Source organism: Gottfriedia acidiceleris (genome assembly GCF_050457485.1).
In the GTDB taxonomy this organism is placed as follows: Bacteria; Bacillota; Bacilli; order Bacillales; family Bacillaceae_G; genus Gottfriedia; species Gottfriedia acidiceleris_D.
In genome coordinates, this window is sequence record NZ_JBCMJM010000001.1 from 288,358 (window position 1) to 346,028 (window position 57,671).

Genomic DNA, 57,671 nt, shown 5'->3' on the forward strand with positions numbered 1-57,671 from the left:
AAACGATGGAATTTGCTGAACGTCTTGCGAAATCCCCAAAAATCGCTCTTCGCATGATTAAACGTGCTGCTTACCAGTCTACCAATATCGATTTGCGAACATCGCTCGACTTGATCTCATCACACTTTTCAATAGTGAGAGATTCTGAAGACCATAAAGAGGCTGTGGCAGCAATGTTTGAAAAGAGACCAGCTCGTTTTATCGGTAGGTGATTCATGGTAATACAATAAGCATATTGGTAATCAATCTATTGAAATTAATTTTTCGTGAACTATAAAAGAGTAGGTGGGTTGGTATCTTATGGGATACCGACTTTTTTACTTTCTTAAACTTTTAAACTGGTATTTAAATAAAATGAATCGATGAATAGTGTATGGGCCAATTACACTGCTAGGTAGTCATCGTGTCTCTGTCTTAATTTACTATAAATACTTTGTGAAATTATACTTGTTTCAGATATTCGTTTTGATTTTATTGAGACGGAATATATTTTACTTTGTGCCCCTTCTATATTAAATCTTTATTAAAAAGAACATCCATTACATTTTTTAACATCAATTAAAAAGAAGTCATTTAATTCAAAAAAACGAATTAAATGCTTTTTTTTGAATGAACTCAAAAAATGAGTTTAATGAACTTAACAAAATAGTAGGTTATTAAAAGATTGTGCTAAGTCAAAAATCCTAGAGGATTAAGTCTATTAAATTTTTATGTATCGAAACACTGTGCAAATAAAGTATCTAAAATTGTACACCTGTGCTGAAAACGAGACATTATTAGATGGACCAATAGAAAGAATATTCTGATTCATCCTTCATCATCCACTTGGCATAATACTTGCATTAATAAAAAGTGAATGGAATTCATCCAATCACTATGAGGAATAAATTTTAAAGAAATGGAGGTAGTATTTGTGAATGAGAAAGAAAAAATCTTGGTGTATAAGACTACTAAGATTTTAGAGAAAGATACGAGCAGGATGAAATTGAACGACATAATTGAAGAACTTATACAGGTTATTGAAACGAATACAATGGATTTAAGGTTGGCTTTTAAAAGTACTTTAGTGGAGGAGATATGATGATCATAACTAAAGGATTAATGTATACCGCAAAAATTAGACCATCTCAAATTGCAATTCTAGAAGATGGTCACCGTTATACTTATAGCCAGTTGGCCGAGCGTACAGCAAAGTTGAAAAATGCATTAAAAGAGTTGGGTGTTCAAAAAGGGGATCGAGTAGGACTTTTAATGTTTAATAATTTCCGTTACATTGAAATTTTTTTTGCATGTACTGCTATTGGAGCTATATATGTACCGCTTAACTACCGTCTTTCTAGAGGGGAACTCAAGTATGTGATAAATGATGCTGAAATAAAAGTATTGTTTTTACATAAAGAATTTATAGACATGGTTCCGTTTATGCGAGAGAAAACGCCTTCAGTTGAAAAATATATATTGGCAGAGGATCGAGAGATTGAGTCAGAGTTGGTCTCCTATGAAAATATTATTGCTGATAAAAAAGTAACTTCATCAGTACTTGATTATGAAGACGTTACAGAAGAAGACTTGGCAGCTATTTTCTATACAGGAGGGACGACGGGCCGTTCTAAGGGTGTCGTGTTTACTCACAGGAATATTTTTAGTAATTACTTTCAAACCATACAACATGTTGGATTTAACCACAAGACAAACTTCTTGCACAGCGCTCCAATGTTTCACTTGGCGACAGGTGCCTCAGCTATCAATCTAGTAATGGTTGGAGGAACGCAAACCATTATTAGAAGTTTTACTTCCGAATTATTTTTTGAAACAGTAGAAAAGTATAAGGTCACAATGGCAATGCTTGTTCCTACAATGCTCAATATGCTTTTGAACGATCATGGATTTCACCAGCATAACCTCAGTTCATTAAATCGAATTGGATATGGTGCATCTCCAATGTCGCTTACATTATTACAAAAGGCTATGAGGATGTTGCCTGAGGTTCAATTTGGACAAGGATTTGGAATGACAGAAGCAATTGGAGTAGCGTATTTAAGTTATGAAGATCATGATTTGTTCGCAAAAGACGGGAACGAAAGCAAATTAAGATCTTGTGGTAGGGGCATCTTAGGCGTCGAATTAAAAGTAGTGGACGAAAACGCTAAACCTGTGATGCCTGGTCAAATAGGTGAAATTATCATAAGGGGTAAAAATATTATGAAAGGCTACTGGAACTTACCGGAGGAGACCGCGAAAGTTTTAAAAAACGGTTGGTATCATACAGGAGATATGGCAACAGTGGATGATGATCATTACCTTTATATTGTTGACAGAAAGAAAGACATGATTATAACCGGTGGTGAGAATGTCTATTCACGAGAAGTAGAAGAAGTCGTATACAAACATCCGGATGTTTTAGAGGTAGCCATTATAGGTATACCTGATGAAAAGTGGGGAGAAGCAGTCACGGCAATCGTTGTCAAAAAAGCAAACAGCACACTTATGGAACAAGACATCATTGAGTTCATACGGCCTAGATTGGCAAATTACAAAGTTCCAAAATTTGTTAAGTTCATAGATGAACTTCCGAAAACCGCTTCAGGAAAGATTTTAAAACGTAACTTGCGTGAACAATATTGGCAAGATAGTTCTCGAATGGTGAATTAAGAAAAAAAAATACGTATCAAAAGTATTTTAGAAGTCTTCGATTCAGGTAGTGTGGATTGTGTTTTGTATTGTATCCAGTAGACTACAATTTCTCATTGGTAAAACATACAAATAATTAACATGTGTACATATTGATACACATTTCAACTAATATTTCTGAAAAACAGCCAATTTTGTGAGATTTATTTTTGGCATAGTTCTTGCGTAATAAATTAGCGTAATATCTTTCATTTGATTTGAACATCTATAGAGCAGATTTTGGTTAATGGAGGTGAAATGATTTCATAGAGTAAAAAAACTTGATGCTTTGAATCAATAAAGAGATAGTCTTCTCTACGCTTAATTGACAGAATCTTGAGAAATGTAAGAACCGAAGCTTAATAATTTTTGTAAGCGTTTGGATGTTTGATCATGAAATATGAGAGGTAAGTTGGGAAAAATAATCTGTTTACTTCTGGAAACCACATCCTGACTCAAACAACTATCAACAGAATTAGACATTTGGATATAGTGAATGTGAACTCTAAACATAATTTAACTTACTGGAAATGGATGGATAAAGAATGATCGTAACAAAGTTATTAATTCGTAATATTAAAATAAGTCCAACCCAATCGGCCATACTAGAAGATGAAAATAAATTAACGTTTCTTGAGTTCGGCGAACGGGTAGTGAAATTAAAGAATGCCTTATTAGAGATGGGTGTCAAAAAAGGAGATCGTATCGGGCTTTTAATGTTAAACGATTTCCGGGTAATGGAAATCTTCTACGCGTGTACGGCTATAGGCGCTATACATGTTCCGCTTAATTACCGTTATTCTAATGAGGAACTTGAATTTACAATAAATGACAGTGGCATTAAAGTATTATTTTTACATAACGAGTACAGTAACCTTGTGCCGTTTCTGCGCGAGCGAACTCCTACCGTTCAACAATTTATATTAGCAGAAAACCATTTAATCGATTCAGAACTTAGAAACTATGAAGTGATCATTAAAAATCAGAATGCTACGGCATATGAACTAACTTATGATGATGTTAAGGAAGATGACATGTGCGCGTTATTCTATACAGCCGGCACAACTGGACAAGCTAAAGGAGTCATCTATACTCATCGAAATCTAATGAGTTTCTTTTATCATACTAACTCGATTCAACATATAACCAAAGAAACGAGAGTTTTGCATACGGCACCTATGTTTCATCTAGCAGGTTTTGGCCCGGCATTTAATACTATTGCAGCGGGTGGGATAAACACTACCTTGAGACATTTCTCTCTAAATTCATTAGTAGAGTCTATTAAAAAATTTAAGTTGACAACCGTATTGATGGTTCCCACCATGATCAATATGATTATAAATGATCCTAATTTAAATATAGATGATTTAAGCTCACTAAGAAAAATACAATATGGCGGTTCCCCGATGCCACTTGATTTATTAAACAAAACGATGGAATTGCTCCCAAATGTAGAGTTTCAACAAGGGTACGGAATGACGGAAGGTACACCGCTGACAGCACTAAACCATGAACATCATATTGTAGATGGAACCGAAAAAAGCATAAGAAGATTGAAATCTGCAGGCCAAGTTGTTTTCGGAGTAGAACTACGGATCGTAGACGAAAATGGGAATGATTTAGGACCAGAACAGGTTGGAGAAGTGATTTTTCGAGGTCCTAATATGACAAAAGGATATTGGAACTTATCTGAAGAAACAGCTGCAGCTATTAAAAATGGCTGGTTTCACACAGGTGATATGGCCTTAATGGATGAAGATCATTTTATTTACATTATTGATCGAAAAAAAGACATGATTATCACTGGTGGAGAAAATGTGTATTCTGTTGAAGTGGAAAATATACTCTATAAACATCCAGATGTTTTAGAAGCTGCTGTAATTGGTGTACCGGATGATAAGTGGGGAGAAGCGGTTAAGGCCATTATCGTCAGAAAACCTGGTAGTACATTAAATGATCGTGAAATTATCCAATTTGCAAGGGCTTGTTTAGCAGGATATAAATTACCTAAATCGGTTGAATTTAGAGAAGAACTTCCAAAAACTTCTGCTGGAAAAATAATGAAACGTAAATTGAAGGAACCATTTTGGAATAGTAGGTCAGGAATAAGTTATCCAGTCCAATGAAAATGGAAATATTATTTGAAGTTTACGAGATATGTAAAAACGAAGCTTAGCTTCAATTTAATAGAAAAATGGAGGAAATTAAAAGTGGCAAAAATAGCAAATAAAAAATTAAATGATGAAAATGTTTCAATCGTAACAAAAGAAAATAGTTCAAGTGAATATAAAGCAGAAAATGTTTCAAGTGATGAATTATTATGGAACAAGGCTTTTCAACAACTAGATACTTGGGTTGAATTTGAAAATAAACGTGAGGAAATTCTTCTTCAATCGGCAAAACAGTTAGTAGAAAGTGTGAAACAAAATCAAAACAATTTAATAGAAATTACAAAACAATTTTCTCAAGATTTATATGATTTAGAAAAATCCTCAAGAGTACAGTTGTTATCTGCAACAAAGAGTTTACAAACATTATTTCCATTTAAATCCTTTGAAGAAATTAATAATAGATTGAATGATCTAAGAGATAAAACTACAGAATTCATAAGTAATCCATTGGAGAAATTAATGAATGTTAGTAGTCCAGATTATATGATTACCGAGTTAGAAAACTTTATTGTATTCAAACGAAATAATAGAAATCTACTTGTAAAAAATATAAAAGGTACAGCAACTATTCTTCAATCTCATCAATCAGTACTTTTAAACACAGTGAGGAATCAAGTAAAAAATGTGATCTTTCCATTTCATAAATATTTAGAACGATCAACTAAATTCTTTGGTTAAAATTTATTAGATAATTGGAGGTACTAAAATGCCAAGTGAGAAAGTAATTGAAGAAAACGTTTCAAGTGAAGAATTATTGTGGAACAAAGCGCTTCAACAAATTGATAATTGGGTTGAAAGTGAACATAAGCATGAGGAAATGCTTCTTCAACTAGTAGATCAATTGGGAGAGCGTGTGAAACAAAACCAAAGTACATTAACAGAAATTACACAACAATTTTCTAAAGAACTACTTGATTGGGAAAAAAAATCAAGAGTAGAGTTGTTAACAGCAACAACAAGCTTACAATCCTTGTTTCCATTTAAATCCTATGATGAAATTAATAATAGGTTTGATGATTTTTGGAAAAAAGCATCTGAATTCATAAACACTCCTATGGAAAATTTAATGAATGCTAGTAACCCAGATCATTTTTTGAACCTTTTAGAAAAATTTATTGAAGGCGAACGAAATAATAGAAATCTTTTTATAAAAACCCTTAAAGAGACGACAACTAATATCCAGTCTAAGCAATTATTACTCTTAAATTTAATAAGAAACCAAATTGAAAACATGGTCTTTCCAATTCAAAAATATTTATAAGAATCAAGCAAACTATTAAAATCGTAAACAAAAAAGAGCTTTCGGTACAGGAGATTGGAATCTTGGGGAGATAGTGAAACATAGAAAAATAAAAAAGAACTGAATAACTATTACTTATTCAACAAAGTATGGGGAGAAATATATGCTATCGAATATCTTAAGCAATAATAGATTAGCAACTGATGAACTTGACAAAGAAAAACAGCGTTTGCATGGATTTTTAAATATTGTAAACCGACCTAAGCCAACATATAATCATACTCCAAAGCAAGCAGTATGGAAAAAAAATAAAGCGACATTATGGTATTATCCAGCAGCTGAAAAGAAATACAATATACCGATATTTTTTATTACGACGCTTATCGGAAAGCCATATATTTTTGATATGGCACCAGGATCGAGTGTATTTGAAAATTTCGTGAATTCAGGATACGATGTGTATTTTTTAGACTTCGGTGTTCCTGGGTATGAAGATAAAGATATAAATATTGAAGATTATATTGAAGATTATATTAAAAAAGCGATTCAACGTACATTACGACATTCAGGTGCAGACGGAATTTCGTTAGCTGGATATTGTTTAGGAGGGATTTTAGCCTCTATCTATACTGCCATATCCGATGAACCAATAAAAAATTTGATTCTCATAACTGCTCCAATTGATTTTGGAGTAAATCGACTTCCTGACACTTGGTTTAAGGCGATTAAAAATGATGAATTAAATTTGGATCGTATGATAGATGTATATGGATTAATTCCTGCAGATTATCTTGATAAGATGTTTAAATCCTGCATGGGTCAGTTCGTAATAATAAGTCCATATGCAACGCTGTTAAATCGCGCATATGATAAACGTTTTGTAGAAAAATGGCACCGAATAAATTATTGGACAAATGACCAGATTCCAATGACTGGTGGAGCTTTACGTCAAATTAAAAATGATCTAATAAAAGAAAATAAGGTTGTTAGAAACGAGTTTTCTGTTCATGGAAAAAAAGCCAATCTAAAAAACATTAAGGCAAACTTATTAGTAATTGCTGCGAAAAATGATACGGTCGTCCTTGAAGAACAAAGCCGATCAATAATGGAGCTTGTTTCAAGCGAAGATAAAACATTTGAACTAGTTGAGGGTGGCCATTCTAATTTACTGATATCTGGTAAATTAGCTCATAGCATTACCCCTTGGTTGAGTGAACGTTCAAAATAATCGTGTAAAAAAAGAACAATGAAATTGACACAGTGCATTTAAACCTGTCAAATGTATACTGAAAAAAAGAGAACATTATGCTTGGCCTTTTCCCGATATTTTGTTGGGGGAAGGCCATTCAATTTTTCTGGTTAGTCCCAATGATTTACTTCTGCGTGCTTTTATAGCCACTCGTAAAAGCCGGTTCTAGAAACCTCCCCAATATTTAGCAACGACGCTAATGGATGGTTGACTCATAGTATATCAAGGATGAGAAACCTTCTTTCCGCGTAGATGTGGATTCCGCTTTTGGTAGTCCAACTGCACCTTCAAATAATTGCTTTCCCGTTCCAAGCTTAAAAAATGCCTAAGGTTCCATTTATAGGTGCTAATCCTCAAACGATTCCTTATTCTGCACTTTCCTAACTCACTCGACAAGTTTGGGTCATTATTAGTGAATCACTTACGTACTGTCGTTACGACCAGCCCTCCAAATTTTAAGCAAACTACTTCACGATTCGATTCATCTGTATAAGTAGTAAATGTATGTCCTTATTTCAATAAATAAATCCCATACCAAATAAGACATTTTCGAACGTCATATAAAATATTCTTTTTTTGTTTAATGTGTCTGCAAATGAAGACAAAATATCACATTGTTCACATTTGTCTTCCATTGGATACAACTAAAAACCAAGTTAATATATATACTATTCATAAAATTCAATATTTTATGTATTGGCATAGAAATTGCTAGATAAATAGGTATCGAATAAACAATCTTAAAAACCGTATTAATAATTAATTGCTACCTTTAAGGGGGTGATTAAAAAACAATTGAAAATGTGGAAAAATTTACGTTTCCACAAATCAAGTGGTAGCTATTGGTTTTTAAGTTTCTTAGATTTTTAGGGAGGTAATATATCATGTCTACAACAGCAGCGTCTAATAAACCATCTTTTGATTTATTTAAGAAAAAGAATAAATTTTACAACGAAGAGCATGAAATGTTTCGTACTTCTCTTCAAAAGTTTCTTGCGAAAGAGGCAGTACCATTTTTTGACCAGTGGGAAGAGGAAGGTATTATCCCACGAGAATTTTATAACAAATTAGGGAGTCAGGGATTTCTTTGCCCGCAAGTTGATACTAAGTATGGCGGATTAGGACTTGATTTTGCCTTTAATTTTGTTTTGATGGAAGAACTGCTTCGAGTTGGAGGAGGTCTTGGCGGAGCCGCATTACATAACGGTATTGTTGTGCCATATTTGGAACATTTTGGATCAGAAGAATTAAAACAGAAGTATTTACCAAAATGTGTTTCTGGTGAAATTATTACAGCAGTGGCCATGACAGAACCAGGGTCAGGATCGGATTTGGCTAGTATGAGTACTCGAGCTGTAAAAGATGGAGATCACTATGTTATTAACGGAGCCAAAACTTTTATTACCAATGGTTTTAACGCTGATCTAATTTTCCTTGCTGTTAAAACGAATCCAGCTGCAGTACCAGCTCATAAAGGGGTTAGTATTATTTTAATTGATACGACTACACCTGGTTTTTCTCGTGGACGTAAGTTGAAAAAAATGGGCAGACATAGCCAGGATACGGCTGAATTGACTTTTGAAGATGTACGTGTACCTGTTACAAATTTACTTGGCGAAGAAGGAAAAGGCTTTTACTATTTGATGAATAAACTACGACAAGAACGATTAATGGTTGCAGCTTCAGCTATAGTCGTAGCGGAAGAGATGTTAAAACAGACCATTGATTATGTGAAAGAAAGAAAGGCATTTGGCAAACCAATTAGTTCGTTTCAAAATACTCAGTTTGAAATTGCCGAAATGGCTACAGAAATTTCATTCGCTCGTACATTTGTAGAGGACCTTTCTATCCGCCATTTTAATGATGAATCTGTAGATACTGAAGTTGCGATGGCTAAATGGTGGATTACAGAAATGACAAGACGAATGTCAGCGCGTTGCTTACAACTCCATGGAGGGTATGGGTATATGGAGGAATATGACATTGCTCGACGTTATCGTGATGCAGCAGTAATGCCAATTGTGGCAGGTTCGAATGAAATTATGAAAAATATTATTGCAAAAAATATGGGAATTCTATGAAGATATATATTTATAAAATTCTTAATATTTAAAATACGAAGAGGTGATACGAATGACTTCAACAAGTGTGAAAGATTTAATTGGGGTTGAATTTAAACCATATAGTTTTGTAGTAGAAAGAGGTAAAATCTTAGAATTAGTTAATGCAATAGGTGATCCAAATCCTATTTACCGTAGTCTTGAAGCAGCAATGGAAGCTGGGTATGAAGGGATTCCATTACCACTTACAGGGTTGCAGCCCATCGATAATTTTGGTGGATATGGCTTCGCGGAAAAAAAGGAAGTATTAAAGGGAATAAATCCTACAAGAATCCTACATGGAGAGCAGGAGTATGAGTTCTTGGGTGAAATCTATGCTGGGGATACGCTTACCGTTACTAGTAAATTAGTAGACGTTGTCGTAAAGACGGGGGGCAGTGGAGGTATGGATCTTATTACTTTTGAAAATCAATATACCAATCAATTTGGTAGATTAGTTGCCTTTGCTAGAAACACTTTAATACACCGCCATTAAAATTACGGGATTGAAAGGAGAGTTACCATGTTTTATGAGGATTTACAAGAAGGAACTGTTTTTCCAACTATTAACAAAGAAGCGATTACACGTGTACAGCTGGTAAAATATGCCGGGGCTTCTGGAGATTTTAATCCGCTTCATACGGTGGAAGAGGTTGCAAAACAAGCAGGTACAGGAATTATTGCCCATGGGATGTTAATTATGGGGATGGCTTCACAAGGAGTCACGACTTGGATTCCGAGAAAATTTGTCAATAAAATTTCAGTTCGTTTCCAAAAGATGACTCTTCCGGGTGAGGAAATTCAAATTACTGGGAAAATCCTTGAGAAAAAAGAAGGGAATAGAGTAGTAGGAGAAGTGATTGCACAAAATCCTTCAGGTGAAGTAAAGGTTGCAGGTATGTTCGAAGCGATTATCCCTTCTAAAGAAGAATAGGCAATGTATAAGTGTACACAGAGCTAAGATAGCCCTTGAAATCATAAATTATTGGAGGAATATAAGATGAATAGCTTACAAAACAAAGTAGCCATCGTAACAGGAGCAGGTCGCGGAATCGGTCGCTCAATTGCCCTTACACTAGCAAAAGAAGGAGCAAAAGTAGTTGTCAATGACTTAGGTTCCGAGCCGGATGGTTCTGGTAGTGATGTAGCCGTTGCAGATTTAGTAGTTAAAGAGATTCAAGAGCTCGGTGGGGAAGCCGTAGCTAGTCATGATTCCATTACGGAATTTGCAAATGGTGAAAAAATCGTTAACACAGCGATTGAAAACTTTGGGAGATTGGATATCGTTGTAAATAATGCAGGAATTTTGAGAGACCGAATGATCTTTAAGATGACAGAAGAAGAATGGGATGCGGTTATTGCCGTTCACTTAAAAGGCTCGTTTAATATTACGAGAGCAGCGGTACCTTTTTTTAAAGAGCAAAAAAGTGGAAAATTCATTAACTTTGTTTCTACAGCAGGATTGATTGGAAATCTTGGACAAGCCAATTACTCAGCGGCAAAATTAGGAATTTTAGGACTTACAAAATCAACAGCAATGGATATGGCACGCTATAATGTAACCGCTAACGCGATTGCACCATGGGCTTGGAGCAGGTTAATCGGAACTGTTCCAACTGAGAATGAAGTACAAAGAAAAGCAGTTGAAAGATTGAAAAAGATGTCTCCTGAATACATTGCTACACTAGTAGCCTATTTGGCATCTGATGACGCATCTGATGTAACAAATCAGATTTTTGGTGTAAGAGGGAAAGAAATTATCCTTTTCTCACAACCGCGTCCAGTCCGTACCGCATACAATCCAGAAGGTTGGACTGTTGAGGGCCTAGCTACTTTAAAGCAATCATTTAAAGCGAACTTTACTCCACTTGAAGCTAGTCCTCAAGTGTTCCCATATGAGCCGTTAGTTTAAGTATAGTTTAAAAACGAAGAATTATCTCGAATCTAGTTACATTAAGTTTCATTAGCATCGTGAAGGGGGAATCTCCCTTTACGATGTTATAAAGGTTTATGAATAAGGGAGGCGATGGTATGAAAGGTATCATTTCATATGGAGCATATATACCATATAACCGATTACAACGACAAAAAATTAAAGAGTTTTTTGAATCCTCTGCTTCTGGTGGAGAACGCGCAGTAGCAGGCTTCGATGAGGATAGTGTATCAATGGGAGTGGAAGCTGCATTAGATTGTTTATCTGAATTAAAAGAGAAGTCCATTCAATCGTTATATTTTGCTACGACAAGTGCACCATACAAGGAAAAGTCATCTTTACCTACAATTTCTAGAGCTCTTCAATTAAAAAGCGGCTTGCGTGGATTAGAATCTGCTCATTCTTTAAATGGTGGGTCTTCGTCTATTCTGTCTGCTCATGAACATGAGGAAACACTAGTCATCGCTTCCGATATTCGCATTGGGGGACCAAGCGGTCAGAACGAACAATTTTTTGGAGATGGTGCGGCAGCATTTTTGATCGGTAATGGTGAACAAGTCATAGCTGAAATTATCGGAGGAGCAAGTTATCAGGAGGAAGTGATATCTGAGTGGCGCTCTCAAAGTGATCCTTTTACACAAAACTGGGAAGAGCGTTTTGGACTAACCATTTTCATGAATCATGTATGGAAAGCGTTAACTAATTTTACTGAAATCCATGATATTTCTCCTCATTCCATTTCAAAAGCGGTTATTTCAGGACCTGGGAAAAAGGCTAATCTTCAATTGGCTAATAAATTAGGGCTTAAGAAAGAACAGATTCAAGATCCACTGTATGATCAGGTTGGTGCAGCCGGCTGTGCACATGCACCAATGATGCTGGTGTCGGCTCTTGAAGAGGCGAAACCAAAGGATCGAATTCTAGTAATTGATTTTGCAGAAGGAGTAAATATCATTCTTTTTGAAGTAACTGAAGCCATTACCAAATTACCAAAACGTAAAGGTATTAGCGGATACCTAGACATCAAAAATAATGACCTTTCCTACAGTCGCTACTTGAAGTGGAGGGGAATGCTGGGGGTCGAGCCGCCACGCAGGCCAGCTACTTCACGTCCTTCTGCTCCTGCCATGTTTAGGAATTATGAGCAAAATCTTAGTTTAATTGGTTCTAAATGTTTAAAGTGCGGTACCCCGCAATTTCCTAAGCAGCGTGTCTGTGCAGAATGCCAAGCATTGGATCAGACTGAACCATATTCATTTATGGATAAACAAGCTGCGATTGTCACATATGCGGTTGATTACCTTGCTGCAACACCAGCTCCGCCAGTGATGATGACTGTGATTGATTTTGAAGAGGGCGGTCGAATCTTTAGCGAACTAACAGATTGTGATCCAAAGGAGATTGAGATCGGAATGGGAGTAGAAATGACATTCCGTCGTTTATATCAAGCCGGCGGGATCCACAATTACTTCTGGAAAGCACGACTGAAGCGTTAAGGAGGAGAAGAACATGAGTGGAATAAGAGATAAAGTTGCTGTAATTGGAATGGGCTGTACAAGGTTTGCAGAGCATTGGGATAAAAGTGTTGACGATCTATTGGTCGAAGCTGCATATGAAGCGTTTGAAGACGCAGGAATTGAACCATCAGATATCCAAGCCGCATGGTTTGGAACAAAGGGCTCAGTTGATTCCGGAACTGCATTGTCAGCAGCTTTAAAAACACAATTCATTCCCATAACACGAGTGGAGAACAAATGTGCGACGGGATCAGAAGCGTTTCGTAATGCTTGTTATGCGGTAGCTTCTGGTGCGTATGATATTGTGTTAGCCATTGGTGTGGAGAAACTGAAGGATAGCGGATATAGCGGACTTGTTGGCGGTACATTTAGTACTGACGGGACAGAACCGCTTTTAACAGCACCATCTGCATTCTCGTTGCTTGCTCCAGCCTATTTTAATAAATATGGAGTTGATCCAAAACAGGGGAAAGAAGTACTAAGTCGAATTGCTTGGAAAAACCATCAAAACGGTGCACTGAACCCTAAAGCACAATATCAAAAGGAAGTTTCGATGGAAACCATTATGCAGTCTCCAATCATTGCTTCCCCACTTGGTATTATGGACTGTTCTGGTGTATCAGACGGAGCGGCTGCAGCAATCATTGTAAGGACAGAGGATGCTCATAAATATCGAAAAGACCCAATGTATGTAAAGGCACTTTCAATTGTCGCAGGGCCAAATGATGGTGGATTGAAACAAGGATTTGACTTTACTCAAATAAATGAAAATATAATGGCCGCAGAAGCTGCTTATAAAGAAGCGGGAATTAAAAATCCTCGCAAAGAAATTGACATGGCGGAGGTTCACGATTGCTTCACTCCTACAGAATTGGTTATTTATGAAGATCTAGGCTTTAGTGAACGCGGACAAGGATGGAAGGACGTGTTGAATGGCGACTTCGATCTTCGTGGAAGACTGCCGGTAAATCCAGATGGAGGACTGAAGTCATTTGGCCACCCAATTGGAGCAAGCGGTTTACGGATGCTCTATGAAATGTATCTCCAATTCCAAGGAAGAGCAGGAGAACGTCAATTGGACAACCCGAAAATAGGGCTGACCCATAACTTAGGTGGACTCCCTTGGCATTGTTTGGCATTTATAGCAATTGTCGGAAAAGAGTTATCATAAATGTTAAATTTGCTAGTATTTCTAATCAGGAATTGATTTGGTCTTGCATTTACAAATTCTGTTTTTATAAAAAAAGGAGGGGAAACTTTGACATTATTAAAGGGTTTAAAAATTTTGGATTTTTCTGCATTGCTCCCGGGACCATTTGCAACGATGATGATGGCTGATCTTGGGGCAGAAGTTTTGCGAGTGGAACCCCCGTCGCGACGTAATCAAGTTAAACGCAATGCAATCGCGTCATTGCGACCTGATTATCTTAATCGTTCAAAGAAGGCACTTGCCTTAGATTTGAAAAAACCAGAATCTGTAGAAGTCGTAAAAGAATTAGTAAAAGAATATGACATCGTCTTTGAACAGTTTCGTCCCGGAGTGATGGATCGGCTGGGAGTTGGTTATGAAGCCTTAAAAGAAGTAAATCCAAAAGTTATTTATTGTTCACTTACTGGATTTGGCCAAACCGGTCCTTACCGTAATCGCCCAGGGCATGATAATAACTACTTATCTATCGCCGGTCTTGCTAGTTATTCAGGTCGAAAAAGTGTAGGACCAACTCTTTCGGGAACCCAAATTGCTGATCTTGCAGGAGGCTCTTTACATAGTATTATTGGTCTGTTGTCTGCAGTCATCTATCGGGATCGAACCGGGAAAGGACAATGGCTTGACATTAGCATGACGGATTGCACTTTTGCTTTAAATGCATATTCAGCCCCAGGTTATTTGGCAGGGGGAGTGAACCCTGAATTAGAAGAAACATTATTGAACGGGGGGTTATTCTACGACTACTATGAAACGAAAGATGGACGTTATTTCTCAGTAGGCAGTGCTGAACCTGAATTTCGAAAGCTCCTGTGCGAGGCAATTGGAAGAGGAGATTTGTTCGATCTCAGCCTAAGTTTGTTTCAAGATGAAATACGTACCTTTAAGAAAATTGTCAAAGAGGCCTTTCTTACAAAGACATTTTCCGAATGGAAGGAAATATTTGAAGGTATAGAAGCATGTGTAGAACCGGTTCTTTCACTGGCAGAAGCATGTGAACATCCTCAACTTGTTGAGCGCAAAATGGTGGTAGAGGTTCCCAAACTTGATGGAGGTTATCAAAAGCAGATTGCCTGCCCGATTAAGTCGAACGAATTTACGCCTGAGTATAAACACGTCGGATTGGAACTTGGAAAAAACACAGAGGAAATCATGCAGAGTCTTGATTTACCTGCCGAAGTACTGAATTCAAATAAAGATTAGAGTTTTTATTGAAAAGGCTGTATGGTGCATTTTTTATCTTGGAGTACATAGCTTCCTCGTGCACATAGATAAACAACCGAGATAAATCTCCAATCGATATTTCAAGGAAATTATTTTTTTGAAATAATTTTTGTGCTTTAAATTATCGTAATATCATTATTTTAGTGAAGGAGTTTTCAATATGCGTTGGTTTACTCTTATCTTACTTTTCTTTGCAGCTCTTATCAGCCATGCAGATGTTCAGGTAATCGGGTTTGCTGCAGAACCTCTTATGAAAGAGTTTGGCTTAAACAGTTCTCAATGGGGAATAGTTGGAAGCAGTTTTTTCATTGTCTTCATCTTCACAAGTTTTATTGGAGCAACATGGTCGGATCGTTTAGGAGCAAAGAAAATGATTTTCATTGTTCTAGCAGGAGTTTCGCTTTTACAGCTTGGCTCATTTGCCATTATAAGTTTTTCGATGCTTATCCTTTACAGAGTACTGTTAGGAGCTATCGAGGGACCATTTAGTCCTTCATCAATGAGCTACATTTCTAAAATCTTTCCTGCGGAGTTAAGAGGGATAGCAATATCCGTTTTCTTTGCTGGAGCGGCAATTGGAGGAATTATCTCCGCTCCCATTCTTGTTAGTTTGATAGAGAGAGCTGGTTGGCAATGGACGCTCGTTTTACTGGGACTTGCTAGTTTGGTAGTACTTATTGGCTGGGCATTTGTTGATCGATCTAAATCCAAGCATAATGTTGAAGTAGTTTCAGCCAAAAAATTAAAATGGGCTGATATTGCTCCTGTTCTTCGTAATCCAGCTTGCTTTTTAACTCTTGCCTTATCTTCAGCTACCTATTGGCTTGTCATATGGCTAGCAATATGGGCACCAGTTTATTTAACAAAGGTTATGAAATTACAGCCGATGAAGATGGCTTATGCCCTTGCAGGTACAGGTATCGCAGCTTTAGTTATATTATTTTTAATTTCAACTATATCTGATCGTATTTTCAAAAAAAACCAGAGTTATAGAAAGTCGCGCGTTTTAGTCGCAGGAATAAGCACCATTATCGGAGGGCTTTCTTTTGCACTTATTCCATTTTTAGGAAATTCAATCGTAATGGTCTTTGTAGCTTTATGTGTGGCAAAAGGTACCTCTTATTTGAATATCTCAATAGGTGTTCAAGTTATGATTAAATTGATGCCAGAAAGAGCTGGTTTGATGGCCGGGATCTATTCTTTAGGTAATAATATTACACAATTAGTTGCCCCGGTTATTATAGGTATCCTTGTACAAGCCGGTGGGAAAAATTTAATGCTAGGATTCAATTATTCCATATACCTTATAGGTGGATTGTTCCTGTTAACCTCTATTCTCTTTTTAATATTTGTTAAACCTGACAAAGTAGTTGAAACGACTGTTCCTGAAACTTTGACTTCGTAAAAAATCAAGTATACGCTTATATAAAATAAACCATACAAAAAAGCCAAGCAATCTAATTAAAAAAATTGCTTGGCTTTTTTAATATAAATCAAAGAGTTTATTTCTACATTTAAAGGTACGCTTAAACAGGGAGTACGTCACATATTTAATATTTTCATTTTTTTATAGAATTGAGAACGGCTGATCCCTAACAATTTTGCAGCAGCAGTACGATTTCCGTTTGCCATTAGTAAGGCAGATTCAATTGCCTCTCTTTCTGCGTCACTTACTTTTTTCTTAAAAGAAGAATTTTGTCCATTTTCTTGATTTGCAAAGATATCACTAGCACCTGAGAGCACTTTAGTTGTTATGGTCACTCGTCCCGTATTTTTAGTTTTTATATAATCAGGAAGATGCTCTGATTCTAACAATGTCCCATTCATACAATTCATCGCACGTTCAATCACGTTTTCTAATTCCCGAACATTTCCTGGCCATTGGTGTTCCATAAGCAAGGAAAGAGCATTTCGACTAAATGTTATTTGTTCTATCCCCATCATATGGCTAAACTTTTTTGATATTGTTTGTGCTATAAGAGGTATATCTTCGGATCGGTCTCTTAAAGCAGGAATTTGAAGGGGAATGACATTTAGACGATAAAATAGGTCTTCACGAAACTCTCCGGAAGCAACCATTTGTTCCAGGTTTTTGTTTGTTGCGGCGATAATACGTACGTTTACACGAATCGTCTGATTTCCACCTACTCGCTCAAATTCGCGCTCTTGCAATACTCGGAGTAGTTTAACCTGCATTGACAAAGGCATGTCGCCTATTTCATCAAGGAATATTGTACCGTTGTTTGCCTCTTCAAATTTACCTTTTTTTCCGCCTCTTTTTGCGCCAGTAAATGCACCCTCAGCATAACCAAAAAATTCTGATTCCCATAGCTCAAACGGAACCGCTGCACAATTAATCTTTACAAATTTTCCGTGTCGTCGTGAAGCATTGTGAATGCCACGGGCAAAGAGCTCCTTACCTGTCCCACTTTCTCCTAATAATAGAATATTAGAAAAGCCCGGAGCTGCTTGACGTGCCATGGTTTTGAGCTGTGTCATTCCGTAATTATTTGATAGAATATCGTCAAGATCAAACTCTAATCCTCCTAATATAGAAAGTTCTGCACGATAATAGGATACTTCTTTTTCTAAATTATCCAATCGATTGATAACGGTTTTCCATTTGTTCAAATTTCGATACATTATATGAGCAACGGCCCCGATAATTTGATTTCCTCGACGAAGTTGACCTCTTTCAATCAGACAATGATGTTTTCCTAGCATAACAGCTTCGATACTTTTAGTTGGAATCCCTTCAGCTAACATTTCCTCTAATCGCAGCTCAGGAAAAGAATGATGGACAGGTTGTCCTATTAATCGATCTTTTGGTAATCTAACAAATTCGCAAGCGGCCTGATTTATCATACGGATTTGTCCTGTTACATCAATCCATACATACCCATCAGAATTAGTATCAATAACAGAATGTAGAGCTTGTTGTAATTGATGGGTTAATTCAAGTTCCGAAGCAATTGTCTCGTAATCTTTAATATCCTGTAATAAGATAAGTCCTCTCCATGAGTAGTGGTCCTCAGATAGAAAATTACAATTGATAAGAAATTTTTTATCTCCTAAAGTCACATGGCGAAGAAGTGGTTCCTCTGTTTGAACATCTATAGAAGAAATAAGGTCTTGTAATTCAGGGAACAGATCGGACAAAGATAGCCCCATGCATAACTTAAGAGAACTGCCGCACATGGATTCTGCTGCTGGATTCATTAAAACAATCTTACCTTTTTCATCTATGGCTATAGCACCAATATGCATATGATTGATCGAATTTAAAGAGGTTACAACTGAGTTATACTTTAAAAGAGTCATACGGTTTATTTCTGCCTGGCCAAAAATACCTGAAACATGGTTGTCACGTGTAACAACAATAGCATGAGCGGTTTGATGCCTCATAAAAAAATCACTAACTTCTACTAATTGGTTATCCTCTTTTAATGTAAAAACCTCGCGAATGATATGCTCCTCAATATATGTGTCTAAAGAAAAGTCATTTAATAATGCACGGTAAAGGGAGGATTTACTAAATGCCCCAAGAAGCTTGTTGTTGGCGTCAACAACTGGAAGTAGACCAATTTTATGAGATTGAAAAATTTGTACTGCCTCACGTAATGTGCTATTTAATGAAAGCGTTTTTATTTCTCGGTTCATTACTTCTCTTATCAACATATCCTTGACTCCTTGTCTTAATTCTTTATATTGTCCTCGAAATGAGACATTTATTTTTTAAAAAAATAAAAATTAATTGAATTGTATTAAAAATGAAACAATTTTAATTACATAATATCATAAAGTCTTGATTTTAGGATACATAAAAAAATTTATTAGATTATCACATTAGAAAAGTTATGGTCTATTTTTAGTTTGATCTAGCAGTTCGAAGAATGAACAAACTTGATTAGTTTACAATATGAGAAAACACTATCTTCTTTAACGGACAATTTGTCCGCAAATTGAGACAATAAATGATTTGATGATTTTTTTAAAAGAGTTGAAAGAGTACTATTTTTCAATTTTACTAGGAATATTTATTTAGTGATTATTATGGCACAGTTATTGCTTGTCTAATGTAAGTAAGGCATGGCGAGAATTGTTCGGCAATGAATCAGATGGGCGAACTAGTTGGGACTTTATATATAGAAGAAAGTGCTGATAAATTCTAGTCTTTAATACTCTCATAATACTGAACTTTACAACTTAGTGAGTGCACAATAATTCTTAAACCATTGTTAATACGGGAGGAATTGCACATGAAAGGGAAATTAGTTTGGATGACGGAACCTTTGAAATTTGAAATGAGAGAATATGATCTACCGGAAAACATTGAGCCTGATGCTGTACTAATCGAAGTTCTCCAGACCAATGTTTGTGGTTCCGATTTGCATATTGCAAAAGGGAATCTCCCTAATTTAAGTTGCGGAGGAATAGGACATGAAGTGGTCGGACGTATCGTCAAATTAGGAGAAAGAAGAACAACTGACAATGCCGGTCAACCCGTAAAAGTAGGAGACCGTGTAGTACCGACCTACCTCGTATCATGTAATAAATGTAGTTATTGCCTTCGCGGACTTTATTCTAGCTGTATTCATTCAAGTAAGTATATTGGGAAACAAAATAATGCCCCGCATTTTCATGGCGCAACATATGCTACCCATTACTACATTCATCATGATCAGTACTTTTACAAAGTTCCGGATGGGATAACGAATCAAGAAGCTTCCAGTACCAACTGTGCACTGACACAAGTATATTCCGCCATTGATAAAGCAAATGTAAAGCCAGGAGACTCCATTGTTATTCAAGGTGCTGGAGGACTAGGCATCAATGCGTGCGCTGTTGCTAAGGAGAGAGGAGCGAAAGTCATTATTATTGATACGGTTGACTCTCGTTTGGAAATGGCTAAGAAGTTTGGAGCAGATCACATTATTAATATGAAAGGATTGGATCTCCGAGAGCTTATAATACGTGTGCGTGAACTTACAGATGGAATGGGTGCCGATTTCGGAATGGAAGTGGCTGGTGTACCATCTGCATTTACTCAAGGGCCCTATTTGCTTCGTATGGGTGGTAAATATATTGTTATGGGAAATATTTCGGTAGGACAAAAAGCAGAGGTTGATCCGTCAATTTTGATTCTTAAAGGAATTAAGATTCTCCCCTTCGCAGGATATGAACCAATGTATCTCTACAATGCCTTAAAATTTTTAGAAAGAAATGTAAAAAAGTATCCGTTTGCAGAACTAACTGATGCAACTTTTTCACTAGAAGAAGTAGCCACTGCCATAGATAAATCATTAAAAAGAGAAGTGACAAGAGCGACAATTGTAGTGAATCAATAAGAAAGGGGGTGAAGAGAGATGGCAATAAAAGTTCCCATAAAAAAGAAGTACGGTCATTTTATAGGTGGAGAATGGAAGGAACCGGTAAAAAAGCAATATTTTGATGAGTATAATCCTTCATCAGGTGCAAAGATTGCATCCTTTGCTCGTGGAGATCAGGAAGATATAAATCTAGCCGTTCGAAGTGCTGAGGAAGGCTTTAAAGTATGGTATGCATTAGATCCTTATGTTCGTGGTCAAATCATGATGAAGGTGGCTAAATTGTTACGAAAACATAAGGTGGACTTTATTTATTTTGAAACATTGGATGTCGGGAAGCCACTCTATCTTGCCGAACTTGAACTTGAAATGTGTGCTCGTGCATTTGAGTACGCTGCAGGAGCGGCAGATAAAATTTTTGGAGAAGTAATCCCAAGCTCTAATAAACAACTGAGTTATACAGTACGAGAACCATATGGGGTAACAGCTCATATTACACCTTGGAATTCACCTTTAATAGTTGCAACGAGAGGTTGTGCATCTGCCTTGGCTGCTGGTAATTCTGTTGTGATCAAGGTCGCTGAAAACACTTCACTATCTACATTAGAATTTGCCCAACTTTGTGTAGAAGCTGGAGTTCCTTCTGGTGTAGTAAATGTCGTTACCGGATACGGTAATGAGGCTGGAGCTGCCTTAGTTAATCATCCCAAAGTAAGGAAGATTAGTTTTACGGGATCAGTTGAAACGGGGACAACTATTATGAAGGCTGCTGCTGAAAGAATTGTACCTGTAACTTTGGAATTGGGAGGGAAATCTCCAAATATTATTTTTGAAGACGCTGATTTACGTTCAGCAGCAGCCAGTGCAATCCAAGCATTCGTGGTGAATGCAGGTCAGGTATGTGCAGCAGGTACAAGGTTATTAGTTCAACAATCCATTGTAGATACATTTACAGAAAAATTGACGGAAGGCTTGAAACAAGTAACGATCGGTGATGGTTTTGATAATTCAATAATGGGCCCAATTGTATCAGAAAAACAATTAAATCGTATTGAACATTATGTGAAGGTAGGTCAAGAAGAAGGAGCCGAATTGGTTTGCGGCGGTAACAGATTGACAAGTGGGAATCTTAAAAATGGTTTTTTTATCGAGCCAACGGTTTTTAAGAATGTAACCAACAGCATGACGATTGCACAAGAAGAGATCTTTGGACCCGTATTATCAATCATCTCATTTGATACAGAAGAAGAAGCGATACAACTTGCAAATGATACCGAATATGGCTTAGCAGCAGCAGTATGGACAAGCGATATTAAACGTGCACATCGAGTGGTAAAGAAAATTCAGGCTGGACAAATATACATTAATGATTACCTGCCTAGTGGTGCTGAAGGGCGTCCTTTTGGAGGATATAAGAAGAGTGGCATCGGCAGGGAAGGCGGAATGGATGGGATTTATGCTTTTACACAAACCAAAACAGTAACCATAAAATGCTAGTTACGCAAAAAAGGTCTCATAAAATTGAAATATAAAAATGAAGTAAGGTAAAAATAGCAACCGTAAAGAATTAGATCAAACTAATAAATCAAACATCAGGGAGAATAACTATGTCAGAACAAAGAACATTTAATCCATTCGATTTTTTCACTAAATTAACTGCTGAAACGGAAAAACAACTAAATGAACTAATTGGTTTAAGGACAAATAATCGTGAATTCATGCAATTCTCTAACACCATTTCAGATTCGAGCGCTTTGTTTCAGGAGAAGTTTAAAAAATCTAAAGAGGCTATAGAAACGCATCTAAATTTGCCTTCTAAAAATGATCTAGTCAATATTACGAAATTGTCGATTCAAACCGAAGAAAAACTTGATGCATTAGAAGAACAAATTTGGGAGTTGAATAAATTAGTTAATTCCAATAACAAAGAAATCGAAGGAATTGTTGAAGTGTCTAACGATATTATTAAACTATCAAAGCACCTAAAAACTGAAATTTCAAAATCAAAATCAGAATTCTTAGAAATAAACAAGTTACGCTTAGAAATACAAGAAATGAAAAAAGAGTTAGCAGGCATAAGTAGTTTAAAAGCAGAGATTTCAAGTCTTTTTGATATGATGTTACAAAATGTTAATAAGCCAGCTGTACACGAAGGTGAACTAGTATTGACAAAAGGATAAATGACATAGAAAACCATTAGTTCCTACAATTTTAAAATAAAAAGAAGAAAGGAAAATCTAACGGGTTCTCTTTTTGGAGGGAAAGTAAGTTTTAATTGCTGAAATCGCACAGTTTTAGCAATACAATTAACACAGTAAATAACAGAAAAAAAGCATTGAGATGTCTCAATGCTTTTTTATATTAGGTCAAAATCGGCTCCTTCTGGATACAAAGCGATATATTCTTCTTCTTCAGGGTTTAAATAAGCTATTTTTACTCCTTCAAGTAGGTTGATATTCTTAAGTTCTTCTATGATTGTTTGCTTTGCCTTCTCAACATCTACAACAAAGTTGACAATATTAGCTGTACCACTACCTATATCCCCACCATCGCAAGAACCGTTGCCTGTCCAACCTAAGCATTCATTCATTAAATCCTCAACGTGATGTCGCTTTTCAAGAGTTGCTTCAATCTGGTCTTCTTCATACCTGTATTGAACAACAAGCTCGAATAGTTCATCTTCATCTAGATAATCGTAGCCCTCATTAGCTTTTTCTTCTGATAATTCATCCATCAATTTTTCTGCCTTTTGAAATAGTGATAATTTTTTTTCCTCAGTCTCACCAGTATCTCCAACAGTACCGTAATGAATTATTAGCGTTTTACCGTCTTGCCAAACTTCCCAATACAAAAACTCATTATCAACCTGTTTAATCATCTTAATCAAGACCAACACCACCCATTATATTATCTTAGATAGATTATATCATTTATTTTAAAAACCTAGTCTGCAATCAAAGGCTATTACTCTTTTAAATAAATCGCATTTATTTTAACATTCATATTCACTATAAAAATCGCACATTTATCAGTATAGACAATAGTTATTGTCCATTGTTTTTTCAGATGCTAATTTTCTGCTATTTCTTATCAAACTTCAACAAAAAACCTCATTTTAACAATAAAAAAGACAGACCAATAATTTGCTAATTGGTCTGTCTTTTAGCTATTTATTTTCTAGTTTTCTCTCCCAAAGGAGAACCCGTTAAGGAAAATCCCTTTCTTCTTTTTATTTTACTTGCTTGGTAATAACGCCTGCTCATTTATAAAGTGGTGTATTGTTTGATTGAATCTTTCTGACTCCTCAATTTTTGCCCCATGACCTGATTTAGACAAAATACATAATTTGGCATTTGGAATCTTTTTGTACATCTGAATCGATATCCAAACTGGTAGCAATGTATCATATTGGCCACCAATAATGAGTGTTGGGACCTTTATGTTTGGTAATAATGAGCGGTTATCTATATCTAGTATGGTATCTTCTACTTTCTTGATTGCGTCCTTATTTGGTTTAAAGCATTTATCGAAAGCAATAAAATTCTCAACATTCCAGGAATAAAAACATTTTTTTGCAGCAATAACTTTTTTCTGATCAGGAGAAAGTATGAATGATTCAAGTTTGCGTACCTCTTTTACTAGTTTTCCTAAATGCTTAGGTGAATAAAAAAATGTACACGCTAAAATTAATGATTTACACTTCTCAGGAGCTTGATGGTAAATTTCTTGAGCAACAGCACCACCCATTGAATAACCACAAATGTTTGCGTTTTCGATATTGAGTTCATCAAGTAATAAAATAATGTCATTTGCAAAATTTTTCATTGAAATACCATCAAGTGTAAAATTATTTCCATGGCCTCTCAAATCGGGAATAATTAGATCATACTGCGAGGCTAATTCAAATTGTTTATACCATCCTTCTTTCCATTCAGAAAAACCGTGAATAAGAACTAATGGTTCCCCACTTCCCATTCGCAAATACGGCATCGAAATTTTACTCATTATTTTTTCTTCCAAACTCAAAACCTCCTATTATTAAATTGAGAAATTGTCACTGACTGATCTATGGTGGCTTTTAGTAAGCGAGAAAAAGTGTATTTACAAAGTCTCTGGCTTGTAGGAACTCTTGTACAACTTTAAGTAATAATGCAAAACAAAAGAGTATCCAGTTTACCCTCCTCCCTTAAAATTGGGAACAATAATATTTATGCAAAAAGCATACCAAATCAAAAAAAATGTGAATATTTTAAAGGATATTTAATATTGTGTGTAAAAACAGGAATTCGTTTGTCACATATGATTGTTTAATTATTTACGTTAATGACAAGTTGTTTAAACGATTAAGCAACTTTTTTGTATTTTTGAATGGAATTAGTGTCTCGAAAAATCTACACTGTATCGGTTTCAAGACAATATTTAACGTGTTTCCATCAAAATAAACTGATTCAATGCTCTTTTTTAACTTGGCATAAAACTTGCTTAATATTATTCGAAAGGAGTTAATAACATCCAAGCACTGTTCACTTCATAAAAATGTAAAAGGAATTATATGAATCTTGTTAATTACTTCAAACAAATAGAAGAAAATCTGAATGAAGAAATAAAATGTTTTTTCAATTGTCATCAAAACATTTTAATAGTAGAAGAGTATTTCGGGATCCATCTAAAGAGAGTCCGAAATCAAAGAATACTTGTGGAGTATTGGTTGAATTCCAAGGGATATGTGAATAAAGAAGAGCTTTCCAAAATAGCGATGACGATTATTTCTATTGAAGAGAAGGTAGATGCTTTAGATGACTTAGTTTTCAACATCACAAAAAACTGGAGCTCAAATAAGCAATCACTTAAATCTGTGAATGAGATTCTTAATGAGATAAAAAGTTTAATTGAAGAAGAATACACAGAAGAAAATCAATTAAAAGCAGGAGTTAATAAAAACAATTGATAAAAGACACCTAGGGGGACTATTAATGTCAGAGCACCAGACAGTTGATCCATATGAAATACTCAATAAATTAACTTCTGAATCGGAAAAACAATTGAATGAACTTTTTCGTTCATTTACTAATAATTGTGATTTCTTTCAAGATACAAACACTACCTCAGATTCGACCACTTTGTTTCATGAGAGGAATAAAAAATACCAACAGATGTTTGAAACACAACTTAATTTACCATCTAAAATAGATTTGAATAATATTGCTAAATTATCCATTCGAACTTCAGAAAAAGTGGATTTTTTAGAGGAAGAAATTTGGAAATTAAAAGAATTGGTTAATTCCTCTAATAAGGAAATCGAAGGAGTGTTAGAAGTATCCCGTAATATTATTGAACTGACAAAAAAGATAAAAACGGATTTTTTTAATACAAAAGTGGTAAAAGCAGAAATAAACGATCTTCGTTCTGAGTTTCAAGAAATAAAAAAAGAATTAGCTGATTTCAAGTTAATAAAAGAAGAGATTTCAAATCTTTTAGGGTCAATGCATCTTCCAAACTATTAGCATTACTTAAAACTGTAGCGGGTAAACTGGAAGGTAAAGATCACACCTGGAGTGACAAAGTTATGGAAAGTAAATGGAGAATTTTTCACAACGCAAATGCATGGAATATCTATAGCTAATCTATTAGAAATGATGTCTATTTCATCGGGTAATTCAATTGTTTTAGGCTATTGATAGGAATAAATAAAATAAATTGAAAATTAAGAATTGTTATAAAATTAATCTGCTAAGTTGCCTATTATTTGCCTTCAGGTGTTCTCTTTCTAGAGGTCTTCTGCCTAACTAAGCAGGAGTCTCACACCTTTGTTCCAATCAATGTAGTTTCAAAATCCAGAATGACCGTTAACCCAATTAAAAGGAGTGAAAAGAAGTTTATGACTTTGTTAAATGAATTAAAGATTTTGGATTTTTCTACTTTGCTTCCTGGTCCATATGCAACGATGATGTTAGCAGATCTTGGTGCCGAAGTTTTACGTGTTGAATCACCTACAAGGCCCGATATGCTCAGAGAGATGTATCCACGTGATGGAAAAGATTCTGTAAATCATGGTTATATTAATCGCTCAAAAAAGTCTATTACCTTAGATTTAAAAATTGAAGATTCAATTGAAATCGTGAAAGAATTAATTTCTGAATACGACATTTTAATAGAACAATTTCGTCCAGGTGTAATGGAGCGGTTGGGATTAGGTTATGAAGCCTTAAAGGAAGTAAACCCAAGATTAATTTACTGTTCGATAACTGGTTATGGACAAACCGGACCGTATCGTCAGCGCCCGGGACATGATAATAATTATTTGTCTATTTCGGGTGTAGCAAGTTATTCAGGACGTAAAAAAGGTGGACCTGCACCCTCGGGAATTCAAATAGCCGATTTAGCTGGTGGCTCTTTACATGGAGTTATTGGTATTTTGTCTGCTGTGATCTATCGAGATCGGACTGGTGAAGGTCAATCCATTGATATTAGTATGACTGATTGTAGTTTTGCCCTAAATGCAACTTCTGCAGCAGGATACTTGATGGGAGAAATAACACCTGAGCTTGAGGGAACTATGTTTAATGGTGGTACCTTCTATGATTATTATGAAACAAAAGATGGTCGCTATTTTTCCGTAGGAAGTTTAGAGCCACAATTCCGTAAGTTACTATGTGAGGGTATTGGCCGTGAAGACTTGATTCAACTTAGCTTTAGTGAAGTGCAAGATGATATTCATACTTTTAAGAATGAAGTAAAGAACGCATTTCGTTCTAAAACATTTGCGGAGTGGCAAAAGGTCTTTGGTGAACTCGAAGCTTGTGTAGAACCAGTTCATACGTTTGCCGAGTCATGTAAGCATCCACAAATTGTAAACCGTGGAATGATCGTAAAAGTTCCAAAGCAAAATGGTGGCTATCAAAAACAAGTTGCCTGCCCGATTAAGACATCCGTCTTTAAACCTGAGTATAAACATTCCGGAGTGGAGCTGGGTGTGCATAACAAAGAAACCGTAATACCTTCTGAATAACTTCAATTATAAAATCATCATAGAATATTCTTCGTAGATAGCGTAACGCTTACTTATGTCCCATAACGAAAAGAAAGGCAGTTAGTAAAATTATAGTAGGAGGAATGGATTATGAATAATAGGGTTAAGGTTATTGGAGTCGATATGGTTAAGTTTACAAAACCTGGAACACAGGAACCGTATGAACTAATGGCTTCTAAAGCGATCCTAGGCGCAATTAAAGATGCAGGAATTGATTACAAAGAAATTAAACAGGCATATGCAAGTTATGTTTATGGGGATAGTACTTCAGGACAAGCTGCCCTTTATAGGGTAGGCATGACAGGGATTCCAGTGATCAATGTAAATAATAACTGTTCTTCTGGATCGACTGCTTTATTTTTAGCTCGTCAAGCAGTGCAATCTGGAGTGGTAGACTGTGCACTTGCTTTTGGCTTTGAAGAAATGAAGCCAGGTGCATTAGCAAATGTATGGGTAGACAGAACGAATCCATTACAGACATTTTTGGATCGATTAGATGCATTAGACTCTAATGGATCTTCCGACACTGGTCCCACGCGCATCTTTGGTGCAGCAGGCAGTGCATATGTAAAAAAATACGGCGCAAACCCAGACATCTTTGCTAAGGTAGCAGTTAAAACACGCGCCCACGCAGCTCACAACCCTTATGCTATTTTTACTAAACCACTGACAATAGAAGAAGTATTAAACGCTCCAGTTATCTATCCGCCACATATGACTAGATTTATGGCATGTCCTCCTTCATGCGGAGCGGCTGCAGCTATTGTTTGCAGTGAAGAATTTGCACGAAAACATGGACTTCAAGATGCCGTAGAAATTGTATCTCAGGCAATGGCTACTGATACGAATGATTCCTATTTAGACGAGATTCATATTGTTGGAAAGGATATGACTAGAAGAGCTTCAAAAGAAGTTTATGAAAAAGCAGGCATTGGACCAGAAGATGTGGATGTTATTGAACTACATGACTGTTTTACACAGAATGAGGTCATTACCTATGAAGGTTTGGGTTTATGTGGAGAAGGTGAAGCAGAAATCTTCATTAATAATGGTGACAATACATATGGCGGCAAATTTGTCATTAACCCATCTGGGGGGCTAATGTCAAAAGGCCATCCTCTTGGTGCGACTGGTTTGGCGCAATGTACAGAATTGGTTTGGCAATTACGCGGACAAGCTGGTAAACGACAAGTCGAGAATGCGAGAGTTGCTCTTCAGCATAACCTTGGTCTTGGGGGTGCAGTAGTAGTTACAATGTACAAGAAATATTAGTCCGATCATAAACGAAATGTATAAGGAGCAAAATTATGGCAACAAAATATATTCAGAGTGAACATAAAATTTTTAGAGATTCTGTTCGGAAATTCTTAGCAAGTGAAGCAGTTCCTTATTATGAGCAATGGGAACGAGACGGAATTATTCCCCGTGAATTTTGGCTGAAGGTTGGAAATCAGGGCTTTTTGTGCCCAAATGTCGATGAGAAGTATGGTGGTTTTAACGCAGACTTTGTGTATTCGGTTATTTTTAATGAAGAAATAGAACGTGTGGGTACTAGTTTAATAGGAATTGGATTACATAATGATATCGTAGTACCATACATCGTTGAGTATGGTTCTGAGGAGCAAAAGCAGCGTTGGTTGCCAGGCTGCGTGAGCGGTGAAAAGGTAGCGGCTATTGCCATGACGGAAACAGGGGCTGGATCGGATCTTGCGAATATAAAAACGACGGCAAAGAGAGAGGGAGATTACTATATTCTAAATGGAGAAAAAACATTTATCACAAATGGAATCCATGCAGATGTAATTGTAGTGGCCTGTAAAACAGACCCAAATGCCGTTCCTGGTTATAAAGGGATCAGCTTGATTGTGGTTGAACGAGATACACCTGGTTTTTCAAGAGGAAAAAAATTAAATAAAGTTGGCTTGCGCAGTCAAGACACTGCTGAATTGATTTTTCAGGATGCACGTGTTCCAGTTGGTAATCTTTTAGGGGAAGAGGGTAAAGGATTCTACTATATGATGAATAAGCTTCAGCAGGAGAGGCTGATTATTGGAATTACAGCTCAAGTTAGCGCTGAAGAAATGCTTCAAATGACAATTGATTATGTAAAAAATCGAAAGGCTTTTGGTAAGTCAATTAGCCAATTCCAAAATACTCAATATAAACTGGCGGAAATAGCAACTGAAATTGCCTTGGGGCGTAATTTTATAGACGATCTCATCATCAAGCATATGAACGGAGAAGATGTTGTTACGCAAGTATCAATGGCGAAATGGTGGATTACCGATATGGCCAAAAGAACAGCAGGGGAATGTATGCAACTCCATGGCGGCTATGGTTATATGGAGGAATATCCGATTGCCCGAAGATACCGGGACATTCCGGTTTCAGCTATTTATGCTGGAACAAATGAAATCATGAAGAGCATCATTGCAAAAAATCTTTTCAGCCATTAATTAAGGCTTGTCCAAGATCTACTCTAAAACAATAAGCAACAGGAGAAATAAACTGACTGTTGCTTTTCTAATTTCAAAAAAAAGTACTCATGAGTTTAAGACAGACTAAATCCTATCCAAATTTAAGGATAAATAACGATTATGTTATTGTTTTAAAAAACTGAATATTCAAAATAATTATTTTTTTATGAAACGCAGCTATTGAATGAATAAGTAGAGGTGTGAAATATGGTAAAAATGCTTGAATTAAGAGAAATGGTGAGGTTAGTAGATCAATCGTCTCTTGAAAAACTAGAAGTAAAGAATAGAAGTTTAAGAATTTTCATCAAAAAGGGTGAAGTAATCCAAATTAATCCTGTTGGCGAGCCGTCCATTCAATTGATGAATGTGGTAGAAAAGCAAGGCTCAGATAATTCCGATGAATTCGAATCTGAACTAGAAGCGTCAATAAAACCCCATGTGATCCATTCTATAAATGTTGGAATATTTCAATCGATAGTAAAACTTGGAGACAAGGTTGAAATCGGTTCACTAATTGGTTATTGCACGGTAAAAGCACTGAATTTAAAGTTTGATATTAAATCAGACCAGCATGGTGCTATTTCTGAAGTTTTAGAGGAAGAGGGACAACTCATCGATTATGGGCAACCTCTTTATAAAATATCCGTTGGAAAGGAGATTCTACATGTTTAAAAAGGTTCTTATTGCTAATCGAGGTGAAATAGCAGTACGTGTTATTAGGGCGTGTAAAGATATGGGGATAACAACAGTTGCCATCTTTTCTGAAGCTGACCGTGAGGCACTTCATGTTAAATTGGCGGACGAAGCATATTGTATAGGACCCACTTCATCTACAGAAAGTTATTTGAATATTACAAACGTCATCAGCATTGCTTTATTAACGAATGCGGATGCCATCCATCCTGGTTATGGTTTTTTAGCTGAAAATGCGAATTTTGCTGAAGTCTGTTCGGATTGTAATATTGCGTTTATTGGCCCTGAAGGGGAAGCAATTAGAAAGATGGGCGATAAAGCGGTAGCAAGAGATACGATGAAGAACGTAGGCGTGCCGATCGTTCCTGGGACAGATGGTTTAATTGAAAATCTTGAAGAAGCTGTTGTTATAGCAAATGAAATAGGTTTCCCAGTGATTGTGAAAGCAACAGCCGGTGGTGGCGGAAAAGGAATGAGGGTAGCAGAAGATGAAGAAGATTTACGAAAAGCGATCCGTCAAGCACAGAAAGAAGCTGAAATAGCATTTGGAAATGCTGGCATCTATCTAGAGAAATTTGTTGAGGAACCCCGACATATTGAAATTCAAATCATTGGAGATCGGTTTGGCAACATCGTTTATTTAGGAGAACGAGACTGTTCCATCCAACGCAGGCATCAAAAACTGGTTGAAGAGGCACCTTCACCAGCCCTTGAACAGAATTTACGTGACCAGATGGGTTCGGCAGCAGTAGCAGCTGCAAATGCAGTGAATTACCATGGAGCGGGTACAGTCGAGTTCCTCTTAGATAAAAACGGAAATTTTTATTTTATGGAAATGAATACCCGTATTCAAGTAGAACATCCAGTTACTGAAATGATTACTGGTATTGATTTAATCAAGGAACAAATTTTAGTAGCAGCGGGATATCCACTGTCTTTCAAGCAAAGTGATATAAAGATAAACGGTTGGGCGATCGAATGTCGAATCAACGCCGAGAACCCGGCAAAAAATTTTATGCCCTCTCCAGGGAAGATTGAAATGTATTTGCCTCCAGGTGGGTATGGTATCAGGGTTGATAGTTCCATCTATCCGGGGTGTGAGATTTCCCCTTTTTATGATTCAATGGCAGCAAAAGTTATTGTTTGGGGTAAAAATCGTGAAGAAGCAATTCATCGCATGAAAAGGGCACTTGATGAATTTGTTATTATTGGCATCAAAACTACAATTCCGTTTCATCGAAAATTACTTGAAAATGAATCCTTTGTAAAGGGACAGTTTAATACAAAATTTCTTGAAACGAATCCATTGCAGTTAGGGATCTAGTTCTTCAAGTTAGCAATTATTCAGGAGGGAAAAAAATGTTTAAAATTCATGAAATAAGAGAAATGATTAAACTAATTGATGGATCGAACGTAGCGTGCTTAGAAATAGAAGAGGGAGATTCTAAAATATCCATTCAGAGGAATTTATCGATAAATCCATCCAATTTAATAGAAAATAACTCTATTAAACTAGCTATTCCTACTGTTACAGAGAATCCAGCAGTTAGAACAGAAACTCTGGAGAACACTCAAGTTTCTAATCAAGTGGATACAAGAAAAGAACGTTCTAATCCGGTAAATAACGCACCAAATTATGAGGGAGATGAAAACATATTAAAGATTGTTTCCCCAATGGTAGGTACTTTTTACAAGGCACCGGCAGTAGACGCCAACCCATTTGTACAAATCGGGGATCAAGTTAAAAAATCAACTGTTGTTTGTATCCTTGAAGCTATGAAATTATTTAATGAAATTGAAGCGGAAATAGACGGAGAAATCGTTAAAGTATTAATTGAAAATGGCCAACTTGTTGAATACGGCCAACCTCTTTTTTTAGTAAAACAGAATTCTTAACAAAGTGTATAAGGTCAGGAATTAAAAAGGAAAAGGAGTGACTTATATATATGACAAAACAAGTTGGAAATCCAGAACAAAGTGTGACTGAAAATACTTTGTTTCACGAGTTTCCGATACCGACATTTCAGCAGTGGCGGGAAGTTGCAGAAAAGTCTTTAAAAGGGGCGACAATCGAAGAAAAGTTATTTACATGCACATATGAAGGGATTTCTCTTAAGCCAATGTATAGGAAAGAGGATATCGAAAACTATGTGCATTTATCTTCCATGCCAGGCGATTTTCCTTATGTAAGAGGGACAAATGAAGGTGGTTATCGTGAAGGTACTTGGGATGTTTGTCAGGAAATTATTTTTTCAACGCCTGAAGAATTTAATGAAGCGGCTAGAAATGATTTGAAAAAAGGGCAAACGATGTTACATATTGCCTTAGACGAAACGAGATGGCTTGAACCTGGTATTAATGAGAAGAAATTAAATGACAAGATTGGCGTTTCCATCTCTACTTTACAAGACTTTCAAACAGCATTCCAAGATATAAATTTAGAAGAGATACCGATTTATATCGAAGCTGGTAAGAATGGTTTCCCTATATTCGCAACATTTATGGCTTTTTTACAAAAACAAAATCAAAATCCCAAAAAACTTAGAGGCTGTATCGGATTGGATCCTTTAGGCCAGCTTATTCAACGAGGGACTCTGTCCTATTCGATCAATCAAGCATTCGAAATGATGGCTAATATAACTGATTGGTCTAAAGAACATGCACCACTCGTTCAAACAATTGTTGTTGGGGCTCATTCCTATCATGAAGCTGGTGGAAATGCAGTTCAAGAATTAGCTTTTGCAATCGCAACAGGCTTAGAGTATCTTCGCAAAGTGCAAAGTCAACACATTACGATTGACGATGTTGCACAGCGAATGCGTTTTTCATTTTCCATCGGTTCAAATTTATTTATGGAAATTGCAAAATTTCGGGCAGCCCGTATGTTATGGGCACGTATTGTAAAAGAGTTAGGCGGTAATGAAACTTCTCAAAAGATGTCAATACATGCAAGTACTTCTTCATGGACAAAAACAATACATGATCCTTATGTAAATATTCTAAGAGGAACGATGGAAGCTTTTGGAGGAATTATCGGTGGGGTTAATAGCCTCTGTGTATCACCTTTTGATGAGGCTATTCGTCCGGCTAATGAATTTTCTCGTCGTATAGCACGAAATACTCAATTGATATTGGAAAAAGAAGCAAACTTGGGGAAAATAGAGGATCCTGCAGGGGGCTCTTGGTACATTGAATCGTTAACTATTTCTCTAGCTGAAAGAGCTTGGGAGCTTTTTCAAAGAGTAGAAGCGTTTGGGGGAATGTATAGCGCTATTCAAGCAGGCTTTCCGCAAGAAACAGTTGCCAGAACTGCTGAAGAAAAAAAAGAAAATATTAAACGTCGGAAAGATAAGTTTGTAGGATCCAATATCTTTCCGAACTTGAACGAGAACGTTATCAATACAGAAGTATCGAATGTACAAAAAGAACAACAAAGTAATACGGCTACAGTTAAAAAATCTAAATATTCTGATGTAAAACAAAATTTAGCCTACGATTCTGTTATCAAAAAAGAATTACAAGATTTTATATCAAATAATTCAATCGAAAATGCAATAAGAGCAGCTTATTCAGGAGCATCCATTGAAGATTTAGTTGATGCAATAAAATACCCAGTTTCAATTACACCTTCTGTTCGTACACTTCGCATTCACCGTGGAGCCGAACCTTTTGAGGAGCTTCGCATGCATTCTGAAGCATACAAACATAGAACTGGTGGGCTTCCAAAGGTGTTAGTAGTTAATATTGGATCAGTTTCTGACTATAAAGCACGTAATGCTTTCATAACCGATTTTTTTGAAGTTGGGGGATTTAAAGTTATCCAACATGATGGGTCACATTCGATAACAGAGGCAGTTCAGACTTCTCAAGCAAGCATTATCGTCATTTGTTCAAGTGACAATAAATATCCAGAGTTGGTTCGATCTTTAGTGAGCATTATTAAGGGTTACAAAGCGGAAACATCTGTATTACTGGCTGGGAATCCTTCAAGATTGGACAAGTCCTTGTACATGCAAGCAGGCGTAGATGATTTTATCCATACAGAAGTAAACAATTATGAAAAGTTGCTTGAATTTCAAATTAAGGGAGGAATAAGAGATTGTACAAAATAACTGATTTTACGAAAATGCCTTTTAGAGATGCTTTTGATAAATCTATTCCTCCCAAACTGAAAGAGTTTAATAGCCAGTGGAATACGTTAGAGAACACTAAAGTGAAACCGCTTTACACTTTAGACGACATGAATGATTTGGAACATCTGGAATTTGTTTCCGGGATTGCTCCATTTTTAAGAGGACCTTATCCCGCAATGTATGTGAACCAGCCTTGGACCATTCGCCAATATGCTGGATTTTCTACCGCAGAGGAAAGTAATGCTTTCTACCGCAGGAATTTAGCTGCCGGACAAAAGGGCTTATCGATTGCCTTTGACTTGGCGACTCATCGTGGCTATGATTCAGATCATCCACGGGTTGAAGGTGATGTTGGAAAAGCCGGTGTAGCGATTGATTCGATATTGGATATGAAAATTTTATTTGATGGAATTCCGTTGGATAAAATGTCGGTTTCCATGACGATGAATGGTGCCGTCCTTCCGATTTTAGCTTTTTATATCGTGGCTGCAGAAGAACAGGGTGTTGACCGGTCACAGCTAACAGGGACCATTCAGAACGATATTTTAAAAGAATATATGGTCCGTAATACTTATATTTATCCACCAGAAGCATCAATGCGAATTATTGCAGACATCTTTTCCTACACCTCTAAGAATATGCCGAAATTTAACAGCATTAGTATATCTGGTTACCATATGCAAGAAGCTGGAGCGACTGCGGATATCGAATTAGGGTATACCTTGGCAAATGGATTGGAATATGTTCGAACAGGTTTAAAAGCCGGAATTGATATTGATTCCTTTGCACCTAGGTTATCGTTTTTTTGGGCAATTGGAATGAATTATTTTATGGAAGTTGCTAAAATGCGGGCGGCACGTCTATTGTGGGCTAAATTGATCAAAAAGTTTGAGCCAAAGAATGAAAAATCTATGGCCCTCCGAACTCACTCTCAGACCTCAGGCTGGAGCCTTACGGAGCAAGACCCGTTTAATAATGTGACACGAACCTGTATTGAAGCAATGGCTGCTACGTTAGGCCATACTCAATCGCTTCATACGAATGCTTTGGATGAAGCGATTGCTTTACCAACAGATTTTTCAGCAAGGATTGCTCGTAATACGCAGCTTTATCTACAAGAAGAAACCGGAATATGCAATGTTGTTGATCCTTGGGGTGGGTCCTATTATGTAGAATCATTAACACATGAATTATCACACAAAGCCTGGAAACATATTGAAGAGGTTGAGGCGCATGGGGGAATGGTAAAAGCAATCGAAACTGGTTTACCAAAAATGCGGATTGAAGAGGCAGCTGCTCGTCGCCAAGCCCATATTGATTCAGGGAAAGAATCTATTATTGGTGTAAATAAATACCGTTTAGAGAAAGAAGAGCCAATCGATGTACTTGAAGTCGATAATACTGCTGTTCGAGAAGTGCAAATAAAGCGACTTCAAGATTTACGTGCGAAACGGGATGAAGTGAAGGTGCAAGAAGCACTTCGCGCGATTACGCACTCAGCAGAAACAGGAGAAGGTAATTTGTTAGCCCTAGCTATCGAAGCAGCTAGAGCGAGAGCAAGCCTTGGGGAGATTTCAGATGCATATGAAAAAGTTGTTGGTCGTCATAAAGCAGTGACTCGCTCGATCATTGGAGTATATAGCTCTGAATATGGAGAAGAAAATGAAATGGAAGTCGTAAGAAAACAAGCTGATGACTTTGAAGCTCGGGAAGGTCGCCGACCACGAATTATGGTTGCCAAGTTGGGGCAAGATGGCCATGACCGTGGTGCGAAGGTGATTGCCACAGCTTTTGCTGATTTAGGGTTTGATGTGGACATCGGTCCTCTTTTCCAAACACCAGAAGAAACGGCACTTCAGGCTGTAGAAAATGATGTTCACGTTATAGGGATGAGTTCTTTAGCAGGGGGCCATCGGACACTTCTACCTAAACTAATGGCTGAATTGAAAAAATTAGGCAGGGAAGACATCATCGTTGTAGCTGGAGGTGTTATTCCTGCTCAAGATTACAATTTTTTAAAAGAAAATGGTGCTGCTGCAATCTTTGGACCAGGGACAGTTATACCAGTATCTGCACAAAAAGTATTGGAAGAAATTATTCGCCGTTTGGAGGATACAGAATAAATGAAACACAAATCTTACGACGAAGAAATCTTTCAAGGAATGTTAAGCATGGTCCATGAACAATTGAAATTCGGTTTTTATATTAATTCAGAAGTTCTACTAATAATTATGACTCTAGTATTAGAGCAATCAATAGAAAAGCGTTAATTAATAGTTTCAAAAGTAGTTAAATTTTTTCAGTAAATCTAGAAAGTAATAGGGGAGGGATTAGCATTTTGAGTAGACCAATCAAACGGATTGAGCATATAGGAATTGCGGTTAATGATTTAGATTCATCTATTTCATTTTATAGAGATATTTTAGGTTTAAAACTCATAGGAATCGAAACTGTAGAGAGTGAACAAGTTCGCGTAGCGTTTATTGAGATCGGTGAAACGAAAATAGAACTCTTGGAAGCCTCGAGTTCTGAGAGTTCTATTGCTCGATTTATAGAGAAAAAAGGAGAGGGCATTCACCATATTGCCTTTCAAACTGAAAATTCACAACAACATTTGGATTTACTAAAAAAACAAGGTATTAAGCTAATAAATGAGACACCAAAAGAAGGGGCCCACGGCAATCTAATTGCTTTTTTACATCCTAAGTCAACTAATAATGTGTTAATGGAATTATGCCAGCCAGCTTCTGAGAAATCTAGAGAGGAAGTAGTAAAATCCAATGAGCACTGTCTATGAGAAGATTCATGATTTATGGGATCGGAAAACTAAAATCGAGCTCGGTGGCGGTGACGACCGAATCGATACCCAACATAATCGCGGGAAACTTACTGCAAGGGAGCGGATTGATTTATTACTGGATGATGATTCCTTTGTTGAACTAAATCCTTTTATACAACACCGTGCTACTAACTTCGGAATGGATAAATTAGAAAGTCCAGGAGAAGGTGTTGTAACGGGCTACGGTAAAATACAAGGTCGTCTTGTCTACGTTTTTGCTCAAGACTTTACCGTTTTTGGTGGAGCCTTAGGAGAGATGCACGCGGTTAAAATTTGCAAAATCATGGATCTGGCAGCTAAAAATGGAGCTCCTCTTATTGGATTAAATGACTCGGGTGGCGCCAGAATTCAAGAAGGAGTAGTTTCCTTAGACGGATACGGCCAGATATTTTATCGAAATGCCATCTATTCTGGAGTTATCCCACAAATATCTGTGATTATGGGTCCTTGTGCAGGTGGGGCAGTCTATTCTCCTGCCATTACTGATTTTGTGTTTATGGTAGAAAAAACCAGTCAAATGTTCATCACTGGTCCGAAAGTCATTGAAACAGTAACTGGAGAGACTATTTCTGCAGAGAATCTCGGTGGTGCAAAGGTTCACTCCTCCATTAGTGGATGTGCACATTTTACTGGGAATACCGAATCGGAGGTCTTGCAAGAGGTCAGAAAATTAATTTCTTTTTTGCCGCAAAATAATATGGAAAACTCCAAGGTCCTGCCAATGGAAGAAGAGAGTGATTGGAGGGAAGATTTACTAAACGTTGTACCCCTAAATGGAACGAAGGTGTATGACATTCGTAAGGTAATAGAGCAAGTACTAGATCACGGTGATTTCATGGAAGTTCAAAAAGATTATGCGAAAAATATTGTGGTTGGATTTGGACGAATAGATGGTAATAGTGTCGGGGTTATTGCCAATCAGCCTAAGGTAATGGCTGGAGGACTAGATATTAATTCTTCGGATAAGACTGCCAGATTCATTCGATTCTGTGATTCTTTTAACATTCCTATTATAACCTTTGAGGACGTCACTGGATTTTTCCCTGGTATCAATCAGGAACACGGAGGAATCATTCGTCACGGAGCAAAAATTCTGTATGCATATTCAGAGGCTACCGTTCCAAAAATAACGGTTATTCTTCGCAAAGCTTTTGGCGGAGCATATGTGGCAATGAATTCAAAAGCGATTGGTGCAGATATTGTATATGCTTGGCCTAACGCAGAAATTGCCGTAATGGGCCCTGAAGGAGCAGCAAATATTATTTTCACGAAGGAAATTAACCAAAGTAGTAATCCAGTAAAGACTCGATCAGAAAAAATTGAGGAATATCGAAACACGTTTGCAAATCCATACGTTGCGGCCTCTCATGGTATGGTTGATGACGTGATCGATCCTCGAAATACACGTAAGGTTCTTAAACAATCATTAGAGATGCTTAGAACAAAAAAAGAGCAAAGACCGAATAAAAAGCATGGAAATATTCCATTGTAAAAGTTTTTAGGAATAGCAATTGTTCAACTAAAGTTAACTTGAAAAGGGGTTATATAAAAATGAACATTATCGTTTTGATAAAACAAACATTCGATACGGAAGAAAAAATTATACTGCAAAATGGCATCATAAGTGAAGACGGAGTAAACTTCATCATCAATCCTTATGATGAATATGCAATTGAAGAAGCGATTAAACTGCGTGATGAACACGGCGGTGATGTAACAGTTATCACAGCTGGACCGGAACGTTCAGAGACTGCTCTTCGCACCGCCCTAGCAATGGGTGCAGACAAAGCCATCTTAGTTGATACCGAAGATTTTGATTTTGATGAATATAGTACAGCTAAAATCCTTGCAGCTGTTATAAAAGATAGAGAGTTTGACATTATTTTGGGTGGCAATGTGTCAGTCGATTCTGGTAGTGGACAAATAGGGCCACGACTTGCAGAGGAACTTAGTATTCCACAGGTAACTACCATTACAAAATTGGACATCAATGGAAATGAAGCCATAATCGAACGAGATACAGAAGGGGATAAAGAGATCATCGAAGTTTCACTTCCAGTACTATTATCAGCACAACAGGGATTAAATGAACCGCGTTATCCTTCGCTACCTGGCATTATGAAAGCAAAGAAAAAGCCAATCGAGCGGTTGGAACTAGATGATTTAAATATCGAAGCGGTGGTTGAAGCAAAAACAGTTGTCACAGAGACCTTTTTTCCGCAGAAAAAAGAAACAGTTCATATTTTGAAAGGAGATATCAAAGATCAAGTTTCTGAACTGGCATCACTTCTACGCAGTAAAGCTAAGGTAATTTAATAGTTTAGGAGGAAACAATATATGAGAAAAGTACTTGTATTGACAGAGGAAAAAGGTGGAAAGTTAAGAGGTGTTTCACTAGAGGCGTTAACAGCTGCTCAGCGTATTGCTGAAGGCGGGGAAATAATAGCTGTTGCAATAGGCAGCGATGCAACACATTATGCTAGCGTTTTAGGTAAACATGGTGCAAAAAAAGTATATGTTATTGCCAACAAGGAACTAGAACTATATACAACTGATGCGTATTCGCAAGCTTTGCAACAAGTGATCAATGATGTTCAGCCAGAAGTAATTCTATTACCGCATACAGCAATAGGGAAAGATCTTGCACCACGTCTTGCAGCGCGATTTAGTTTAGGTCTTGTATCAGATGTTATTGATGTTCAGATTGAAGACGGTGAAGTAATCTTTACTCGCCCTATTTACTCCGGAAAAGCTTTCGAGAAAAAGAAAGTAGTTTGTGGAATCCCAATTGCTACTGTGCGTCCGAATAATATCCCTGTTGAAGAAGCTCGTGGAGCGATCGAGGTTATCCGTTTTAATGTTGAAATTAAAAATTTAAGAACGATCGTAAAAGATGTAGTACGTAAAACGATGGGTGGTGTAGACCTTTCAGAAGCGAAAGTAGTTATCTCTGGAGGGCGTGGTGTTAAATCACCTGAGGGTTTTAAGCCGCTACAAGAACTTGCGAATGTACTAGGTGGCGCGGTAGGTGCATCCCGTGGTGCATGTGATGCGGAGTACTGCGATTATTCATTACAAATTGGACAGACAGGAAAAGTCGTTACGCCTGATTTGTACATTGCTTGTGGAGTTTCAGGGGCAATTCAGCATGTAGCTGGGATGTCTAACTCTAAAGTTATCGTAGCAATAAACAAAGATCCGGAAGCACCAATCTTTCAAGTAGCGGACTACGGTATTGTTGGTGATTTATTTGAAGTGGTTCCACTTCTTACAGAAGAGTTTAAAAAAGTCCTAGTAAACTCTTAAAAAATAGATAGTAAACCGGCATACAAAATAATAGATCTATCAATCTTTAATAAAGTTTTTTCTCTTACAAAAATACTTATTCATAGTACAAATTTTTCAATATACTGACAGTTCGTTAAGGTTAATGTGTTTGAAAATAAGTCTCTATATATAAGGAGAATGAATCGTATGTTATTGAAAAAAATGGTGGATGAATTTGGAGCCGTCATAAGTAAAATGAATGCAGCCCAAAAGGAATTTGGTAATTACCATTACCTTGTAATTGAATACAAGAATCAATTAGATGAACTACGCAATCAATATTTTGGTATAAGTAAGACAGACAGTAGAATGAAAAAAGAGAGATAAATCCTTCTGTTTTCCCTTGAAAGACACTTAGCATTTTTGAATAAAGGATATGAATGGATCAGTAGAATGCAGAAATAAAACATATTTAATAACATTGGGGGAATTAAAAAGGAGAGAAAAACTATATGCTTACTTTACGTGAAAAAGCATTGAAAATGCATAAAGAAAATCAAGGTAAACTAGAAGTCTATTCAAAAGTGGATATAAAGGATACTAATGATTTGAGTCTAGCGTATTCCCCTGGTGTGGCAGAGCCTTGCATGGAAATCCATAAAGATGAAAGCAAAGTATATGATTACACGATGAAAGGTAATCTTGTTGCTGTTGTTTCAAATGGTACAGCCGTACTCGGACTTGGGAATATTGGACCAAAAGCTGCCATGCCTGTTATGGAAGGGAAGGCATTGTTATTCAAATCATTTGCTAATGTGGATGCATTCCCTATTTGCATAGATACAACAGACCCAGAAAAAATAGTAGAGGTTGTGAAACTATTAGAGCCAACTTTTGGTGGCATAAATTTAGAAGACATTGCAGCACCTCAATGTTTTGAAATTGAAGAGAGATTACGAAAAAATTGCGAGATTCCTGTTTTCCATGATGATCAACATGGTACCGCCATTGTGACAGCTGCCGGTTTAATCAACTCTCTTAAACTCGCGAATAAAAAATTAGAAGATATTCGTGTAGTGGTCAATGGTGCTGGTGCAGCAGGTGTAGCTATTGTCAAACTTTTTCTTCAACTTGGTGTACATGATGTCATCTTATGTGATACAAAGGGAATCATCTATAAAGGGCGCTTAATTGGTATGAATAAATTTAAGGAAGAACTGGCGTGCATTACCAATAAAGAGGGAAAACAGGGTACATTAGCCGATGCACTTGTTGGAGCAGATGTTTTTGTCGGTGTATCTGCAGCAGGTGCTGTTACGCAAGAAATGGTTCGTTCTATGAAGGAAAATTCAATCATTTTTGCCATGGCCAATCCAGTGCCAGAAATTATGCCGGATGAAGCAAAAGATGCTGGTGCACTTGTTGTAGGAACCGGAAGATCGGATTTCCCTAATCAAATCAATAATGTATTGGCATTTCCAGGCATCTTCAGAGGAGCTTTAGACGTTCAAGCAAAGGAAATCAATGAAGAAATGAAACTAGCGTCCGTATTTGCAATAGCGAGATTGATATCAGATGAAGAACTTCAAACAGATTATATAATTCCAAATCCATTTGACACTAGGGTAGTAGCCCACGTAGCAGAAGAAGTTGCGAAGGTTGCAATAGAAACTGGTGTTGCACGAAAAGTTTTAAAGTTGTAGGAATTTAAAAGTAAGGCATTATTAGCTTTAATCGAATTGCAATAACCTGTGAGCAAAGTTGTTTAAAAAAAGTATTTTTCGATAATTTGAAAGCTTATTAAGAGACTGAAGGAATTCTTAAGTCTTGATCCTGCGAATTTTACAGACTAACCAATTATTTGTAGTTTTGATAGTTTTATATGCACAAAAAGTCGAAAAAAAATCAAAAGTTTCACAAATATAGTATGGAAATTAACACTGATGCTATTCGTTTAAAGGAAGAAGGTTTTCATTTAGACAAATAGCTGACAAATTAAATATTGTGAGTAGTGATACGGTTGTTACATGGTGGAGGAAGGATCAAAGAGAAGGTCATGCATTTCTCTTAGATAATCGGGGTCGCAAAAAAGGATATACTGATCATGAGCGTTACATTAAGAAATTAGAATTAGAGAAAGCAGTTCTAAAAAAGTTTCAAGAAATCTTAATGAAGGAGGGGAAAAGTTAAAGTTCCACGTAGTAGATAGCTTAAGTGATAAAAGAGGATGATTTATTTAATCACCCTCTTTTTCTTCTTAAATATTAGTTCTCTTCTGCATACTTTTTGAAATTTTCTAGAATAGCTTGCCATCCTTGTTGTTGAAACTCAACTGGATTCGTCTCTTCAGCATCGAATGTTTCAATTACTTCAGTAAGGTCTTCTTTTCCTTTAAAAGTGATCTTAACTATTCTTCCATCACCTAGAGTGTATGCAATTACCTCATATTTTTTTACTTCATCATAAATTCCACCAAAATCGAACCCAAAACTGCCATCCTTTGCTTCCATTCTTGATCTGAATTCACCACCAACTCTTAAATCATTTTCAGCAATTGGTGTATGCCAGTCATCTGAAGCACTGTTCCATTTTTTAATATGAGTAGGTTCTGTCCAAAATTCCCATACTTTTTCTACTGGTGCTTGAATAGTTGTTTCTACGGTTACTTTTTTAGTTGTTTCCATTTTAATTCACGCCTCTCTTTATACTAAATTGGATAATACCATATGTAGCTTACTATCTTGTATACGATTTCAAAAAAATTAGATAAAGCTTGTACACCTAAAGCATAAGTTAGGTGTACAAGAAATATCAATCACACATTAATATTGAAGGAGTTAAGAATCACAGAAATTACTCTGTTCTTTTATTATTACCATGTCAACCAGCCACTAGTTTTTTTATATTTGTGAATTAGTTCGTATTTTTCAATTCTGATTAAATGATTCATTCGATTCCGATATTTTCGATAATCGTCTTTTCGAACTGCTTTTACTTCTTTATCATAATGAACAGATTTTAATCCTTTTCGATATTCAAAAAGTTTTTCCTTTCGAGGATCTTTATAAATTTTCTTGTGACTTTTTTTCTGTTCATTATTCCAGCATAAAACTTCTAAATCTAACATTTCCTTCCCTGCTGCGGGGATTTAGATTATGGCATTTGCCATTAGTGCCGACCGCAACTAATAGAAGAATACTTTAGGATTATACAAGTTTTTCACTCCTTAAAAATTTCTCCAATTATTTTATACTATTCTATTTTAAAACAGAGAAGAATGCTAAAAAGGCAGTAATTCGATTCTTAATAGTATATTCGTTTTTTTATCAGAGAATCCTTTCTTATTTAACTATATTGCCAAGTAGTTGAATAAGAAAATCAGCAATCTACTTTTACAGACCATAAAATAAAAAAACAAACCATCATTATAAAAGGTTTGTTTTTATTGGACTTATTTATTTAATTTAATTTTTGAGTGCTTGATTCGTTTAGACTAACTGTTGAGCCTTTAAATGATCTTTTAGGAAGACTCCAATTGTAATGTACAGATAATAGTCTAAGAAGAACAATGACAATGAATAATAATAAAAGTTCAAAATTTGTATCAACAAATTTATTTCCAATTAAAACGCCTACAAGTATTGCCCAAAAAGCATATACTTCTGAATGTAATACCATTGGTTTTCTTTTTGCAAGTAGATCTCGTACGATACCGCCACCGATTCCAGTTAAGACAGATGCTACAATAACAGCGCTAACAGGTAATTTTAATTCCATGGCATAATTTGCACCGAGAATTGCAAAAGCGGATAATCCGATTGAATCGAATAAAATATCTAATTTTTTAAATGGTTTATTTGATAATTGCGGAAAGAAAAAGATAATTGTCATCGCAACTAACGCAATTGTAAAATTTGTTGTTTGATTCCATAAATAGTTAATTGGATAACCTATTAATAAATTACGTAATGCACCGCCACCAAAGGCTGTAGCAAAGCCTAGAATATAGACACCAAATAAATCATAGTCTTCTTCCATAGCAACTACTGCACCACTTAATGCAAAGGAAATAGTACCAATAATGCTAAATAACTCCCATGTTTCCAAAAAGCAATTCCCCCGCCCTGAATAAAAAGATGAAAAATAGTCCAGATATCATTATAATAAAGAGACAGTTAAGAGTAAAGAAGATTTAATTGCTTAGAATTGGTTAAAGAAAAGGTGGAATTTTGTGTCGAATGAAATGAGAGAAAAAGCCATTTTAGTTGGATGTCAGCTTCAAAATGTAGATGATGATCGTTTTAATTATTCAATGGACGAATTAGCATCACTTACGAAAACGGCAAATGGAGAAGTAGTTTTAATTACTTCACAAAAAAGAACTAAATATCATTCAGCGTTATACATAGGAACCGGTAAAGTAGAAGAGTTAGAGGCAGCAATTGCAGAGTTAGAACCTGATGTTGTTATTTTTAATAATGAATTGACTCCATCTCAAATACGAAATTTATCTGCAAGATTAGAAAAAAGAGTAATTGACCGTACACAATTAATATTAGACATATTTGCACAGCGAGCGAAAACAAAAGAAGGTAAATTACAGGTTGAATTGGCTCAATTACAATATTTGATGCCAAGATTAGTAGGTCAAGGAACAGAGTTATCAAGACTTGGTGGAGGGATCGGTACAAGAGGGCCTGGTGAAACAAAACTAGAATCCGATCGTCGTCACATTCGAAAACGTATTGATGATATTAAACAGCAATTAAACATAATCGTTGAACATCGTAAACGCTATCGTGAGCGCCGTAAGAAAAATGAAATGTTTCATATTTCTTTAGTAGGATATACAAATGCAGGAAAATCAACATTATTTAATCGACTTACTAAATCAGATGTGTATGAACAAGATTTACTATTTGCGACATTAGATCCTACAACTAGAAAATTTGTTTTATCAAATGGTATGACAACTTTACTGACTGACACGGTTGGTTTTATTCAGGATTTACCAACTTCACTTATTGCAGCATTCCGTTCAACACTTGAAGAAGCAACGGAAGCAGATTTCATTCTTCATGTTGTCGATGCATCTCATGAAAATTATAAAAGCCATGAAGTAACAGTTTCTAAATTATTGAATGATTTAGATGTTGAAAATATTCCAATATTAACTGTCTATAATAAAATAGATCAAGTTCATGAGGACTTTGTACCGTCACCAGCTGAAGGTTTTATTGAAATGAGTGCTTTAAATGAAGCTGATTTACTAAAATTACGTCAAAGAATTGAATTTGAATGTAAACAGTATATGGAATATTTTGAGGCATTTGTACCAGCATACGAGGGCAAAATGATTCATGAAATCAAAAAACTAACGATGATTGAATCTATCAACTTTAATGAAGAGTCAGAAATTTATCAAATTACTGGCTACGTTTTCAAGGAACATTCAATTTATGATACAGTTAAAAGATATAGAATACATAAGGAGCAATAATCAATGCTAGAATTTTTATCAAACGGGGAAAAAATTGCACCATTAGTGGCAGATGTTGAAAAATTAATTTCAGAAGCCCATAAAGAAATTGACGAAGTGATTGAATATAACCAATTCAAAGTTTTACAAAGCTTTCGAAAGCATAAAGTGAGTGATAGTCATTTTATTCCAACAACTGGTTATGGCTATGATGATATCGGAAGAGATACATTAGAGGAAATTTTTGCAGATGTTTTAGGAGGAGAAGCTGGTTTAGTGAGACCGCAAATCATTTCTGGAACCCATGCAATTTCAACTGCTTTATTTGGCGTACTAAGACCAGGGGATGAGCTTTTATATATTACTGGGAAGCCATACGATACATTAGAAGAAATCGTAGGGATACGTGGGGAAAGTGGAAATGGCTCATTAAAAGACTTTGGGATTGGATATGAATCAATCGAATTAGTAAATGACGAACGGATCAATTATGAAAAAGTAGCAAATAAAATGACAAGTAATACGAAAGTAATCGGTATTCAGCGTTCAAAAGGTTACGGAACAAGACCTTCATATACTATTGAACAAATTAAAGAGATGATTGATTTTGTAAAAGAAATTGATCCAAATGTCATCGTTTTTGTAGATAATTGCTATGGTGAGTTTGTTGAAAAACTAGAGCCATGCCATGTAGGAGCAGATTTAATGGCAGGTTCATTAATTAAAAATCCTGGTGGTGGACTTGCAAAAACAGGTGGTTATATTGTAGGACGTAAAGATTTAGTCGAAAAATGTGGCTATCGTTTAACATCTCCAGGGATTGGACGTGAAGCTGGCGCTTCTCTTTATGCGTTACAAGATATGTATCATGGATTTTTTATGGCGCCACATATCACTGGTCAAGCATTAAAAGGAGCTTTATTTACTGCAGCGTTCTTAGAAAAGCTTGGAATGAACACAAATCCTTCATGGGATGCAGTAAGAACAGATTTAATACAATCTGTTCAATTTGATGATAAAGAAAAAATGATAGCATTTTGTCAGGCAATTCAAGCGGCTTCACCAATCAATGCTCATTTTACCCCAACAGCAAACTATATGCCTGGATACGAAGACGATGTAATTATGGCAGCGGGGACATTTATCCAAGGTGCAAGTATTGAATTAACAGCAGACGGTCCAATAAGAGCTCCATATATTGCATATGTTCAAGGTGGCTTAACTTATGCACATGTGAAAATTGCAATTTGTTCGGCAGTTAATTCTTTAATTGAAAAAAATCTATTAGAAATTTAAAACAAAATAGCTCATGACCTCTAGTCATGAGCTATTTTATATATGAAAATAATTGGGGACTTACTTTCATAATGAAGAAGATTGTATCTATATTTATATCATACAGGTCAATTCTTAAATTAACCTTAATACTATCATTAAAATTCGATAAAGATTATCTAATCTTGTATTAAGGTTAGGAGTATGCGACTATATAGAAGTTGGGTAAACAGTATAGATTCAGTAATGAGCGGAGGAAAAAGAATGGAAAATCTACCTAATTGTCCTAAGTGTAATTCAGCATATACATATGAAGATGGAAATCTTTTAATTTGTCCAGAATGTGGTTATGAATGGACAATGGAAGCAGAACATACGAATGACGAAACGAAAGTAGTAAAAGATGCTAACGGAAATATTTTAAATGATGGGGATTCAGTTACAGTTATAAAAGATTTAAAAGTAAAGGGCACATCACTTGTCGTGAAAATTGGTACAAAAGTGAAAAGTATTCGATTAGTTGAAGGTGATCACGATATCGATTGTAAAATTGAAGGTTTTGGTGCGATGAAGTTGAAGTCTGAGTTTGTTAAAAAAGCATAGTATCGTTATGTATAAATTCTATTAAAAGAAAAATGCATCAAGTCAATTGGCTCGATGCATTTGTTTTATATGTTAAATTTTTACTAAACAAAATAAAAATAATAGTTTGATATAAATTAATATTTGTTAAAATAAAAGAGATGTAAATTAACCGTTTGCATTTATAGATATTATTGCAATTATTTTTTTAAAAATCGCACGAATAAAAGAAGGTGTCTAAATGAATAATCGAGCACATAAATTTGCAATGGATTATGTGAATTCAGAGGAAAATCAAAAGATGTTATATAAACGGACACTATTGATGGTTAGCATTTCGCAAATTTTTGGTGGAGCAGGATTAGCTGCCGGAGTTACAGTCGGTGCACTATTAGCTCAACAAATGCTTGGAACAGATGCTTTTACTGGTCTTCCGGCATCCCTTTTTACACTAGGCTCAGCTGGAGCGGCATTAATTGTTGGTAGGCTTTCTCAAAAATTTGGTCGACGAATCGGGCTTGCTGCAGGATTTTTTACTGGTGGACTTGGAGCAATCGGTGTAGTAATTGCGGCAATGACAAACAGTATTATCCTTTTATTTGCATCACTTTTGATTTACGGTGCAGGAACAGCAACTAATTTGCAAGCTAGATATGCAGGAACTGATTTAGCAAATAATAAACAACGTGCAAAAGCGATTAGTATTGCAATGGTTTCCACAACATTTGGTGCTGTTGCAGGTCCTAACCTAATAGGCCCAATGGGGAAATTTGCAGTCTCCATTGGCGTGCCAGCACTTGCAGGTCCATTCATTTTATCCGCAACTGCTTTTATTTTGGCCGGCCTTTTTCTTTTCATAATGCTTAATCCTGACCCGTTGATTTTAGCAAAAATAATCGAGTCAAATAAAACACAAAAAGTAGATGTAGTTCATTCCTCACAAATAGAAAGTATGAAAGCAAAGAGGGGTATTGCTGTAGGAGCAACGACAATGGTACTAACGCAAATAGTTATGGTTGCTATTATGACAATGACACCTATTCACATGAAACATCACGGTCATGGACTTAACGAAGTAGGTATTGTGATTGCGTTCCATATTGGCTCAATGTACCTTCCTTCACTCATTACAGGAATACTTGTAGATAAAATAGGTCGAACAGCTATGTCAATTGCATCTGGAGCCATTTTATTATTAGCTGGAGTAATAGCCGCATCAGCACCAAGTGATTCAATGATTCTCCTAGTAGTTGCTCTCTCTTTACTAGGATTAGGATGGAATTTTGGACTTATCAGTGGAACTGCTCAAATAGTTGATTCAACAGATTCTACTACACGCGCCAAGACTCAAGGAACTGTGGATGTATTTATCGCACTAGCAGGGGCATCAGGTGGCGCATTGTCTGGAATGATTGTTGCCAATTCAAGTTATGCAACATTATCCTTAGCTGGAGGAATCTTATCCCTAATCCTTATCCCAGTCGTGATTTGGTCACGTGGAGGAAAGAAAGAACGCGAACAAGGGCTTCATATGTAAAATGAAATTTAACTTATAATTTAGATAAAATAGGAGCTGATTAATCAGCTCCTATTTCACAATTTGCACGCTTGTTTAGAAGTTTAATTAATTTTTTAGTAAAATCGTATATTTAATTGTGCACACAAACTGATTTCGTACACAATTAAAAAGAGCAAAGGGGGAAATATGAAAAAAATTTCAGCTTATTTTATACTTCTAATATTATTGATCAGTTTAACCAGTTGTTCTTTAAGCAAAAACGCAAATAAGGATATTTTTCATTATAAAAATTCTTATGTCGGTAATAACAGTGCTGTGGGAAGAATTATAAAACAATTACCGAATCATAAAGAATTTACCCAAATGTCACTCCAAACAAAAAAGAAGCCCTATGGTATAACGATTGATTATAAGAATTTACCGGCTAATATTAAAAATATAGTAATAAATAATGCAACTTACTTATTTGCATTAATCAAAAATGTAGAATGGATTGTTTTTGATTTTGCTGATCAAAAATATACTGTCAAAAGACAACAACTTGATGAATGGTATGGAAAAGATTTAAGTTCTTATACGAACGAAAAGGAACTAGAGGAATTAATCCACACTAATTTAAAAGATAAAAGTAAGGTAGGTCAGTTATTTAAGAAATAAAATCTAGCTATTATTAAAGTGATTGATAAATTTTAATAGTCTAGTAGATTTAGAAAAAGTAGTAAATGGATATAAAGGGGTAAACGAATGTCTATTTTAACAAATCAATCTGAATTTAAAGTTCTAATTGAAAAGGAATTAATTCCGAATATAAACCTCAAGAGTGAACGGCCAAATGACCCAATTGTAGTTAAGAATATACCAGAAGGTTGGAAATGCATTGGATCAGGTAATTATGCTGCTGTTTTTATTCACCATTCTGAACCAAATGTAGTTGTTAAAGTGTATGGAAAAGATCTAGATGGTTTGGAAAAAGAAGTTCAAGTTTATAAGCAATTGGGAGAGCATCCAGCTTATTCGAAATTAATCCAAAGCGGTGAAAAATATTTAGTGTTAAAAAGATTAGATGGAATTACCCTATACAACGCCCTTGCAAATGGTGATCGAATACCTGAGAGTGTGATTAAAGATGTAAATATTGCGCTTAAGTATGCGATAAGTCGTGGGTTAAATCCATACGACGTTCACGGGAAAAATGTGATGATGAAAGATGGTAGGGGATACGTTGTAGATATATCTGACTTTTATAAAAAAGGAAAAGATGAAAAGTGGGAAGATTTAGTCAAAGCCTACTATAAACTATATAAAAAAACTTTGTATAAAGTACCTATTAAAATCCCGCTGAAATTTCTGGATTTTACTAGACACACATATAGATTCTATAAAAAATTGAAGAGGAAGATTTAAGATAGATCACGTTGGGAAATGTTACGACAAGAGAAATAGGTTATATAATTGAACGGTTCACGTCACTGCAATGGATACTAAACAAGAGATACCGGTTTACATTTCAAGAAGACTAGTGTACTGGCTAGTCTTCTTGAGCTTGCATTTATTCTTTTAGTTTTTTATGTTAAGGATTAATTCGCTCATCATTTTGTACTTTTTTTCCCTTAGACCTAATTAAAATAGAGTCTGTTTTAATTTATTCTTTTATATATACCTATATAGAAATATCTTTGTGATCTTCATAATTTAACAATTGTTTATGATTATAAAACTTCTCAAAAATGAGTCCCATAAAATAGTAAAATACTAAGCCAAAACTTAAATGAATAAGTGTAAATTTAATTCCAAATGAATCAAATTCATAGATAACGACAGGTAATTTAGCCGTTGTCCAAACTCCTAAAAAGAAAACAACATAGCGAATACTTGCTCCTTTTTTCAATAAAAGTACCGCGATTGGAAAAGCTAGGTATAGAGGACCAGCTGCAATACCTCCTAGTAAAAGAGCAAACAGAACACCGTAAATACCAGATTTATCTCCCATATATTTAATAAGAGTATCTTTTTCAACCCATTTATCAAGTAAGCCAACAAAAATTAAAACAGGTGGGAGGAGAAATAACATATTTAAAATACTATTTCCAGTTAATTGAAATGCTTTCATTCCAAGTGAGTGGTTTATTAATGTTAGAACAATAAACGCTACTAATAAAATAAAAAAGAAACGATATTTTTTTAATTGACTCATACCATCACCAACCAAATAATATATGCAAATAAAAGAGACATTAAAAGTCCACTTGCATTACGTGCATATGCAAAACTTCTTCCAAATAATTTTTGTTCCATCGGTAATGTAATAATTCCTACTGACATTAATGTTGACATTAACACTGCTACTTGTGGTAATCCAGCACCATTTTGGACTAATGTTTCTCCAAGAGGAAAAACGATGAAACTAGGAATTAGTCCCACAGAACCAATTAATGTAGATAGTATAATTCCTTTCACTCCAGAGTTTTCCCCAATAATTGATGAAACCATTGTAGGCGTTAAGAAGGATAAGGATAGTCCTACAAATAACATAATAGTTAAAATTTCAGGCAAAATATTACAAAACATTTTCCAAGATTTTAATAGAGCTTCTTTCGTTTTTTTTCGATCTTTTATAAAAGAAATAATAGTCAGGATTATTGCTAAACTGTATAGGACCGAAGCATTAATCATGATTCTTCACCTTCCATACATTGTATCTGCGTAAGAAAAATGTTAAATTCTTAAGCTTTTCTTCAATGTTTATTTGAAATTCTTCCAATTTTTCTTTTCCAACTTCAGTAATTTTGTACATCTTGATCGGTTTATCTTGCTCGGATGTACCTAAATAAGACTCAACAGCACCTTCAGTCTCTAATTGCTTTAGAGTTCGATATAATATGGAACTGTCAATTGGATTAATTGGTAGTTCTTCCTCACATTTCTGCAAAAGTTTCCCTCCATAACTATCCCCGTCAGTTAAAAACAATAAAAGAAATGCACCAGTATGTCGGCCTGTATGTTTCATAAATATAAAACCTCCTAAATTCGTATAATTCCTCACAACGTTTTATTTAAAACCGATAAAAATAGTATACTGTTAATAACAGTAATGTGTTACTAACAGTATAAATAATCTTTTAAGTTAATTCAACTCTAACTTTATAAAAACTTTCTCTTTCCAAGGTGGTGTGGGTTTGAATGATTTAGGCATTATTAGACAATTTCTATAAGTGACGATTCTTTTTTTACTATTTATAAAATGTAAGGATATTTTTATAACAATAATAATATAATAAAAAACAACAATAATTTATTGTAAAACGATAAATAATATGGTAAATTCAAATTGGAAATAATTTAGTGAGGTGCTTTTATGAAACGAGGGTCAACTCTCTTTTTAAAAATAGTAGTGATTCTTATTGGGATCCCAGTTCTTGCACTGTGTATATTTGTGGTTCCGAAGATTGCAGTATTCGCTGCTGAACTGTATCCAAAAATTGCCTTAATGAAATATTTCATTTGTATAGATCTATATGCTGCAGCGATTCCTTTCTATTTTGCTCTTTATCAAGCTTTTAAACTTTTAAGCTACATTGATAAAAACAAAGCTTTCTCGGAATTATCTGTTAACGCTTTAAAGAAAATAAAATTTAGTGCAATCGCAATCAGTGTATTGTATGTACTAGGGTTGCCACTTTTTTATTTAATTGCTGATATGGATGACGCTCCAGGAATTATTGTTATTGGCATGGTCTTGATTTTTGCTTCAATGGTAATTGCAGTCTTTGCAGCCGTTCTCGAAAGGCTTTTGAAAGAAGCGATTGATATAAAATCTGAAAATGATTTAACGGTCTGAGGTGAAGAACATGGCAATTATTATCAATATTGACGTGATGTTGGCAAAAAGGAAAATGAGTGTAACCGAGCTTTCGGAAAAGGTTGGGATTACAATGGCGAATCTTTCTATATTGAAAAATGGTAAGGCAAAAGCGATTCGTTTTGCAACTTTAGAAGCGATTTGTAATGCCTTAGACTGTCAACCTGGAGATATTTTAGAGTACCAAAATGATGAAGACAACAAGTAGATCGTTTGGATTGATATCAATTTATGAAGGAGAGCTAATTGTGAATATTATACTTCAAAAAGCTGAATCACATTTTTTAAGAGCGGTCAAACAACTTGTTCGATTTGGTTTGGAGCAGGCTTTATCATGTATTTTTCCTGTTGTGATTTTTGCCTCTTTAGCTTTTACTAAAATTGTACCACTTCCATTTCTTCCAAGATATGATTGGTTACTATTGATCTGTATATTGATGCAGTGGTTAATGGTGCGTACTGGGCTTGAAACATTGGATGAATTAAAGGTCATCACACTTTTTCACATAATTGGACTTGCGCTTGAACTTTTTAAGGTACATATGGGCTCTTGGGCATATCCAGGGGAAGGATACTCAAAACTATTTGGAGTGCCACTATATAGTGGTTTCATGTACGCAAGTGTTGCCAGTTATTTATGTCAAGCGTGGAGAAGGTTGAATGTTGAACTAATTAATTGGCCACCATTTTTGATAGTTGCTTCACTTGCTGCAGCAATTTATTTGAATTTCTTTACTCACCATTTTTGGATAGACGTTCGTTGGTGGCTATCAGGGCTTGTCATAATTGTTTTTTGGAAATCTTGGGTCACTTATGAAGTTAATGGGGCGAGGTACCGTATGCCAATCGCACTTTCTTTCGTACTAATCGGATTTTTTATATGGATAGCCGAAAATATTGCAACGTTTTTTGGTGCATGGCAATATCCTAATCAGTCGGTTGCATGGAGTTTAGTTCATCTAGGTAAAGTAAGTTCATGGCTATTATTAGTTATTGTAAGCTTTCTGATCGTAGCTACCTTAAAGCGAGTTAAAGGAAATCATTCAATTAAAAGGAAAGAACACTAAAAAAGTAAAAATATGTAGAAGTTTTTATGTGTGGAATCATAAAAAATAACCTGTATCACAGATTAACTAGTAATCTGATACAGGTTTATTTAATAATTTGTATCCTAGTATATTTTAATAAGATGCCTAAACCTAATATACTGCCTACTTACCGATAAGATTCATAAACCCTTTGTATATTAGGAAAAGGGAGAAAATTAAAATAGCTAAAATACCAATTAAATCTGTTAATGGCTCTACACTTGATAAGAATGTGCCTGCTAAAGGCATTTTGATTAAAGCGAAACCAGCAATAATACTAGCTAACATTAAAAAAATTCTTTCCATTCATTCATCCCTCCATTCAATATATTTTATGTGCAAGTAGAATGTAAGTGCTTTCAAATACAACCTTTTATAAAAAATGTGCGTTTGTCACGGTAAATTTGAGATCGTATTCATATAAATGCACTTAAGCAAACTAAGAGAAGTGTGGCGTTTAGGATACTATTTAATCTTTTAATAGATTTAGTTTTCTAGTTCTTTTTACATAAATGTGTAGTCGACACTATTTCTTTCCTATCATTTAATCCCTTTTTAATATAAACGCCGTTTCACTTATTAGTCTCTTTCATCTATTAATAGAGATTAATAATAATAGGAGTGAAGAATAATTGAGTTCAAGGCATAAACATGATGTATCTTACCAAACGTGGAATCTTTATTTAGGAGCGGATCTCACGCCGTTAATAGGAGCAACACTGTCTCAAATTCCCCAGCGCGTAACAGAAGTCTTTCAGCAATTTCTAGCAACTGACATTACTACTCGCGTAAAGGCAATTGCTCGAGGAATCGCAAATGAAAAACCTGATTTTATTGGTTTACAAGAGGAGTTATTATTTCTGGAGATATAAATGCTGTTCCTAATAGTACGACTTACAATCTATTTGTTAATGCGGGCTTAAATGATATATGGAATTTCTTTGGAATAGGACAACGGTTTACTGGCCATCAAGCATCAAACGTATTAAATTCAGTATCATTGTTGAACGAAAGAGTAGATTATATCTATTATAAAAACGGCTGGAATCCAATAACGGCTCATCTAATCGGAAATTCACAGAGTGACAGAACAAAAACTGGACTTTGGCCTTCGGATCATGCAGGGTTATTTTCAAGATTAAGTTTGAAGTGCAATCATGATGATAATTAGTTAACTACTGAATAAGAAATGACCGCAAATTTACATAAGGCAGTCATTTTATATATTCAACCTATAAACTGAAACTATGAAGGGCATTTCATTAAAGAAATTGAATACTATGTAAAATAGACAATTTTTAAGGAGGTTTTAATGAAAAGAGTCAGTCTGTTCAAGCTATCGTTTATCATTTTACCTTTACTACTTGTCGCTTGTCGTTTCACCCCTTCAGAAAGTCAATCAATTATAGATTGGGTAGACTTTGTTAGATGGAATGGAGTTGAGTACAATGGCATACAATCAGGAATTTTGGCTAATGAAGAATTTATTGATGAAAAATTAGGGGAAGTAAAGTTCAGGGTAGCAGATCATGTTACAAATCCCAGTTATAAAATAAAAGATGGAGATGCAGCATTCCATGAGAAAGGAACGGACATTTATTCAATCAAGGGTAATCCTGAATTAATTGCCTTAAAAGACAAAACTGCAATAAATGGATATAGAATTTATTTTGCAAAAGGAACTACTGATTATAAGTGGTATTTTAAAGATGTACCAATCGAAAAAGTAGCTCTGATTGAAATCTACCAATCTTTTTCACCTAGCGCGAAAAAGGTATCTGAGATAAAAGACAAAGAAAAAATAGTTAACTTTCTGGATATCTTAAAGAATAGTAAGGAAGATTCAAATTTTCAACCAAATAATGATCATACAGATTCTACTCACTATGAAATTGTATTGTTTACAGATGAACCAATCGCTTATAAGTATACTATTGAATTTGACGGTGCTAACTACTACTGGTATCCGTGGGATACTTCCATTTTGTCAAATGAGATTGGAAAATTTATACCAAAGTAATGTTTTAAATACATATGCACCTAAATTAACTCGCTAATTATTTTTAGCGAGTTTTTTCTTTACATAATAATCCACCACATAGAACAAAACTCAAATCAATTATGTGCAGTCCACCGAAATCTAGTCATCGAAAAACAACTAGTAAAATATGTGAAAGATAGATGAAATTAGAGCATTTTTTATATTAAACTACTTTTAAAAATGGTAAAATATGGTTATATCATATTTGGAAGCGGATCTTTTTTACGGAGGGGCTATAATTGAGAAAGTCATATATATTTTTGATATGCGTAGCAATCCTAGCTTTATGCTTAGGTGGATTTTATTTTGGAAAAATGAAGTATACCAAAACAAAAAATGAAATATTGATTGGTTATAACTACACAAAATTTGGGAAAAATGTAATCAAATTTAAACCAGTAAAAGTAGAAAAACAAGCAAAATTAAATCAATTAGAAAAAATATTTTTATTTAGTAAAAAAATAGAAAAACCAATTGTTGATTTAGCTAAATATGATGTTCAGCTATTATTCAGAAGTCCAATAGATGAAACAGTTGAATATAGTTCATTACTTTGGTTCACAAAAAGTGGTGCAATCATAAAAATTAATGGATTTAACGGATTTCGAAGTGTTGGTATTGAGAATGCCAAATCCATAAAAAATATAATAAATTATATAGAGTTGTAATAATTAAATAATATTTTAGTAAATGAGTTGTCATGGCAACTTATTTTTTTTAATGTTATAAGGAAAATTTGGTTGGATATTTAA

The 57,671-nt window shown here is 35.5% G+C and carries 58 protein-coding genes (1 of these 58 running past the window's edge); 48 read left to right on the plus strand and 10 right to left on the minus strand.

Going from position 1 to position 57,671, the window contains the following annotated elements:
- The 15 genes from ABEY15_RS01270 to ABEY15_RS01340 form a co-directional block, all read left to right on the plus strand.
- On the plus strand, positions 1 to 212 hold the 3' portion of the coding sequence (locus ABEY15_RS01270; RefSeq protein WP_429887913.1) for an enoyl-CoA hydratase/isomerase family protein. It extends 574 nt beyond the left edge of the window; the window shows 212 of its 786 coding nt (coding positions 575-786); the start codon falls outside the window, past its left edge; it ends in the stop codon at positions 210 to 212.
- 701 nt (positions 213 to 913) lie between these two features.
- Positions 914 to 1,081: a hypothetical protein gene (locus ABEY15_RS01275; protein WP_429887914.1), complete on the plus strand. Its 168-nt coding sequence runs from the start codon at positions 914 to 916 to the stop codon at positions 1,079 to 1,081.
- Entirely contained in the window at positions 1,081 to 2,652 is a 1,572-nt protein-coding gene (locus tag ABEY15_RS01280) for a long-chain-fatty-acid--CoA ligase (protein WP_429887915.1), read from the plus strand. The genes ABEY15_RS01275 and ABEY15_RS01280 overlap by 1 nt, the downstream gene beginning before the upstream one ends.
- A gap of 563 nt (positions 2,653 to 3,215) precedes the next feature.
- Entirely contained in the window at positions 3,216 to 4,796 is a 1,581-nt protein-coding gene (locus ABEY15_RS01285; RefSeq protein WP_429887917.1) for a long-chain-fatty-acid--CoA ligase, read from the plus strand.
- 84 nt (positions 4,797 to 4,880) lie between these two features.
- Complete coding sequence (locus ABEY15_RS01290) at positions 4,881 to 5,519, plus strand: hypothetical protein (RefSeq protein WP_429887918.1); 639 nt, start codon at positions 4,881 to 4,883, stop codon at positions 5,517 to 5,519.
- A gap of 28 nt (positions 5,520 to 5,547) precedes the next feature.
- A complete protein-coding gene (locus tag ABEY15_RS01295) occupies positions 5,548 to 6,102 on the plus strand; it encodes a hypothetical protein (RefSeq protein ID WP_429887919.1) in 555 nt (184 codons plus the stop codon).
- 142 nt (positions 6,103 to 6,244) lie between these two features.
- Positions 6,245 to 7,309, plus strand: coding sequence for an alpha/beta fold hydrolase (locus ABEY15_RS01300; RefSeq protein WP_429887921.1), 1,065 nt, complete (start codon positions 6,245 to 6,247; stop codon positions 7,307 to 7,309).
- Positions 7,310 to 8,214: 905 nt separating this feature from the next.
- On the plus strand, positions 8,215 to 9,411 hold the full coding sequence (locus tag ABEY15_RS01305) for an acyl-CoA dehydrogenase family protein (protein WP_429887922.1): 1,197 nt from the start codon (positions 8,215 to 8,217) through the stop codon (positions 9,409 to 9,411).
- A gap of 52 nt (positions 9,412 to 9,463) precedes the next feature.
- Positions 9,464 to 9,925 carry a MaoC family dehydratase N-terminal domain-containing protein gene (locus ABEY15_RS01310; protein ID WP_429887924.1) on the plus strand — a complete coding sequence of 154 codons (462 nt, stop codon included), beginning with the start codon at positions 9,464 to 9,466 and terminating at the stop codon, positions 9,923 to 9,925.
- A 27-nt stretch (positions 9,926 to 9,952) separates the two neighbouring features.
- On the plus strand, positions 9,953 to 10,363 hold the full coding sequence (locus ABEY15_RS01315; protein ID WP_429887927.1) for a MaoC/PaaZ C-terminal domain-containing protein: 411 nt from the start codon (positions 9,953 to 9,955) through the stop codon (positions 10,361 to 10,363).
- Positions 10,364 to 10,429: 66 nt separating this feature from the next.
- Positions 10,430 to 11,341, plus strand: a complete 912-nt coding sequence (locus ABEY15_RS01320; RefSeq protein ID WP_429887928.1) for an SDR family NAD(P)-dependent oxidoreductase — start codon at positions 10,430 to 10,432, stop codon at positions 11,339 to 11,341.
- A 98-nt stretch (positions 11,342 to 11,439) separates the two neighbouring features.
- Entirely contained in the window at positions 11,440 to 12,858 is a 1,419-nt protein-coding gene (locus ABEY15_RS01325; RefSeq protein WP_429887929.1) for an OB-fold domain-containing protein, read from the plus strand.
- Between the two features lie 13 nt (positions 12,859 to 12,871).
- The gene (locus ABEY15_RS01330; protein ID WP_429887931.1) at positions 12,872 to 14,050 is read left to right on the plus strand and encodes an acetyl-CoA acetyltransferase; all 1,179 of its coding nucleotides are present in this window, start codon (positions 12,872 to 12,874) and stop codon (positions 14,048 to 14,050) included.
- A gap of 87 nt (positions 14,051 to 14,137) precedes the next feature.
- On the plus strand, positions 14,138 to 15,289 hold the full coding sequence (locus tag ABEY15_RS01335) for a CaiB/BaiF CoA transferase family protein (RefSeq protein WP_429887932.1): 1,152 nt from the start codon (positions 14,138 to 14,140) through the stop codon (positions 15,287 to 15,289).
- Between the two features lie 181 nt (positions 15,290 to 15,470).
- Positions 15,471 to 16,715: an MFS transporter gene (locus ABEY15_RS01340; protein ID WP_429887934.1), complete on the plus strand. Its 1,245-nt coding sequence runs from the start codon at positions 15,471 to 15,473 to the stop codon at positions 16,713 to 16,715.
- Positions 16,716 to 16,852: 137 nt separating this feature from the next.
- On the opposite strand, the gene ABEY15_RS01345 is transcribed toward ABEY15_RS01340, so the two are convergent.
- A complete protein-coding gene (locus tag ABEY15_RS01345; RefSeq protein WP_429887935.1) occupies positions 16,853 to 18,988 on the minus strand; it encodes a sigma 54-interacting transcriptional regulator in 2,136 nt (711 codons plus the stop codon).
- Positions 18,989 to 19,569: 581 nt separating this feature from the next.
- On the opposite strand from ABEY15_RS01345, the gene ABEY15_RS01350 reads away from it, so the two are divergent.
- From ABEY15_RS01350 to ABEY15_RS01360, 3 genes are all read left to right on the plus strand, one after another.
- A complete protein-coding gene (locus tag ABEY15_RS01350) occupies positions 19,570 to 20,658 on the plus strand; it encodes a zinc-binding dehydrogenase (RefSeq protein WP_429887937.1) in 1,089 nt (362 codons plus the stop codon).
- An 18-nt stretch (positions 20,659 to 20,676) separates the two neighbouring features.
- Positions 20,677 to 22,134 carry an aldehyde dehydrogenase family protein gene (locus ABEY15_RS01355; RefSeq protein ID WP_429887939.1) on the plus strand — a complete coding sequence of 486 codons (1,458 nt, stop codon included), beginning with the start codon at positions 20,677 to 20,679 and terminating at the stop codon, positions 22,132 to 22,134.
- 110 nt (positions 22,135 to 22,244) lie between these two features.
- Positions 22,245 to 22,817, plus strand: coding sequence for a polyhydroxyalkanoate biosynthesis repressor PhaR (locus ABEY15_RS01360; protein ID WP_429887940.1), 573 nt, complete (start codon positions 22,245 to 22,247; stop codon positions 22,815 to 22,817).
- A gap of 176 nt (positions 22,818 to 22,993) precedes the next feature.
- Here the strand turns inward: ABEY15_RS01360 and ABEY15_RS01365 are convergent, their stop codons facing one another.
- Positions 22,994 to 23,524, minus strand: a complete 531-nt coding sequence (locus tag ABEY15_RS01365) for a WGR domain-containing protein (RefSeq protein WP_429887942.1) — start codon at positions 23,522 to 23,524, stop codon at positions 22,994 to 22,996.
- Positions 23,525 to 23,871: 347 nt separating this feature from the next.
- Entirely contained in the window at positions 23,872 to 24,657 is a 786-nt protein-coding gene (locus tag ABEY15_RS01370; RefSeq protein ID WP_429887944.1) for an alpha/beta fold hydrolase, read from the minus strand.
- A gap of 688 nt (positions 24,658 to 25,345) precedes the next feature.
- Between ABEY15_RS01370 and ABEY15_RS01375 the strand changes: the two genes are divergently transcribed.
- The 17 genes from ABEY15_RS01375 (at position 25,346) to ABEY15_RS01455 (ending at position 42,779) form a co-directional block, all read left to right on the plus strand.
- Positions 25,346 to 25,585 (plus strand): hypothetical protein, encoded by a 240-nt coding sequence (locus tag ABEY15_RS01375; RefSeq protein ID WP_429887946.1) that lies wholly within the window; start codon positions 25,346 to 25,348, stop codon positions 25,583 to 25,585.
- Between the two features lie 25 nt (positions 25,586 to 25,610).
- Positions 25,611 to 26,141, plus strand: a complete 531-nt coding sequence (locus ABEY15_RS01380; protein ID WP_429887947.1) for a polyhydroxyalkanoate biosynthesis repressor PhaR — start codon at positions 25,611 to 25,613, stop codon at positions 26,139 to 26,141.
- 374 nt (positions 26,142 to 26,515) lie between these two features.
- Positions 26,516 to 27,646, plus strand: a complete 1,131-nt coding sequence (locus tag ABEY15_RS01385; RefSeq protein ID WP_429887948.1) for a CaiB/BaiF CoA transferase family protein — start codon at positions 26,516 to 26,518, stop codon at positions 27,644 to 27,646.
- Positions 27,647 to 27,757: 111 nt separating this feature from the next.
- Entirely contained in the window at positions 27,758 to 28,939 is a 1,182-nt protein-coding gene (locus ABEY15_RS01390) for a lipid-transfer protein (RefSeq protein WP_429887949.1), read from the plus strand.
- 35 nt (positions 28,940 to 28,974) lie between these two features.
- Positions 28,975 to 30,123, plus strand: a complete 1,149-nt coding sequence (locus tag ABEY15_RS01395; RefSeq protein ID WP_429887950.1) for an acyl-CoA dehydrogenase family protein — start codon at positions 28,975 to 28,977, stop codon at positions 30,121 to 30,123.
- A 228-nt stretch (positions 30,124 to 30,351) separates the two neighbouring features.
- Positions 30,352 to 30,816 carry an acetyl-CoA carboxylase biotin carboxyl carrier protein gene (locus tag ABEY15_RS01400; protein ID WP_429887952.1) on the plus strand — a complete coding sequence of 155 codons (465 nt, stop codon included), beginning with the start codon at positions 30,352 to 30,354 and terminating at the stop codon, positions 30,814 to 30,816.
- Positions 30,809 to 32,161 carry an acetyl-CoA carboxylase biotin carboxylase subunit gene (accC, locus tag ABEY15_RS01405; RefSeq protein WP_429887954.1) on the plus strand — a complete coding sequence of 451 codons (1,353 nt, stop codon included), beginning with the start codon at positions 30,809 to 30,811 and terminating at the stop codon, positions 32,159 to 32,161. The genes ABEY15_RS01400 and accC overlap by 8 nt, the downstream gene beginning before the upstream one ends.
- Positions 32,162 to 32,196: 35 nt before the next feature.
- Positions 32,197 to 32,733 carry an acetyl-CoA carboxylase biotin carboxyl carrier protein gene (accB, locus tag ABEY15_RS01410; protein WP_429887955.1) on the plus strand — a complete coding sequence of 179 codons (537 nt, stop codon included), beginning with the start codon at positions 32,197 to 32,199 and terminating at the stop codon, positions 32,731 to 32,733.
- A 50-nt stretch (positions 32,734 to 32,783) separates the two neighbouring features.
- Complete coding sequence (locus tag ABEY15_RS01415) at positions 32,784 to 34,949, plus strand: methylmalonyl-CoA mutase family protein (RefSeq protein ID WP_429887956.1); 2,166 nt, start codon at positions 32,784 to 32,786, stop codon at positions 34,947 to 34,949.
- Between the two features lie 14 nt (positions 34,950 to 34,963).
- Positions 34,964 to 37,093, plus strand: coding sequence for a methylmalonyl-CoA mutase (gene scpA, locus ABEY15_RS01420; RefSeq protein ID WP_429888239.1), 2,130 nt, complete (start codon positions 34,964 to 34,966; stop codon positions 37,091 to 37,093).
- Entirely contained in the window at positions 37,094 to 37,240 is a 147-nt protein-coding gene (locus tag ABEY15_RS01425) for a hypothetical protein (RefSeq protein ID WP_429887958.1), read from the plus strand.
- Positions 37,241 to 37,308: 68 nt separating this feature from the next.
- Positions 37,309 to 37,767, plus strand: a complete 459-nt coding sequence (gene mce / locus ABEY15_RS01430; protein ID WP_429887960.1) for a methylmalonyl-CoA epimerase — start codon at positions 37,309 to 37,311, stop codon at positions 37,765 to 37,767.
- On the plus strand, positions 37,751 to 39,301 hold the full coding sequence (locus ABEY15_RS01435; RefSeq protein ID WP_429887962.1) for an acyl-CoA carboxylase subunit beta: 1,551 nt from the start codon (positions 37,751 to 37,753) through the stop codon (positions 39,299 to 39,301). Before mce ends, ABEY15_RS01435 begins: the two co-directional genes overlap by 17 nt.
- 59 nt (positions 39,302 to 39,360) lie before the next feature.
- Entirely contained in the window at positions 39,361 to 40,125 is a 765-nt protein-coding gene (locus ABEY15_RS01440; RefSeq protein WP_429887964.1) for an electron transfer flavoprotein subunit beta/FixA family protein, read from the plus strand.
- A 21-nt stretch (positions 40,126 to 40,146) separates the two neighbouring features.
- Positions 40,147 to 41,115, plus strand: coding sequence for an electron transfer flavoprotein subunit alpha/FixB family protein (locus ABEY15_RS01445; RefSeq protein WP_429887966.1), 969 nt, complete (start codon positions 40,147 to 40,149; stop codon positions 41,113 to 41,115).
- Between the two features lie 159 nt (positions 41,116 to 41,274).
- A complete protein-coding gene (locus ABEY15_RS01450; RefSeq protein ID WP_429887968.1) occupies positions 41,275 to 41,463 on the plus strand; it encodes a hypothetical protein in 189 nt (62 codons plus the stop codon).
- A gap of 125 nt (positions 41,464 to 41,588) precedes the next feature.
- Positions 41,589 to 42,779: an NAD(P)-dependent malic enzyme gene (locus tag ABEY15_RS01455; RefSeq protein WP_429887970.1), complete on the plus strand. Its 1,191-nt coding sequence runs from the start codon at positions 41,589 to 41,591 to the stop codon at positions 42,777 to 42,779.
- Positions 42,780 to 43,340: 561 nt separating this feature from the next.
- Here ABEY15_RS01455 and ABEY15_RS01460 read toward each other — a convergent pair.
- The 3 genes from ABEY15_RS01460 to ABEY15_RS01470 form a co-directional block, all read right to left on the minus strand.
- Positions 43,341 to 43,760 carry an SRPBCC family protein gene (locus tag ABEY15_RS01460; protein WP_429887972.1) on the minus strand — a complete coding sequence of 140 codons (420 nt, stop codon included), beginning with the start codon at positions 43,758 to 43,760 and terminating at the stop codon, positions 43,341 to 43,343.
- A 188-nt stretch (positions 43,761 to 43,948) separates the two neighbouring features.
- Positions 43,949 to 44,203: a hypothetical protein gene (locus ABEY15_RS01465; protein ID WP_429887973.1), complete on the minus strand. Its 255-nt coding sequence runs from the start codon at positions 44,201 to 44,203 to the stop codon at positions 43,949 to 43,951.
- 332 nt (positions 44,204 to 44,535) lie between these two features.
- A complete protein-coding gene (locus ABEY15_RS01470; protein ID WP_069034404.1) occupies positions 44,536 to 45,183 on the minus strand; it encodes a trimeric intracellular cation channel family protein in 648 nt (215 codons plus the stop codon).
- Positions 45,184 to 45,319: 136 nt separating this feature from the next.
- On the opposite strand from ABEY15_RS01470, the gene hflX reads away from it, so the two are divergent.
- From hflX to ABEY15_RS01500, 6 genes are all read left to right on the plus strand, one after another.
- A complete protein-coding gene (gene hflX, locus ABEY15_RS01475) occupies positions 45,320 to 46,576 on the plus strand; it encodes a GTPase HflX (RefSeq protein WP_429888241.1) in 1,257 nt (418 codons plus the stop codon).
- A gap of 3 nt (positions 46,577 to 46,579) precedes the next feature.
- A complete protein-coding gene (locus tag ABEY15_RS01480) occupies positions 46,580 to 47,851 on the plus strand; it encodes an aminotransferase class I/II-fold pyridoxal phosphate-dependent enzyme (RefSeq protein ID WP_098862653.1) in 1,272 nt (423 codons plus the stop codon).
- A gap of 243 nt (positions 47,852 to 48,094) precedes the next feature.
- Positions 48,095 to 48,433 carry a zinc ribbon domain-containing protein YjdM gene (locus tag ABEY15_RS01485; RefSeq protein WP_429888243.1) on the plus strand — a complete coding sequence of 113 codons (339 nt, stop codon included), beginning with the start codon at positions 48,095 to 48,097 and terminating at the stop codon, positions 48,431 to 48,433.
- Between the two features lie 220 nt (positions 48,434 to 48,653).
- Entirely contained in the window at positions 48,654 to 49,949 is a 1,296-nt protein-coding gene (locus ABEY15_RS01490; protein ID WP_429887974.1) for an MFS transporter, read from the plus strand.
- Positions 49,950 to 50,117: 168 nt separating this feature from the next.
- Positions 50,118 to 50,588, plus strand: coding sequence for a DUF4825 domain-containing protein (locus tag ABEY15_RS01495; RefSeq protein ID WP_429887976.1), 471 nt, complete (start codon positions 50,118 to 50,120; stop codon positions 50,586 to 50,588).
- 87 nt (positions 50,589 to 50,675) lie between these two features.
- Complete coding sequence (locus tag ABEY15_RS01500; protein WP_429887977.1) at positions 50,676 to 51,335, plus strand: serine/threonine protein kinase; 660 nt, start codon at positions 50,676 to 50,678, stop codon at positions 51,333 to 51,335.
- Positions 51,336 to 51,591: 256 nt separating this feature from the next.
- Here ABEY15_RS01500 and ABEY15_RS01505 read toward each other — a convergent pair whose 3' ends face one another.
- The 3 genes from ABEY15_RS01505 to ABEY15_RS01515 are packed head-to-tail and all read right to left on the minus strand — an operon-like array spanning position 51,592 to position 52,938.
- Positions 51,592 to 52,125 carry a permease gene (locus tag ABEY15_RS01505; protein WP_429887978.1) on the minus strand — a complete coding sequence of 178 codons (534 nt, stop codon included), beginning with the start codon at positions 52,123 to 52,125 and terminating at the stop codon, positions 51,592 to 51,594.
- Complete coding sequence (locus ABEY15_RS01510; RefSeq protein ID WP_429887979.1) at positions 52,122 to 52,604, minus strand: hypothetical protein; 483 nt, start codon at positions 52,602 to 52,604, stop codon at positions 52,122 to 52,124. The genes ABEY15_RS01505 and ABEY15_RS01510 overlap by 4 nt, the downstream gene beginning before the upstream one ends.
- Positions 52,597 to 52,938 carry a PadR family transcriptional regulator gene (locus ABEY15_RS01515; protein WP_429887981.1) on the minus strand — a complete coding sequence of 114 codons (342 nt, stop codon included), beginning with the start codon at positions 52,936 to 52,938 and terminating at the stop codon, positions 52,597 to 52,599. The genes ABEY15_RS01510 and ABEY15_RS01515 overlap by 8 nt, the downstream gene beginning before the upstream one ends.
- Before the next feature lie 348 nt (positions 52,939 to 53,286).
- Between ABEY15_RS01515 and ABEY15_RS01520 the strand changes: the two genes are divergently transcribed.
- Genes ABEY15_RS01520 through ABEY15_RS01530 form a run of 3 tightly spaced genes read left to right on the plus strand, consistent with a single transcriptional unit; the run spans position 53,287 to position 54,857 of the window.
- Positions 53,287 to 53,769: a DUF2975 domain-containing protein gene (locus tag ABEY15_RS01520; protein ID WP_429887983.1), complete on the plus strand. Its 483-nt coding sequence runs from the start codon at positions 53,287 to 53,289 to the stop codon at positions 53,767 to 53,769.
- A gap of 10 nt (positions 53,770 to 53,779) precedes the next feature.
- On the plus strand, positions 53,780 to 53,998 hold the full coding sequence (locus tag ABEY15_RS01525; RefSeq protein WP_429887985.1) for a helix-turn-helix domain-containing protein: 219 nt from the start codon (positions 53,780 to 53,782) through the stop codon (positions 53,996 to 53,998).
- A gap of 40 nt (positions 53,999 to 54,038) precedes the next feature.
- Positions 54,039 to 54,857 carry a DUF817 domain-containing protein gene (locus ABEY15_RS01530; protein ID WP_429887987.1) on the plus strand — a complete coding sequence of 273 codons (819 nt, stop codon included), beginning with the start codon at positions 54,039 to 54,041 and terminating at the stop codon, positions 54,855 to 54,857.
- A gap of 144 nt (positions 54,858 to 55,001) precedes the next feature.
- Here the strand turns inward: ABEY15_RS01530 and ABEY15_RS01535 are convergent, their stop codons facing one another.
- Positions 55,002 to 55,184 (minus strand): hypothetical protein, encoded by a 183-nt coding sequence (locus ABEY15_RS01535; protein ID WP_069034392.1) that lies wholly within the window; start codon positions 55,182 to 55,184, stop codon positions 55,002 to 55,004.
- 326 nt (positions 55,185 to 55,510) lie between these two features.
- Here ABEY15_RS01535 and ABEY15_RS01540 point away from each other — a divergent pair, with 326 nt between their 5' ends.
- From ABEY15_RS01540 to ABEY15_RS01555, 4 genes are all read left to right on the plus strand, one after another.
- Positions 55,511 to 55,750, plus strand: coding sequence for a hypothetical protein (locus tag ABEY15_RS01540; RefSeq protein WP_429887988.1), 240 nt, complete (start codon positions 55,511 to 55,513; stop codon positions 55,748 to 55,750).
- Positions 55,747 to 56,049 (plus strand): endonuclease/exonuclease/phosphatase family protein, encoded by a 303-nt coding sequence (locus ABEY15_RS01545; RefSeq protein ID WP_429888245.1) that lies wholly within the window; start codon positions 55,747 to 55,749, stop codon positions 56,047 to 56,049. Before ABEY15_RS01540 ends, ABEY15_RS01545 begins: the two co-directional genes overlap by 4 nt.
- Before the next feature lie 141 nt (positions 56,050 to 56,190).
- Positions 56,191 to 56,898 carry a hypothetical protein gene (locus ABEY15_RS01550; protein WP_429887989.1) on the plus strand — a complete coding sequence of 236 codons (708 nt, stop codon included), beginning with the start codon at positions 56,191 to 56,193 and terminating at the stop codon, positions 56,896 to 56,898.
- Between the two features lie 260 nt (positions 56,899 to 57,158).
- Positions 57,159 to 57,587, plus strand: coding sequence for a hypothetical protein (locus ABEY15_RS01555; protein WP_429887991.1), 429 nt, complete (start codon positions 57,159 to 57,161; stop codon positions 57,585 to 57,587).
- Positions 57,588 to 57,671 lie beyond the last annotated feature (84 nt).

Bases quoted from the DNA above. Each gene is read 5' to 3' on its own strand.
- ABEY15_RS01280 (WP_429887915.1), top strand. From the start codon at position 1,081: ATGATCATAACTAAAGGATTAATGTATACCGCAAAAATTAGACCATCT.
- ABEY15_RS01285 (WP_429887917.1), top strand. From the start codon at position 3,216: ATGATCGTAACAAAGTTATTAATTCGTAATATTAAAATAAGTCCAACC.
- ABEY15_RS01295 (WP_429887919.1), top strand. From the start codon at position 5,548: ATGCCAAGTGAGAAAGTAATTGAAGAAAACGTTTCAAGTGAAGAATTA.
- ABEY15_RS01300 (WP_429887921.1), top strand. From the start codon at position 6,245: ATGCTATCGAATATCTTAAGCAATAATAGATTAGCAACTGATGAACTT.
- ABEY15_RS01305 (WP_429887922.1), top strand. From the start codon at position 8,215: ATGTCTACAACAGCAGCGTCTAATAAACCATCTTTTGATTTATTTAAG.
- ABEY15_RS01310 (WP_429887924.1), top strand. From the start codon at position 9,464: ATGACTTCAACAAGTGTGAAAGATTTAATTGGGGTTGAATTTAAACCA.
- ABEY15_RS01315 (WP_429887927.1), top strand. From the start codon at position 9,953: ATGTTTTATGAGGATTTACAAGAAGGAACTGTTTTTCCAACTATTAAC.
- ABEY15_RS01320 (WP_429887928.1), top strand. From the start codon at position 10,430: ATGAATAGCTTACAAAACAAAGTAGCCATCGTAACAGGAGCAGGTCGC.
- ABEY15_RS01325 (WP_429887929.1), top strand. From the start codon at position 11,440: ATGAATAAGGGAGGCGATGGTATGAAAGGTATCATTTCATATGGAGCA.
- ABEY15_RS01330 (WP_429887931.1), top strand. From the start codon at position 12,872: ATGAGTGGAATAAGAGATAAAGTTGCTGTAATTGGAATGGGCTGTACA.
- ABEY15_RS01340 (WP_429887934.1), top strand. From the start codon at position 15,471: ATGCGTTGGTTTACTCTTATCTTACTTTTCTTTGCAGCTCTTATCAGC.
- ABEY15_RS01345 (WP_429887935.1), bottom strand. From the start codon at position 18,988: ATGTTGATAAGAGAAGTAATGAACCGAGAAATAAAAACGCTTTCATTA.
- ABEY15_RS01350 (WP_429887937.1), top strand. From the start codon at position 19,570: ATGAAAGGGAAATTAGTTTGGATGACGGAACCTTTGAAATTTGAAATG.
- ABEY15_RS01355 (WP_429887939.1), top strand. From the start codon at position 20,677: ATGGCAATAAAAGTTCCCATAAAAAAGAAGTACGGTCATTTTATAGGT.
- ABEY15_RS01360 (WP_429887940.1), top strand. From the start codon at position 22,245: ATGTCAGAACAAAGAACATTTAATCCATTCGATTTTTTCACTAAATTA.
- ABEY15_RS01380 (WP_429887947.1), top strand. From the start codon at position 25,611: ATGTCAGAGCACCAGACAGTTGATCCATATGAAATACTCAATAAATTA.
- ABEY15_RS01385 (WP_429887948.1), top strand. From the start codon at position 26,516: ATGACTTTGTTAAATGAATTAAAGATTTTGGATTTTTCTACTTTGCTT.
- ABEY15_RS01390 (WP_429887949.1), top strand. From the start codon at position 27,758: ATGAATAATAGGGTTAAGGTTATTGGAGTCGATATGGTTAAGTTTACA.
- ABEY15_RS01395 (WP_429887950.1), top strand. From the start codon at position 28,975: ATGGCAACAAAATATATTCAGAGTGAACATAAAATTTTTAGAGATTCT.
- ABEY15_RS01400 (WP_429887952.1), top strand. From the start codon at position 30,352: ATGGTAAAAATGCTTGAATTAAGAGAAATGGTGAGGTTAGTAGATCAA.
- accC (WP_429887954.1), top strand. From the start codon at position 30,809: ATGTTTAAAAAGGTTCTTATTGCTAATCGAGGTGAAATAGCAGTACGT.
- accB (WP_429887955.1), top strand. From the start codon at position 32,197: ATGTTTAAAATTCATGAAATAAGAGAAATGATTAAACTAATTGATGGA.
- ABEY15_RS01415 (WP_429887956.1), top strand. From the start codon at position 32,784: ATGACAAAACAAGTTGGAAATCCAGAACAAAGTGTGACTGAAAATACT.
- scpA (WP_429888239.1), top strand. From the start codon at position 34,964: ATGCCTTTTAGAGATGCTTTTGATAAATCTATTCCTCCCAAACTGAAA.
- ABEY15_RS01425 (WP_429887958.1), top strand. From the start codon at position 37,094: ATGAAACACAAATCTTACGACGAAGAAATCTTTCAAGGAATGTTAAGC.
- ABEY15_RS01435 (WP_429887962.1), top strand. From the start codon at position 37,751: ATGAGCACTGTCTATGAGAAGATTCATGATTTATGGGATCGGAAAACT.
- ABEY15_RS01440 (WP_429887964.1), top strand. From the start codon at position 39,361: ATGAACATTATCGTTTTGATAAAACAAACATTCGATACGGAAGAAAAA.
- ABEY15_RS01445 (WP_429887966.1), top strand. From the start codon at position 40,147: ATGAGAAAAGTACTTGTATTGACAGAGGAAAAAGGTGGAAAGTTAAGA.
- ABEY15_RS01450 (WP_429887968.1), top strand. From the start codon at position 41,275: ATGAATCGTATGTTATTGAAAAAAATGGTGGATGAATTTGGAGCCGTC.
- ABEY15_RS01455 (WP_429887970.1), top strand. From the start codon at position 41,589: ATGCTTACTTTACGTGAAAAAGCATTGAAAATGCATAAAGAAAATCAA.
- ABEY15_RS01460 (WP_429887972.1), bottom strand. From the start codon at position 43,760: ATGGAAACAACTAAAAAAGTAACCGTAGAAACAACTATTCAAGCACCA.
- ABEY15_RS01465 (WP_429887973.1), bottom strand. From the start codon at position 44,203: ATGTTAGATTTAGAAGTTTTATGCTGGAATAATGAACAGAAAAAAAGT.
- hflX (WP_429888241.1), top strand. From the start codon at position 45,320: ATGAGAGAAAAAGCCATTTTAGTTGGATGTCAGCTTCAAAATGTAGAT.
- ABEY15_RS01480 (WP_098862653.1), top strand. From the start codon at position 46,580: ATGCTAGAATTTTTATCAAACGGGGAAAAAATTGCACCATTAGTGGCA.
- ABEY15_RS01485 (WP_429888243.1), top strand. From the start codon at position 48,095: ATGGAAAATCTACCTAATTGTCCTAAGTGTAATTCAGCATATACATAT.
- ABEY15_RS01490 (WP_429887974.1), top strand. From the start codon at position 48,654: ATGAATAATCGAGCACATAAATTTGCAATGGATTATGTGAATTCAGAG.
- ABEY15_RS01495 (WP_429887976.1), top strand. From the start codon at position 50,118: ATGAAAAAAATTTCAGCTTATTTTATACTTCTAATATTATTGATCAGT.
- ABEY15_RS01500 (WP_429887977.1), top strand. From the start codon at position 50,676: ATGTCTATTTTAACAAATCAATCTGAATTTAAAGTTCTAATTGAAAAG.
- ABEY15_RS01505 (WP_429887978.1), bottom strand. From the start codon at position 52,125: ATGAGTCAATTAAAAAAATATCGTTTCTTTTTTATTTTATTAGTAGCG.
- ABEY15_RS01510 (WP_429887979.1), bottom strand. From the start codon at position 52,604: ATGATTAATGCTTCGGTCCTATACAGTTTAGCAATAATCCTGACTATT.
- ABEY15_RS01515 (WP_429887981.1), bottom strand. From the start codon at position 52,938: ATGAAACATACAGGCCGACATACTGGTGCATTTCTTTTATTGTTTTTA.
- ABEY15_RS01520 (WP_429887983.1), top strand. From the start codon at position 53,287: ATGAAACGAGGGTCAACTCTCTTTTTAAAAATAGTAGTGATTCTTATT.
- ABEY15_RS01525 (WP_429887985.1), top strand. From the start codon at position 53,780: ATGGCAATTATTATCAATATTGACGTGATGTTGGCAAAAAGGAAAATG.
- ABEY15_RS01535 (WP_069034392.1), bottom strand. From the start codon at position 55,184: ATGGAAAGAATTTTTTTAATGTTAGCTAGTATTATTGCTGGTTTCGCT.
- ABEY15_RS01550 (WP_429887989.1), top strand. From the start codon at position 56,191: ATGAAAAGAGTCAGTCTGTTCAAGCTATCGTTTATCATTTTACCTTTA.